Here is a 57412-nt window from a genome sequence, read left to right as displayed (position 1 = left end):
GCGGCGCGCTGGACCATGTTCTTCAGGCGGCGGGAGATCGGCAGCAGCAACGGCGCATCGTCGCCCAAGTGCTCGGTGCAAGCAGCATCGAGACCTTCAAGGTGTTCGACCAGCCGCCGGAACATCGGCAACTGCTCTTTGATCGCGACGTTTTCGGTCAGCACCTGCTCAAGACGCGGTACCAACCAACTGATGGCAGCGGAGCGGGTGCGGGCCTTGTTCGGGTGGACTTCGGCCCAGTGGCTTTCGCACAGGTAGTGCAGCAAACCGAGGCCGGCCAGCAGCCCCTGGAAGGATTCGCGCTGGTACAGGGCCCAAGTCAGCCAGGCACCAACCCGCAAGTCCTTGGACTGGGTGCGCAGCAGGTTTTCACTGTTTTCGCGGATTTTCAGCCAGTCGATCTGACCGCTTTCGTGCATGGATTGGGCTTTGCCCAGCTCGCTTTCCAGCGCCTCATATTCGCTCGAAAAGCGAACGTCCTCGCCCGCGAAATTCTCTTTGGAAACAGAGGCTTTTGCGAGTTCGAGGTAATGAGCGGAAAGTTTGCTTGAGTAGGACATCCATGGCCTTTAATTAGGATTACAGTCATACGTCTATTGGAATTCCAACGACGCGAGACAGAATCAAAGAGCTGCGATGAGTCTCATCCAATTGAGTTCGTGCTCTTTCAAGTGCGCGCATCGTACTCACGATGATGGCCACTAGCAAGCATCTGGTTAAACAACAAGACGAAGTGTCTCTATTGCTCGTAGGAGATCTCCTCATATATCGCAAGGGATTCCCTGATATCAGTTTAATGTCTCCTCACCCGGCGTATCGATCGGAAAGCACCGGCTTAGAGCCATCGCTGTCAATCACCCGTGGTCGCTGCCGATTGAATCGCTGCCACGCGTCTGAATCATGACCAAAATAAAAATTATTAAATGTAGGAGGCTTCCGAAAGTCGCTGTCATCTTTCAACAAAATGGGAGCGACAACAGCTCGAATAAAAAGTGCCATCATAATGATGGCAGCCCATACAAAAAACAAAGTTCCACAATGGAACTTTCGGTATCGCGGAAATTTCATACCGGATTTAAGGAGTACCTACATTTACGATGATTAAACACCGCTCGATCGCGTTTGTTTAAAACACTTCAAGGTTACTTCCTGAGAGCTACAACACCTTGCGCCGTTGCCTACGGCTACGCCAGAATCCGCCGGCTTGTGCGCCTTGGGGGTGGTCGGTAACTTGGTTCCTGTCACTGCCCATCAGTGATCGGGTTTAGTCGCTCGCTGGTAATTGAAGATGCATGAGCATCCGTCAGACAGGTATTCGTACCTGAGTTTGATGGTGGCTGTACGTAGGGCACCTTCGGGTGCGCCGGCTTCTTCAATTCCCCGGTCCGACTAACCTGCGTACAGCTGCCACCCCTTCGTTTAGTCGGCGAAGTGTTGTCAGCATCATTCAAGGAATTGAAGATCATGTTCAAGGTAACTCCAAATCCGCCGGACACAGATCCGGTCTCCCTATACGAAAGCCCCGATTCAAACAAACTCAACGAAGCCGCCGAGCGCGCCCTCGACCATCACTTCCCGCCAGCCGACCCCAAACCATCAAAACGCAACGGCCAGCTCTTCAGCGTCAAACCCTTCTCGCCAATGCCTCGGAAGATTTGCTGTCCATCAGCGCCATCGCCGCCAACCTCGCCGACGATGTGGACGGTTCCCGCCGCTCCGTAGCCCTGGCGCTCAGCCGCATGGCCGACGGCGTGCATTTGTTGGTGGAGCGAACGCTGGATTATCTGGATGAGCCGGAGATGGCGGCGATTTTCGCCAAGCAACAAAGCCGCGTCATTTAATCCGCCACCCATAAAAAAATGGGCACCCAACCATGTTGGCGTGCCCATTTTTTATCCCGCTCACCCGCTATGCGGGAAGTCGGTGCGTGTTACGGATTAACGCTGTCTTTCAACGATTTGCCTGGCTTGAACGCAACAGTGTTGCTGGCCTTGATTTTGACGGGCTCACCGGTTTGCGGGTTTTTGCCGGTGCGGGCACCGCGGTGGCGTTGCAGGAAGGTACCGAAGCCCACCAGCGTAACGCTGTCCTTGCGGTGCAGAGCGCCGGTGATTTCTTCGAGAACGGCGTTGAGAACGCGGTTGGCCTGCTCTTTGGTGAGGTCTGCTTTTTCAGCAATTGCAGCGGCGAGTTCTGGTTTACGCATTAGTGAAGCCCCTTTGACGGTTTTTTGTTGTTATGTCCGTGCTGTTCTCGTTGGAACAGCGCCCAAAGCGCCGCAGATGCTCTACTCTGCGGCAGACGGGAGTGAGGATGGCACGCAGCGAAGAGCCGCGCCAGTCTCGGCGCGACCTTTGTATGGGCAAAAGAGGGGTGATTCCGACAGAACGACCGGTATTTACGCCAGCAGTGCCGGAAGCTCTTTGTTCAGGGCCAGTTTTTCCATCACCGCCGCGCCTGTCAGGGCATAACCCAGCAGTTTGCCGCTGGCATCGCGGCACAATACCTTGATGTCCGCGCCCTGCCCTTCGACTGTCCAGACGCCCTCCAAACCCCGTGGTGGCGGTGAAACCACCAAGGGGCAGACCGGCGTTTTAACGGTGATGGGCATCGGGCCATAACTCACCGCCGTCGTGTTTCCGGCGAGGGTCTGGGCCAGCGCTCTCGCACAGCTCATGAGGGGCATCACGTACAACAGATTCAGCCCATCGACTTCGGCGCAGTCGCCCAAGGCATAGATATTGGCGTGGGAAGTTTTCAGGTGGCGATCGACCACCACGCCGCGATTGACCTGCACACCGGCCGCCGCCGCCAGGTCGATGCGCGGACGCAGGCCAATGGCCGACACCACCACATCGCAAGGGATCACCTGGCCATCAGACAGATGCGCTTCCAGTCCGTCAGCCACGCGCTGCAAGCGATTGAGCACCGGCCCGAGGTGGAAGCGTGCGCCGAGGCTTTCCAGCCCGGCCTGGACCGCAGCGGCCGCCGCCGGGTGCAACAGGGTCGGCATGACCTGCTCGCACGGTGCAACCAGTTGCACCTCGTAGCCACCAAGGATCAGGTCGTTGGCGAACTCGCAGCCGATCAGACCGGCGCCGAGCAGCAACACCCGACGCTTGCCCGCCGCCGCTGCGCGAAAACGCGCGTAATCTTCCAGATCGTTGATCGGGAAAACGGCGTCAGCTGCGTCGCCTTCGATCGGCACTCGTACGGTTTCTGCGCCCCAGGCGAGGATCAGGTCACGATAAAACACCGCTTCCTCACCGATCCACAAGCGCTTGTGGCCCGGGTCGATGCCGCTGATGCGCGTGTGCGTACGCACTTCGGCCTTCAACTGCTCGGCCATGGTGCCGGGTTCGGCCATGCTCAGGCCGTCGGCGTCTTTGTTTTTGCCGAAGCCGGTGGAGAGCATCGGCTTGGAGTAGGAGCGTCCGTCATCGGCAGTAATCAGCAGCAGCGGGGTTTCGCCATCGAGTTTGCGAAACTCCCGGGCCAGGTTGTAGCCAGCCAGCCCGGTGCCGACGATCACGACAGGTGCGTTCATTCCTTACTCCTCTAATTGTTTTAAGCAGCGATTTCGATCATTTCGAAATCCATTTTGCCCACGCCGCAGTCCGGGCACAGCCAGTCTTCCGGCACGTCTTGCCACAGTGTGCCCGGCGCAATGCCGTCGTCCGGCCAGCCGTCGGCTTCGTTATAGATCAGGCCACAGACCACACATTGCCACTTTTTCATTGGGTTCATCCTCAAGATTCAGGCTTTTGCCGGCGCGAACGGTCGATGATTGGAGCGCTGCCGTCCGGCTCAGCGCGTTTTGTACTGATCGGGCCCGGCAGATGCAAGCCTGTTCGACGCAATGGCCGGCCGGATCAATCAAAATCACAGGCTGACATGGTAAGCTCGCCGCCTCATTTGCTGCCAATAATGACTCACTGTGCCGCACTCAAAATCCCCTGCAGCGCCCCCGCTTTGGCTCCCTCGAAGCCAACTGACGCCCCTCCCCGACACGTCTACCCTTGACTGGCTGTTCGATGAAGGCTCTTTGACCCGACGGCTGATCCGTTTGTCGAATGACGGCTTCAGCGTCACGCCTCTCTTCGAAGGCTGGCAACCGCTGCGCGCCGACGAATGTGCCGCGCTGGACCTGGCCGAAGGCAGCGAAGGCTGGGTTCGCGAGGTGTATCTGCGCGGCCACGGCGAAGCCTGGGTATTTGCGCGCAGCGTGGCAGCGCGCAGTGCATTGCAGGGCGACGGATTGCACATGGACGAATTGGGCAGCCGCTCCCTTGGCGAATTGCTGTTTTGCGATCAGGCGTTCCAACGGCGCGCCATTCAGGTTTGTCACTATCCTCAGGAGTGGCTGCCGATGGAGTCCCGGGCACCTGAACTGTGGGGCCGCCGTTCGCGTTTCGACCGCGGCGCCTTGAGCGTGCTGGTGGCCGAAATTTTCTTGCCGACCTTGTGGAACGCTACCCGCGCCCATCCGGAGAACTGCTGATGTATCAGAGCCTGCTCAAGTCCCTGAATCGCTTGAACCCACGGGCCTGGGACTTCATTCAGCTGACCCGCATGGACAAACCGATCGGCATTTATCTGCTGCTGTGGCCGACGCTGTGGGCACTGTGGATTGCCGGCAAAGGGTCGCCCTCGTTGGCCAACATCGTGATTTTCGTCCTGGGCGTGGTGCTGACCCGCGCCGGCGGCTGCGTGATCAATGACTGGGCGGATCGCAAGGTCGACGGCCACGTGAAACGCACCGAACAGCGGCCATTGGTGAGCGGCAAGATCAGCTCCAAAGAAGCGCTGGTGTTCTTCGCGCTGCTGATGGGCGTGAGTTTCCTGCTGGTGTTGTGCACCAATGCGGCCACGGTCTGGCTGTCGTTCGGTGGCTTGGCGCTGGCCTTCACTTACCCGTTCATGAAGCGCTACACCTATTACCCGCAAGTGGTGCTGGGCGCGGCGTTCTCCTGGGGTATGCCAATGGCGTTCACCGCCGAAACCGGTGAACTGCCGGCGGCAGCGTGGTTGTTGTGGATCGCCAACCTGCTGTGGACGGTGGGCTACGACACCTACTACGCCATGACCGACCGCGACGACGACTTGAAGATCGGCGTGAAATCCACGGCGATTCTGTTTGGCGAGGCGGATCGGGTGATCATCCTGACGCTGCAAGGGTTGGCGCTGGGTTGCTTGCTGCTGGCCGGGTCGAAATTCGAGCTCGGTGGCTGGTTCCACCTCGGGTTGCTGGCGGCGGCGGGCTGTTTTGCGTGGGAGTTCTGGTACACCCGCGGCAAGGACCGGATGCGTTGCTTCAAGGCGTTTCTGCACAACCATTGGGCCGGGTTGGCGATTTTTGTCGGGATTGTGCTGGATTACGCGCTGCGTTGACTGACACGCTTTATGTAGCAGCTGCCGAAGGCTGCGTCCGGCTGCGCAGCAGTCGTAAATCCTGAGCCCGCAGTTCATCAGAGATACCGCGTGAGCAGGCTTTACGACTGCTGCGCAGCCGGACGCAGGCTGCGCCAGCTGCTACAGGGCTACAACTCTGCGGCAGCCTTAAGCGAATCGCTTACTTATGCTCGCGCATGACGTGCCAGACGTCCTTCATATTGTCGCCTGCCATGTCACCGGGTTTTTTGTCCTTCATGAACATGTAAAGCGGCTTGCCGTCATAGGCCCACTGCATCTTACCGTCGTCACGCTTGATCGTGCTCCACTTGCCTTCGGGCTTGGCGCCTGCCGGCGCCATCATTGGCGGCCAGTATTCAGCGCACTCGCCGTTGCACATCGACTTACCGCCTGAGTCCTTGTCGTATGTGTACACCGTCATGCCCTTATGATCGACCATCATCCCGTCTTTCATCATCGCCGGGTCGGCGGCGAAGGCCAGTGTCGGCAGCGTTAGCGCAGCCGTGACCAGCAGCGCCTTCCAGGTTTGAGCAATGTGTTTCATGGAAACCTTCCTTTTGTGGTTGTCAGGATTCGGAATTAGAGCTTAGTTCAGGATCATGACAATCGCCGGGCGACTAAAATACTGTCACACGACTGCAATAATTCCGTTATCTAATGCGGCGCAAGACAGTTAAATGACAAGAGGATTAAAGGCATGGTTGGCAGGAGCATTCTGATCGTCGACGACGAAGCGCCCATTCGCGAAATGATCGCCGTTGCGTTGGAAATGGCCGGCTATGACTGCATGGAGGCTGAGAACTCGCAGCAGGCCCACGCCATCATTGTCGACCGCAAGCCGGACCTGATCCTGCTCGACTGGATGCTGCCCGGCACGTCCGGCATCGAGCTGGCCCGACGCCTCAAGCGCGATGAGCTGACCGGGGACATCCCGATCATCATGCTCACCGCCAAGGGTGAAGAGGACAACAAGATCCAAGGCCTGGAAGTCGGCGCCGATGACTACATCACCAAACCCTTTTCACCACGAGAGCTGGTCGCGCGCCTGAAAGCCGTGCTGCGCCGTGCCGGTCCTACCGATGGCGAGACGCCGATCGAAGTCGGCGGCCTGCTGCTGGACCCGATCAGCCACCGTGTGACCATCGACGGCAAACCCGCCGAGATGGGCCCGACCGAATACCGCCTGCTGCAATTCTTCATGACCCACCAGGAACGTGCCTACACCCGTGGCCAGTTGCTGGACCAGGTCTGGGGCGGCAACGTCTATGTTGAAGAGCGCACCGTCGACGTGCACATCCGCCGCCTGCGCAAAGCCCTCGGTGATGCTTACGAAAATCTGGTACAAACCGTGCGCGGCACCGGCTACCGGTTCTCCACCAAGGCCTGATCCGGACCTTTCCCGCCCGACAAGCTGACAAGGACGCGCGTTCAAGTGAACCAAAACTGGCATGGCACCCTGATCCGCCACATGCTTTTGCTGGTGACCGGTTGCCTGGTGATCGGCCTGATTACCGGCTACTACGGCTGGAGCCTCGCCGCGGGCCTGGGCCTTTACCTGGCCTGGACCCTCAAGCAACTGCTGCGTCTGCACGAATGGCTGCGCCTGCACAAACCCGATGAAGCACCACCCGATGGCTATGGCCTGTGGGGCGAAGTGTTCGACAGCATCTACCACCTGCAACGTCGCGATCAGCGTGTGCGCGGGCGTCTGCAAGCGGTGATCGATCGGGTCCAGGAATCGACTGCCGCGCTGAAAGACGCAGTGATCATGCTCGACAGCGACGGCAACCTCGAATGGTGGAACCGCGCCGCCGAAACCCTGCTCGGCCTCAAGACCCCGCAAGACAGCGGCCAGCCGGTGACCAACCTCGTCCGCCATCCGCGCTTCAAGGAATACTTCGAGCAGAACAGCTACGCCGAGCCGCTGGAAATCCCGTCACCGATCAATGACCGCCTGCGCATTCAGCTGTACATCACCCGCTACGGCAACAACGAACACTTGATGCTGGTGCGCGACGTGACGCGTATCCATCAACTGGAACAGATGCGCAAAGACTTCATCGCCAACGTCTCCCATGAGCTGCGCACGCCGTTGACGGTGATCTGCGGCTACCTGGAAACCCTGCTCGACAACGTCGAGGACGTGAACCCGCGCTGGTCCCGTGCCTTGCAGCAGATGCAGCAGCAAGGCGGACGCATGCAGACGTTGCTCAACGATTTGCTGCTGTTGGCCAAACTGGAAGCCACCGATTACCCGTCGGACAACCAGCCGGTGGCCATCGACGGCTTGCTGCAATCGATCAAGAGCGACGCTCAGCAACTGTCCGCCCAGCGCAATCAGAAGATCACCCTGGAAGCCGACCCGACGATTCTGCTCAAGGGCAGCGAAGCCGAGTTGCGCAGCGCGTTTTCCAATCTGGTGTTCAACGCGGTGAAATACACACCGGCCGAAGGCAACATCCGTATTCGCTGGTGGGGCGATGAGCAAGGCGCACACCTGAGCGTGCAGGACTCTGGCATCGGCATCGATAGCAAACACTTGCCGCGCCTGACCGAACGCTTCTACCGCGTCGATTCCAGCCGCAACTCCAACACCGGCGGTACGGGGCTCGGCCTGGCGATCGTCAAACACGTGCTGCTGCGCCACCGCGCGCGGATGGAAATCAGCAGCGTGCCGGGCCATGGCAGCACCTTTACCTGCCATTTTGCGCCGGCCCAGGTCACCAAATCCCGGGTCATCAGCGCCACCGACTGATACCGGCCGGCACGCGCCACTAGGCAATCGCCCGGTCAGCCGCTACATTGGCTGACTTGCGCCTGCCCTTCAGGCGCACTTTTTTCTTTCCTTTCGAATACACGGAAACCGCAAAACTCCATCATGGACCCTTCCCCTGGCTTGACCCTCGCGACACTCTTCGCCGATTTCGGCATGATTCTTTTTGCTCTGATCCTGGTTTTGCTCAACGGTTTTTTCGTTGCGGCGGAATTTGCCATGGTCAAACTGCGCTCGACCCGTGTCGAGGCCATCGCTGATAAAAACGGCTGGCGCGGACACATCCTGCGCACCGTTCACAGTCAGCTCGATGCGTACCTCTCGGCGTGCCAATTGGGTATCACCCTCGCCTCCCTCGGCCTCGGCTGGGTCGGTGAACCGGCGTTCGCGCACATCCTCGAGCCGATCCTTGAAGCCGTCGGCGTGCAGTCGGCCGAAGTGATCAAAGGCGTATCGTTCTTCGCTGCGTTCTTCGTCATCTCGTACCTGCACATCGTGGTCGGCGAACTGGCCCCGAAATCCTGGGCCATCCGCAAACCCGAGCTGCTATCGCTCTGGACCGCCGTGCCGCTGTACCTGTTCTACTGGGCCATGTACCCGGCCATTTACCTGCTCAACGCCAGCGCCAACACGATCCTGCGGATCGCCGGCCAAGGTGAACCCGGCCCTCATCACGAGCACCATTACAGCCGTGAAGAACTGAAATTGATCCTGCACTCCAGCCGTGGCCAGGACCCGAGCGACCAAGGCATGCGTGTTTTGGCTTCCGCCGTGGAAATGGGCGAGCTGGAAGTGGTCGACTGGGCCAACTCCCGGGAAGACCTGGTGACGCTGGAGTTCAACGCGCCGCTGAAGGAAATCCTGGCGATGTTCCGTCGCCACAAGTTCAGCCGTTATCCGGTGTACGACAGCGATCGTCAGGAGTTCGTCGGCCTGCTGCACATCAAGGATCTGCTGCTGGAACTGGCAGCCCTGGACCACATTCCCGAGTCGTTCAACCTCGCCGAACTGACCCGGCCGCTGGAGCGCGTTTCGCGCCATATGCCGCTGTCGCAGTTGCTGGAGCAGTTCCGCAAAGGCGGCTCGCACTTCGCCCTGGTCGAAGAAGCCGATGGCAACATCATCGGCTACCTGACCATGGAAGACGTGCTGGAAGTACTGGTCGGCGACATTCAGGACGAACACCGCAAGGCTGAGCGCGGGATCCTCGCGTACCAGCCGGGCAAGCTGCTGGTGCGCGGCGACACGCCATTGTTCAAGGTCGAGCGCCTGCTGGGCATCGATCTGGACCACATCGAAGCCGAAACCCTCGCCGGGCTGGTCTACGAAACCCTGAAACGGGTGCCGGAAGAGGAAGAAGTGCTGGAAGTCGAGGGCTTGCGGATCATCATCAAGAAGATGAAAGGGCCGAAGATCATTTTGGCCAAGGTGTTGATGCTGGATTAATACGCAGATCCGGATCCGCGTCGATCCCTTCGCGAGCAAGCCCGCTCCCACATTGGAATGCATTTCAAATGTGGGAGCGGCGGTGCGGCGGTCCGACTTGCTCGCGAAGGCGTCAGAACAGGCAGCACCTCACTGTTTACCGAGCGCAAAGTTTGGCAGGCTGCCCACCGGTTGATTGAACTGGTACGGGATCGACACCAGCCCCAACCCGGTATTGCGCTGCACCACGAAATGCAGGTGCGGCCCGCTGCTGTTGCCGGTATTGCCCGACAAGGCCAGTGGACTCCCCACCGACACCCGTTGCCCCTCGCGAACGCTCACCGAACCTTGTTTGAGGTGCAGATACACGCCCATCGTCCCGTCATCGTGCAGCACCCGCACGAAATTACCCGACGGATCGTTGCCGCGCCCGGTCTGGGCATTCTCGGTTTTCACCACCACACCGCCACGCGCCGCGATGATCTGTGTGCCTTCGGGCATGGCGATGTCCATGGCGTAGCGGTTCTTTGGACCGAAGTGGCTGTATTGACCGTTGGCGCCCTGACTCAGCCGAAACGGTCCGCCACGCCACGGCAGCGGGTACCGATAGGCCTGGGCGGCCCCTGAGGGGTCGCCCAGGGAGTATTCAAATTTTGGGACATACGCGAGCGGCCTTTCGGGCTGCGTGGCTGTGAGCAGCGCCAGACGAATACTGCTGCGTGCCGGCATCACCCGGCGGATCGGTCGGCTCGGCGCACCACTGACGTTCTTCAGCCCGCCGAAGCTCAATTCGATTTCTACCGGCGCATACAAGTCATTGCGCACGTAAACGCTGTCCACGCCCTTCTTCTTCGTGATGACGAGGTACACCTGACGCTCTAGATTCTCGACCATGCGATCACGAAAAACGAACACCTTGGAGCCCGTCGTGGGGCGGTCGCTGTAGGAGACCACGCCATTGGCGTCGGTGGACTTGTAGATCGTCAGGGCCATCGCCGAGGCGGATGCCATGAAAAGACCGCAGAAAAACAGCAGGCGCGCGAGCATGGGCAAGATTCTGTCGAGTAAGGCCTGGGTAGGAGCCTAGCAGTTGCAATGGACCCGGGTAGTCGGCAGATGTTTCAAAATGGGCCGTTCAGCGGATGTGTGGTGAATTTGATGGCCCCTTCGCGAGCAGGCCCGCTCCCACATTTGAAATGCATTCCAAATGTGGGAGCGGCGGTGCGACGATTCGACTTGCTCGCGAAGGCGGGCTAACAGGCGACGCTGTATTACGCGCCGGGTACGAAATGCTTCTGCGCCGTACCACGTGCTATCAAACGGGAAATGTAATCGAGCTTCTGCGCATCCTGGTCGACGAAGCGGAAGGTCAGTTGCAACCAGTCGCTGTCGGGCTTCGGCTCGTGGGCGACGATGGCGTGCAGGTAGCCGTTCAGACGGGCGGTTTCGGCGTTATCGCCCTGTTCCAGGTCGAGCACGGCGCTGTCGAGCACTTGCGGTAGGGTGTCGGTACGCTTCACCACCAGCAGTGCTTCCTTGAGACTCAAGGCCTTGATCACACATTGCTGAATGCCGTTCGGCAGGCGCAATTGGCCTTGGCCACGACCGCCCGTTGGCGCTGCGGAGGACGCTGGAGGCTTGATCGGCGGGCTGTTGAGCAGACCGCGAGACGGAGCAGCCGCCGGAGCCAGCGCGGCGGCGACAGGTTTGGCGAACGGGTTGACCGGCGCCGCTGCAGGCGCGACCACGGCAGCTTTGCCACCGGTCAATGCGCTCAGGGAGTCGTTGCCGAACGCCGAGTTCATTTTGGTCGGCGCGCTGTTCATCAAGGTGTCGAGCTTGCCGACCTTGTTCAGGGCCTGCTTGACCTTGGTCAGCAGTTGCTCGTTGGTGAACGGCTTGCTGACGTAACCGGATACCCCGGCCTGGATCGCCTGAACGACGTTCTCTTTATCGCCACGGCTGGTCACCATCACGAACGGCATGGTCTTGAGGTTGTCCTGCTCGCGGCACCAGGTCAGCAGTTCCAGGCCGGACATTTCCGGCATTTCCCAGTCGCACAGGACCAGGTCGAACGCTTCCCGTGCCAGCAAGGCCTGAGCCTTTTTGCCGTTGACCGCGTCTTCGATCCGGATCCCCGGGAAGTAGTTGCGCAAGCACTTCTTCACCAGGTCACGAATGAACGACGCATCGTCCACGACCAACACACTGACCTTACTCATCCATCACCCCTTTAAAAAATCCCGGCAAGCATACCGCTTTGCTGATGGCACATTGCCAAAAACCTTCAGTCACGCCGGGACTTTTCGTTCGCGGGTGCTGCTTTCGAATTCATCAACCACAAACAAAAACGCCCGGCCAAAAGGCCGGGCGCTTTTCTCAGGCAATCTTACTTATCGTCAGCTTTGCCCGGAACATTAGCGGTTTCGCCACTTGTCCCTTCAACTTCTTCTTTCATGCGCTTGAGGCCCAGGTGCCGCACGTCGGTGCCGCGCACCAGGTAAATCACCAGCTCCGAGATATTGCGTGCGTGGTCGCCGATCCGTTCCAGCGAACGCAGCACCCAAATGATGCTCAAGACCCGCGAGATAGAGCGCGGGTCTTCCATCATGTAGGTGGCAAGCTCGCGTAGCGCGGTTTTGTATTCGCGGTCGATGATCTTGTCGTACTGGGCCACCGACAACGCCAGGTCGGCGTCGAAGCGGGCAAAAGCGTCCAGCGCATCGCGAACCATGTTGCGAACCTGATCGCCGATGTGGCGAACCTCGACGTAACCCCGTGGGGCTTCGCCTTCTTCGCACAACTGGATGGCACGACGGGCGATCTTGGTCGCTTCGTCACCGATGCGCTCCAGGTCGATGACCGACTTGGAGATGCTGATGATCAAACGCAAGTCCGACGCTGCAGGCTGACGACGGGCCAGAATGCGCAGGCATTCTTCGTCGATGTTGCGTTCCATCTGGTTGATCTGGTCGTCGATCTCGCGAACCTGCTGGGCCAGGCCGGAGTCTGCCTCGATCAGCGCGGTCACCGCGTCGTTGACCTGCTTTTCCACCAGCCCGCCCATGGCCAGGAGGTGGCTGCGCACTTCCTCGAGCTCAGCGTTGAACTGCGCGGAGATGTGATGGGTAAGGCCTTCTTTACTAATCATGTTGGCGTCCTTGGAGCGTCCGGTAAGGTGCGGTGGACCGCAGCGTCAGTTCAGTGAGCAACAACAGCTTCCTAGCCGTAGCGACCAGTGATGTAGTCTTCGGTCTGCTTCTTCGCCGGATTGGTGAACAGGGTGTCGGTGTCGCCGAATTCCACCAGTTTGCCCATGTACATGAACGCCGTGTAGTCGGAAACCCGCGCGGCCTGTTGCATGTTGTGGGTCACGATGACGATGGTGAACTTCGATTTCAGTTCGTAGATCAGCTCTTCGACTTTCAGCGTGGAGATCGGGTCGAGTGCCGAGCACGGTTCGTCGAGCAGCAGCACTTCCGGCTCCACGGCGATGGTGCGAGCGATCACCAGACGTTGTTGCTGACCACCGGACAGGCCCAGCGCCGACTCATGCAGACGGTCTTTGACTTCGTCCCACAGTGCCGCGCCTTTCAACGCCCACTCGACGGCTTCGTCGAGGATGCGCTTTTTGTTGATGCCCTGGATGCGCAGGCCGTAGACCACGTTCTCGTAGATGGTTTTCGGGAACGGGTTAGGCTTCTGGAACACCATGCCCACGCGACGACGCAGCTCGGCTACGTCTTCGCCCTTACGGTAGATGTTGTTGCCGTAGAGGTTGATCTCGCCTTCGACACGGCAGCCATCCACCAGATCGTTCATGCGGTTGAAGGTGCGCAGCAGCGTGGACTTGCCGCAGCCGGACGGGCCGATGAAGGCGGTCACGCGCTGTTTCGGGATGTTCATGCTGACGTCGTACAGCGCTTGTTTGTCACCGTAGAACAGGCTCAGGCCCGGCACTTCAATGGCTACCGTTTCCTGTTCGAGACTCAGGCTCTGTTTGTCGCGACCCAGCGCCGACATGTTGATGCCGTGGGTATGTGCTTCGTGCTGCATGGGAGGCTCCCTGTGCTAACAAATTCGGTTCGGAACACCGCTTTGCGGCATGCCAATAATTGTTCGGTTGAGCGCGGTCTAGTGTGGGAGCGGGCTTGCTCGCGAAGAGGTCAGCTCATTCAGCATCAATGTTGCCTGACCCACCGCTTTCGCGAGCAAGTCGAATCGTCGCACCGCCGCTCCCACATTTAAATCAGCTATCCAGCGCTTTGTATTTTTCGCGCAGGTGGTTACGGATATAGACGGCCGACAGGTTAAGCGTGGCGATCACCAGCACCAGCAGCAGCGCCGTGGCGTACACCAGCGGCCGCGCAGCTTCGACGTTCGGGCTCTGGAAGCCGACGTCATAAATATGGAAGCCCAGGTGCATGATCTTCTGGTCCAGGTGAAGGTACGGGTAGTTGCCGTCCAGCGGCAGCGACGGCGCCAGTTTCACCACACCTACCAGCATCAGCGGCGCCACTTCACCAGCGGCGCGAGCCACCGCGAGGATCATGCCGGTCATCATCGCCGGGCTGGCCATCGGCAGCACGATCTTCCACAAGGTTTCAGCCTTGGTTGCGCCGAGGGCCAACGAACCTTCACGCACGGTGCGAGGGATCCGCGCCAGACCTTCTTCAGTGGCCACGATCACCACCGGCACCGCCAGCAGCGCCAGGGTCAGCGAGGCCCAGAGCAGACCCGGCGTACCGAAGGTCGGTGCCGGCAGTGCTTCAGGGAAGAACAACCGGTCAACCGAGCCGCCCAATACGTAGACGAAGAAGCCCAGACCGAACACGCCGTAAACGATGGCCGGAACACCGGCCAGGTTGTTCACGGCGATGCGGATAATCCGCGTAAGCGCGTTCTGCTTGGCGTATTCACGCAGGTAAACCGCCGCCAGCACGCCGAACGGGGTCACGATCATCGCCATGATCAACGTCATCATCACGGTGCCGAAAATCGCCGGGAAGATCCCGCCTTCGGTGTTCGCTTCACGCGGGTCATCACTGAGGAATTCCCACACCTTGCTGAAGTAGAAGCCGATCTTGGTAACCGTGCCCATCGCGTTCGGCTGGTAGGCGTGTACCACTTTACCGATGCTGATTTCGATTTCTTTGCCGTTCGCATCGCGGGCCGTGAGGCTGTCGCGGTTGAATTGGGCGTGCAGGTCATTCAGACGGGCTTCGATGTCTTGATAGCGCGCATTGAGCTCCGCGCGCTCGGACTCCATGTCCGCTTGTGCGGCAGCGTCGAGCTGGCCTGCCAACTCCAGTTTGCGGCCGTGCAAACGCACACGCTCCAGACCCGAGTTGATTGCGCCAATGTCGGTTTTTTCCAGGCTCTTGAGCTGCGCGGCGAGCTTGTTGACGCGTTCCACACGCGCCTGCAACTCAGGCCACGCCGCTTCGCCTTCAGCGATGACCTTGCCGTCCTGTTTGACGTTGACCAGGTAGCCGTAGAAGTTGCCCCATTCGCGACGCTCGATGGTCATCAGCTCTGGCGGCGTCTTCTGGTTGGTCAGCCACTCGCCGACGATCCAGGTGAAGTCGTTGCCGTTCAAGTCACGGTTGCCAACCTTGATCAGCTCGCGGGTCATGAACTCCGGGCCCTGATCGGGCACCGGCAGGCCAGCGCTTTTCAGGCGCTCGCGCGGCACTTCTTCTTTCTGTACCACTTCACCGATGACCAGGTGATTGGCCTGGCCCGGCACGTCGTAACTGGCGTGGATCAGGTCCGCCGGCCAGAAGTGGCCCAGACCGCGCACGGCAATCACGGCCAGCAGGCCAATGGTCATGATGACCGCGATGGACACCGCGCCACCGCTGATCCAGACGCCGGGGGCGCCGCTCTTGAACCATCCATTCAGGGAGTTCTGTTTCACAGACTTCTACCTTTCTTAAAGCGACGAGTATTTCTTGCGCAGACGCTGACGAATCAGTTCTGCGAGGGTGTTCATGACGAAGGTGAACAACAGCAGCACCAGCGCCGAGAGGAACAGCACGCGGTAGTGGCTGCCGCCGACTTCCGATTCGGGCATTTCCACCGCAACGTTGGCCGCCAGGGTGCGCAGGCCTTCGAACAAGTTCATTTCCATGACCGGGGTGTTACCGGTGGCCATCAGCACGATCATCGTTTCACCGACCGCACGGCCCATGCCGATCATCAGCGCCGAGAAAATACCCGGGCTGGCGGTGAGGATCACCACGCGAGTCATGGTCTGCCACGGCGTGGCACCGAGGGCCAGAGAGCCGAGGGTCAAACCGCGAGGCACGCTGAACACGGCGTCTTCGGCGATGGAGTAGATGTTCGGAATGACCGCAAAGCCCATGGCCAGACCCACCACCAGTGCGTTGCGCTGGTCGTAGGTGATGCCCAGGTCGTGGGAGATCCACATGCGCATGTCGCCGCCGAAGAACCAGGTTTCCATGTACGGGCTCATGTACAGCGACAGCCAGCCCACGAACAGGATCACCGGGATCAGGATCGCGCTTTCCCAGCCTTCCGGCACTTTCAGGCGGATCGATTCAGGCAAGCGGCTGAAGGTGAAACCCGCTACCAGAATGCCGATCGGCACGAGCATCAGCAGGCTGAAGATGCCCGGCAAGTGACCTTCCACATACGGCGCGAGGAACAGGCCGGCGAAGAAGCCGAGGATCACCGTCGGCATCGCTTCCATCAACTCGATCACCGGTTTGACCTTGCGGCGCAAGCTTGGGGCCATGAAGTATGCGGTGTAGATTGCCGCAGCGACGGCCAGCGGCGCGGCCAACAGCATGGCGTAGAACGCGGCCTTCAAGGTACCGAAGGTCAGCGGAGACAAGCTCATCTTCGGTTCGAAGTCAGTGTTGGCGGCGGTCGATTGCCAGACGTATTTAGGCTCGTCGTAGTTCTCGTACCAGACCTTGCTCCACAATGCGCTCCACGAAACTTCCGGGTGCGGATTGTCCAGCAACAGTGGCTGCACCTTACCGTTGGCCTCGACGATGATGCGGTTGGCACGCGGCGACTGACCGAAAATGCCTTGGCCTTCCACCACCTGATCGACCAGCAAGGTGCGGTGAGCGGTACTGTGGAAGACGCCGAGCTTGCCGGACGCGTCGAGGGCAACGAAGCCTTTGCGACGTTCTTCGGCGGTGATTTCCACAATCGGCGCGGTGCCCATCTGGAAGGTACGAATCTGCTTCAGACGCAGCTCGCCGTCCGGGTCGCGCGCCATGAACCACTGAGCCAGACCACCCTTGGAGTCACCGAGGATCAGCGAGATGCCGCCCACCAGTTGAGTACTGGCGGTGATCTGCGCTTCGCCATCTTCCAGCAGCTTGTAGCGACCATTGAGGCTCTTGTCGCGCAGGCTGAACACGTCGGCCTGGGCGCGACCGTTAATCACGTACAGCCACTGCTGACGCGGGTCGACGAAGATGTTCTTCACCGGCTCGGTCATCTGCGGCAGATCGATGCGCTTCTGCTCATTGGTGACTTCGCCGGTCATCATGTTTTCTTCGCTGGTCAGCGACAAAACATTGAGCTGCGAACCGGTGGAACCGACCAGCATCAGCGTGGTGTCGGTCGCGTTGAGGCTGACGTGCTCGAGTGCACCGCCCGCCTCGTTCAGCGCGATCGGCGTTTCGCCGTACGGGTATTCGATGGCCGGCGAGATGGTTTTCTTGCCGTCCGGGTAGCTGACTTTATAAGTGTGACGGAATACCAGTGCCTGGCCGTTGGACAAGCCCACCGCCACCAATGGATGGCCTGGTTGGTCTTCACCGATGGAGGTCACGGTAGTGCCGGCCGGAACCTTCAGATCGACGCGCTTGAGTTCAGCGCCACTGTCGATATCGAAGAACAACGCCTGGCCCTTGTCGGAAACCCGCATGGCGACCTGGTTCTGTTCTTCCAGGGAGATCATCAACGGCTTGCCGGCGTCTTGCATCCAGGCCGGCGTGATGGCGTCCTTGGCGGTCAGGTCGGCGCCCTGAAACAGGGGTGCGACAACGTAAGCCAGGAAGAAGAAGATCAGCGTGATCGCGCCGAGAACGGCGAGGCCGCCCACGAGGACGTACCAGCGGGTCAGGCGATCTTTGAGCGCGCGGATGCGGCGCTTGCGTTGCAACTCAGGCGTATTGAAGTCAATTCGCTTGGGGGGATTAGTAGTCATGGTGGAATTGGCCAGATCATTCATTCGCACACCCTAGCGATCCTGTATGACAGAAAGATGACAATGCAGTGACGCAACAAATCCGCCGCCTGTGGGAACTGGCAGCGGACTGAAAATTTGGGGGTTGTAGGAGCTGTCGAGGGAACCGAGGCTGCGATCTTTTGATCTTGCGGTTAGAGGCCAGATCAAAAGATCGCAGCCTCGTTTCCCTCGACAGCTCCTACAGAGTCCGGGTTTATCCCGGACTCAAGGTTTTACTTTTTTGCGACTTCAGCGCCGCCTTCCTGCAGACCCAGGTCAGCCAGTGCTTTTGCAGCAACCTTGGCCGGCAGTGGGATGTAGCCGTCTTTCACTACAACTTCCTGGCCCTGTTTGGACAGAACCAGCTTCACGAACTCAGCTTCCAGCGGGGCCAGAGGTTTGTTCGGGGCTTTGTTGACGTAAACGTAGAGGAAACGCGACAGCGGGTACTTGCCGTTCAGGGCGTTTTCTTCGGTGTCTTCAATGAATTCAGTGGTGCCTTTTTTGGCCAGAGCCACAGTCTTCACGGAAGCGGTTTTGTAGCCGATGCCCGAGTAACCGATGCCGTTCAGCGAGGAGCTGATCGACTGCACGACCGAAGCCGAGCCTGGTTGTTCGTTGACGTTTGGCTTGTAGTCGCCTTTGCACAGAGCTTCTTCTTTGAAGTAGCCGTAGGTGCCGGATACCGAGTTACGACCGAACAGCTGAACCGGCTTGTTCGCCAGGTCGCCGGTCACGCCCAGGTCGCCCCAGGTTTTCACGTCGGTTTTAGCGCCGCACAGACGAGTGGACGAGAAGACTGCGTCGACTTGTTCCATGGTCAGGTGCTGGATCGGGTTGTCTTTGTGAACAAAGATAGCCAGGGCGTCTACTGCAACCGGGATAGCGGTTGGCTTGTAGCCGTACTTCTGCTCGAAGGCAGCCAGTTCGGTGTCCTTCATCTTGCGGCTCATCGGGCCCAGGTTAGAGGTGCCTTCAGTCAGCGCAGGTGGCGCAGTGGCGGAGCCAGCGGCCTGAATCTGGATGTTTACGTTCGGGTATTCTTTTTTGTAGTTCTCAGCCCACAGGGTCATGAGGTTGGCCAGGGTATCGGAGCCGACACTGGACAAGTTGCCCGACACACCAGTGGTCTTGGTGTAGCTCGGGATCGACGGGTCAACAGCGGCGAACGCGTTGGCAGTCGCAACGCCAGCAGCGACAAAAGTCATTGCCGCCATCAAACGCTTCAGTTTCATGCCTTACTCCTAGCAGATAGGTGTGTTAAGTCGGGGCCAAGTATCAGCAGGCCGTGTGAACACTCTATGGCTGAAATATGACAATTGGATGAAAGGCCAGCATTCGATCTTTTGCAGGGAAATCGCGTCATCGTTCTTCGCGAGCAAGCCCGCTCCCACATTTAACTGAGTTCCTCAGTGAGAACGCGGTCAACTGTGGGAGCGGGCTTGCTCGCGAAGGCGTCAGTGCAGTCGATACAAAGGGTCGGCTTAGCGACCTTTCTTCCAGAGGTAGGCACCCACCAGAATCCCGACACCGCAGATGATCGCTACGTAATACGCAGGCCCCAACGGGCTTTCCTTCAGCAGCAAGGTGACAACCATCGGGGTCAGGCCGCCGAAGATGGCGTAGGCCAGGTTGTAGGAGAACGACAGCCCGCTGAAGCGCACCACCGCCGGGAAGGCTTTGACCATCACATACGGCACTGCACCGATGGTGCCGACCAGCAAGCCGGTCACGGCGTACATCGGGAACAGCCAGTCCGGGTGGTTGAACAGGCTGTGATAGAAAGTCCACGAGCTGATCAGCAACGCGGCACTGCCGAACACGAAGACACGACCCGCGCCGAAGCGGTCAGCCAGTGCACCGGAGGCGACGCAGCCCAGGCTCAGAAACACGATCGCCAGGCTGTTGGCCTGCAATGCGGTGGTTGGCGAGAAGTGGTAGACGGTCTGCAGCACGGTCGGGGTCATGAGGATGACCACGATGATGCCGGCGGACAGCAGCCAGGTCAGCAGCATGGAAATCAGGATCGCCCCGCGATGGTCGCGCAACACGGCGCGCAGCGGCACTTCTTCTGCCAGGGCCTTGCGCAGTTGCAGCTCGGCGAATACCGGCGTCTCGTGCAACCAGCGGCGCAGGTAAACCGAGAACAGGCCGAACACGCCACCCAGCAGGAACGGAATCCGCCAGGCGTAATCCGACACTTCGACCGGGGTGTAAATGCTGTTGATCGCGGTGGCGACCAACGAGCCCAGCAGGATACCGGCCGTCAGGCCGCAGGTCAGGGTGCCGCAGGCGTAGCCGATGTGCCGCTGCGGCACGTGTTCGGAAACGAATACCCACGCGCCCGGCACTTCACCGCCAATCGCCGCGCCCTGAATCACCCGCATCAGCAGCAACAGGATCGGCGCCCACATGCCGATCTGTGCATAAGTCGGCAGCAAACCCATGATCAGGGTCGGCACCGCCATCATGAAAATGCTCAGGGTGAACATCTTCTTGCGTCCCAGCAGGTCGCCGAAGTGCGCCATGACGATACCGCCCAGCGGACGCGCCAGGTAGCCGGCGGCAAAGATCCCGAAGGTCTGCATCAAGCGCAGCCACTCGGGCATGTCGGCCGGGAAGAACAGCTTGCCGACCACCGTGGCGAAGAACACGAAGATGATGAAATCGTAAAACTCCAGCGCGCCGCCCAAGGCAGACAGCGATAACGTCTTGTAGTCGTTGCGAGTCAGCGGACGTGCGGACTGGGTTGGCTGCGCGATGCTCGAAGGCGCTGTGGTCATGGCAAGGCTTCTCTTATAGTCGGATCTGCAACCCCAACAACGCTGGCTGAGGCTTGGGCAGGTCCGGCACGATAGCAAATTGTTCGAAAAAGCACATAGAGGTGCGTATTTGACGGTCGAAATGAGAACCGGACGGTCGTCTAGGAGTCTACCGACCGATATACTCGCAATCCTGCACCTGCTTGTAAGGGGTTGCTGTGCGAAAACGTCGTTGGCAGCCGTCAGCCGATTTCGCAGAGTTTCCCTTTAGGCGCCTTACGAAAAACGTGACGAACGTAGTATGTTCGGGGCTGAATCGTTTTTCCTTGAGACGGCTATTCACCTGAAGTACCAATGAGAGTCACGGGTCAGAGGCACCCCCGGCATGATAGAGCTCGAACAAGAAGATCCAATCCCGCAAGGCGACCTTGCCCTGCAAATTACCGCGCTTCCTCGCGAAACCAACGGCTTTGGCGATATTTTCGGCGGTTGGCTGGTGTCGCAGATGGATTTGGCCGGCACCGCAATGGCCAGCAAAGTCGCGGGTGGCCGCGTGGCTACGGTTGCGATCGACCGCATGGCGTTTCTGGTTCCGGTAGCGGTGGGCGCTCAGCTCTCCTTCTATACCCAGGCGCTGGAAATCGGCCGCAGCTCGATTCAGATGATGGTCGAAGTCTGGAGTGACGATCCGCTGTCCAGTGAATGGCGTAAGGTGACTGAAGCCGTGTTTGTGTTCGTCGCCATCGACGGCAGCGGACGCACCCGTTCGGTTCCGCCGAGAGCTCGTTAAACACTGCGACTTTTCTGCGGTCCATTGCAGTCATTGTTCCTGATCGAGAGTTGCCCATGAGTACGCCCAACGTTGAAGCCGTGAAACTGGATGAACTGAACTGCTGGCGCATCCGCCACGGGCAGGCCGAATTGCTGGTTGCCCAGCAGGGCGCGCACATCCTCAGTTATCAAGTGGCCGGGCAACCGCCGCTGATCTGGCTCAACGACGAGGCCGCGTTCAAGACTGGCAAGAGCATCCGCGCCGGGGTTCCGGTGTGCTGGCCGTGGTTCGGCAATCTGCCGCGCAACCCGCAGAGCGTTCAGGCGATGCGCGTCAGCAACGAAGCGCCGACCGCCCACGGGCTGGTAAGGGCGATGGACTGGGAACTGGGCGGCATTGAAACCGAGGGCGAAAGCCTCAAGGTGGAGTTTGTTCTGCCTTACCCTGAAGGCGGCTTGCCAGGCTGGCCACATCAAGTGGATTTGAAGCTGAGCATTCGTCTGGATGAGCAACTGCACATCAGCCTGACCAGCCATAACCAGGGCGCTGACAACGTCACCATCAGCCAGGCGTTGCACAGCTATTTCGCGGTCAGCGATGTACGCGAAGTGCATGTCGAAGGGCTGGATGGCTTGAGTTACATCGAAACCCTGGACGACTGGAAAACCGTCACTCAGACCGGCGATCTGCGTTTTGCCGGCGAGACCGATCGTATCTATCTCAATACCCCGGCGAAGCTGAGCATTGTCGATCCGGCCTGGGAACGACGCATCGAGCTGACCAGCAGCGGCTCACGCTCGGCGGTGATCTGGAATCCGTGGATTGATCGCGCTGCGGCGTTCAGCGACATGGCCGACGATGGCTGGCAGCGGATGCTGTGCATTGAAACGGCGAATGTGATGGGTGATGTGGTGACGCTGGCACCGGGTGCGAGTCATACCCTCGGCGTCAGCATCGGCAGCAAAACCCTGTAACACCGTAAAACCAATGTGGGAGCGGGCTTGCTCGCGAATGCGATGTGTCAGTCGACATCAATGTTGCCTGACACGCCGCCTTCGCGAGCAAGCCCGCTCCCACATTTGAATCTCTACAAGTCTGATTCTTTGACCACCCGCACTTTCGCCGCATCCAGCGCATACGCCGCATCAGCCAGGTCGTTGTTGACCTTCTCGACCTTCAGCGTGCCGGTCACCCACAGCGGTGTATAGATGTCATTCAGCTTCAAACCCTTCGGATAACGCACCAACACCAATTGATTAGGTGGCGGCGGCGGCACATGGATGCAGGCGCCCGGATACGGCACGAGGAAGAACAGCGTGCTACGGCCCTGGGCGTCGGATTCCAGCGGCACCGGATAACCACCGATGCGGATGTTCTTGTCGTTCATCGACGGCACGGTTTTGGTCGAATACATCACCGCCGGCAAACCCTTGCTCTGCTTCATGCCACCCTTTTTGGTAAAGGTGCCATTGGCTTCGGGTGAGTTGTGGTCGATTTCAGGCATGGCCTCGAGGGCTTTCTGGTCCGACTTGGGCATCAGCTCGAGCCAGTCGGTTTCCGGCAGTTCGCCGGCATGGGCGAGGCCCGAGCCCAGTAAAAGGAAAGTCAGTAAAAGACGGCGCATGGAGGTGCTCGGTAAAGGAGAGGACGGTGCAACGCCGAGCATTCTAGCCCTCTCTGCGTGCGGCGCAGAGGGGGCTTTGTCGCTTTGGATCAGTTCTTTTTGATCAAACCGTAGATCACTAGCAACACCACCGCGCCAACCAGCGCACCGATGAAGCCTGCGCCTTGACCGGCCTGGTAGATGCCCAGAGCCTGGCCGCCGTAAGTAGCCGCCAGCGAACCGCCGATACCGAGCAGGATGGTCATGATCCAGCCCATGCTGTCATCGCCCGGTTTCAGGAACCGAGCCAGCAGGCCGACGATCAAGCCGATAAAGATGGTTCCGATAATTCCCATGGCATTTCCCTCTGATTGAATGGCAATGCCCAAAGCCTAGTCAGACTTTGGCATCCTGCCATGAGAGAACGGCGGCCCCTGAATGGTTCCGCCGCTGCCACATGAAACTATTCGGCGATGAGCGCTTCGACCTTGAGGATCTGCTGCTCCAGCGTGGCCTTGTCGGCGCAGCGCAGGTTGGCGTGACCGACCTTGCGACCGACCTTGAACGCCTTGCCATAGTGATGCAGATGGCAATCGGCAATGGCCAGGACTTTCTCGGTCTCCGGCACTTTACCGATGAAGTTGAGCATCGCGCTCTCGCCGACCTTGGCCGTCGAACCCAGCGGCAGACCGGCAACGGCCCGCAGGTGGTTTTCGAACTGGCTGCACTCGGCACCTTCAGTGGTCCAGTGACCCGAGTTATGCACACGCGGGGCGATCTCGTTGGCCTTGAGGCCACCGTCGACTTCAAAGAACTCGAACGCCATCACGCCGACGTAATTCAGCTGCTTGAGCACACGGCTGGAATAGTCTTCCGCCAAGGCTTGCAGTGGGTGGTCGGTGCTGGCCACGGACAACTTGAGGATGCCGCTGTCGTGGGTGTTGTGAACCAGCGGATAGAACCTGGTTTCGCCATCACGAGCGCGCACGGCGATCAACGACACTTCACCGGTGAACGGCACGAAACCTTCCAGCAGGCAGGCCACGCTGCCCAGTTCGGCGAACGTACCGACCACGTCTTCAGGCTTGCGCAGGACCTTCTGGCCCTTGCCGTCGTAACCCAGGGTGCGGGTTTTCAGCACGGCTGGCAGACCGATGGAAGCCACGGCAGCGTCCAGATCGGCTTGCGATTGAATGTCGGCGAACGCCGGGGTGGGAATCCCCAGGTCCTTGAACATGCTCTTCTCGAACCAGCGATCACGGGCGATGCGCAGGGCTTCGGCGCTCGGGTAAACCGGGACGAATTGCGACAGGAAGGCCACGGTTTCGGCCGGGACGCTTTCGAATTCGAAGGTCACCAGATCGACCTCATCGGCCAGCTGACGCAGGTGATCCTGATCGCCGTAATCGGCCCGCAGGTGTTCGCCCAACGCGGCTGCGCAAGCATCCGGCGCGGGGTCCAGGAAAGCGAAGTTCATGCCCAGCGGAGTACCCGCCAGCGCCAACATGCGACCCAACTGGCCGCCACCGATTACACCGATCTTCATCGTCAACAACCTCAGGCGATGCGTGGGTCTGGATTTTCCAGGACGCTGTCTGTCTGCTCAGCGCGGAATTTTTTCAGCACCGCGTGGAACTGCGGGCGCTTGGCGCCGAGGATGCTCGCCGAGAGCAGCGCTGCGTTGATCGCGCCAGCCTTGCCGATGGCCAGGGTGGCGACCGGAATGCCCGCGGGCATCTGCACGATAGACAGCAGCGAATCGACGCCCGAGAGCATCGACGACTGCACCGGCACGCCCAGCACCGGCAGGTGGGTCTTGGCCGCACACATGCCTGGCAAGTGAGCCGCGCCGCCGGCACCGGCGATAATCACCTCGATGCCACGCGCCTCAGCCTCTTCGGCGTACTGGAACAGCAGGTCCGGGGTGCGGTGGGCAGAGACCACCTTCACCTCGTAAGGAATGCCGAGCTTTTCCAGCATATCGGCGGTGTGGCTAAGGGTGGACCAATCGGACTTGGAGCCCATGATCACGCCAACCAGTGCACTCATCGTCGTGCCTCTTCTCTCTGGGCGCCCGCAGGCGCGTCAAAAAACAACAAGCCACGCAAAATGCGTGGCTTGATTGTACGAATTATGGCCGGACGAACCGGCCGAAGGCCGCGCAGTATACCTCAATGAGGCAGATAAACAGCCCCCATAGCGACCATCTGTCATTCGGCGCAAAGTGCCGGTTTTATTGACTTGAAGGTCAATCAATTACACCACCAAGCCCCTGTGGGAGCGGGCTTGCTCGCGAAGGCGGAGTGTCAGTCAACAGAGATAGTGGATGTCAGACCGCATTCGCGAGCAAGCCCGCTCCCACATTGGATCTTCATTGGTCTCAAATACCCGTCGCTCCTTGGGCTGCGCCGCCTTCCAGTTTGCGCCACAGCAACCGTACGTTCGCCTTGCGCACCAAGGCGCAGCGGTACAGGCGAATCTCCAGCGGCACATGCCATTGCGGGCCGCCGCAAACCACCAGTTCGCCACGAGCCAGTTCAGCGCGCACACTGAGCCGCGGCACCCAGGCAATGCCCAATCCTTCCAGCGCCATGCTTTTGAGGCTGTCGGCCATGGCGGTTTCGTAAATGGTGGTGAACCGCAGCGCACGCTGGCGCAGCAGCATGTTCACCGAACGCCCGAGAAACGCCCCGGCGCTGTAGGCCAGCAGCGGCACACTACCTTCACCCTCCAAGTCAAACAGCGGCTTGCCCTCGGCGTCCGCCGCGCAGACCGGGAGCATTTCAGTGTCGCCAAGGTGCAGCGACGGGAAGATTTCCGGGTCCATCTGCATCGCTGCGTCCGGGTCGTAGAACGCCAGCATCAGATCGCAACCGCCTTCGCGCAGGGCATGCACCGCATCACCGACGTTGGTTGCCACGAGGCGCGTCGCGATGTTCAGGCCTTCATTACGCAACTGCGCGATCCAGCGCGGGAAGAACCCCAACGCCAGGGAGTGAGCAGCGGCAACCTGCATCACTTCACCCTGCCCGCCTTCCAGATGATGAAGGTGACGCAACACTTCACCAAGCTGCTCGACCACCGTCCGCGCGGTGACCAGAAACAACTGCCCCGCCGCCGTCAGCTCGATCGGCGTGCGCGAACGGTTGACCAGTTGCAGGCCGAGCGCGGCTTCGAGGCTGCGGATTCGCCGGCTGAACGCTGGCTGCGTCACGAAGCGTCGTTCGGCAGCCTGGGAGAAGCTGCGGGTGGCGGCCAGAGCACTAAAGTCCTCCAGCCATTTACTTTCAAGGTTCATCACGCCCTCCCGGACACGCACCAATTTAGGTCACACGCTCGCCGCACACGCGGCGTCACACGGGCATTATGCCGAATGTGCATAGGCTAGTGTTTAACAGCATTGGCCCAAAATTCTCCACAAGCCTAGCATTTGCAGTGTTCCGGCACAGACCGGGTCCATATCGAGATGATTTCTATCATGTCCTCCGCTGCATCTTTCCGCACAGAAAAAGACCTGCTTGGCGTACTCGAAGTACCTGCTCAAGCGTATTACGGCATCCAGACCCTGCGAGCGGTGAACAACTTCCGTCTCTCCGGCGTTCCGATTTCGCATTATCCGAAGCTGGTTGTCGGCCTGGCGATGGTTAAACAAGCCGCCGCTGACGCCAACCGCGAGCTGGGTCACCTGAGCGAAGCCAAGCACGCTGCCATCAGCGAAGCCTGTGCACGTTTGATCCGCGGCGATTTCCACGAAGAGTTCGTGGTGGACATGATTCAAGGCGGCGCTGGCACTTCAACCAACATGAATGCCAACGAAGTCATCGCCAACATCGCGCTGGAGGCCATGGGTCACCAGAAGGGCGAATACCAATACCTGCACCCGAACAACGACGTGAACATGGCGCAGTCGACTAACGACGCCTACCCGACCGCGATCCGTCTGGGTCTGCTGCTGGGTCACGACGCGCTGCTGGCCAGCCTCGACAGCCTGATCCAGGCGTTCGCCGCCAAGGGTGTTGAGTTCAGCCACGTCCTGAAGATGGGCCGTACCCAGCTGCAAGACGCCGTGCCGATGACCCTGGGTCAAGAATTCCGTGCCTTCGCCACCACATTGAGCGAAGACCTGGCACGTCTGAAAACACTGGCACCTGAACTGCTGACCGAAGTGAACCTGGGCGGCACCGCGATCGGTACCGGCATCAACGCCGACCCGCGTTACCAGCTTCTGGCCGTTCAGCGTCTGGCGCTGATCAGCGGTCAACCGCTGGTTCCAGCCGCCGACCTGATCGAAGCCACCTCCGACATGGGCGCCTTCGTGCTGTTCTCCGGCATGCTCAAGCGCACCGCGGTCAAGCTGTCGAAGATCTGCAACGACCTGCGCCTGCTGTCCAGCGGCCCACGCACCGGCATCAACGAAATCAACCTGCCAGCGCGTCAGCCAGGCAGCTCGATCATGCCCGGCAAGGTCAACCCGGTTATCCCGGAAGCGGTTAACCAGGTGGCGTTCCAGATCATCGGCAACGACCTGGCGCTGACCATCGCAGCCGAAGGCGGCCAACTGCAACTGAACGTGATGGAGCCGCTGATCGCGTTCAAGATCTTCGACTCGATCCGCCTGCTGCAACGCGCCATGGACATGCTGCGCGAGCACTGCATCGTCGGCATCACCGCCAACGAAGAGCGTTGCCGCGAACTGGTCGAACACTCGATCGGCCTGGTCACCGCGCTGAACCCGTACATCGGCTATGAAAACGCCACCCGTATCGCCCGTATCGCCCTCGAAAGCGGCCGCGGCGTGCTGGAACTGGTGCGCGAAGAAGGCTTGCTCGACGACGAAATGCTCGCCGACATCCTGCGCCCGGAAAACATGATTGCTCCGCGTCTGGTTCCGCTTAAAGCCTGATCCGACGCGTTACTTGTGGCACCGCTCACCAGGTCGAGGGACTAGACACCTCTCACCTTTTGAGGGCTTGGGGATTTATTCCCCAAGCCCTTTTTTTTAACTATTTGGCAGCAACGCAGAACCTGTGGGAGATGAGAAATGTGGGAGCGGGCTTGCTCGCGAAGACGGCGGCACATCCGGCAACTCTTTGACTGATACACCGCCTTCGCGAGCAAGCCCGCTCCCACAGAAAAGCAGCTCCCGCATAAACCTGACACCGAAAATGTCAGGTGTTTCAAAGGCTTCGATTTATCGCTTGCACCACAACCGTGCAGACGGACGGCACGCTCATCGGTATAGTGCCGCCCCTCTTCGTGTGAGCGGTCGTCGGTAACCAGGCCCAAACCCATGCGAAACCCGAACTAATAACAAACCCGCAATATGAAATCGGGACGAACCTTCGCCTCACCTGTTTTGCCGCGCGCAATCCGGTGTAACGCGATGTTTCTGACCGCCAAACATTTGCCTACACAAAAAACAGCGAGGAATAATCCATGCTCGAAGTCATTAACGACTTCCTCTCAGGGAAAGTACTGATCGTGCTCATTGTCGGGCTCGGTAGCTACTTCACGATCCGCTCGCGTTTCGTTCAATTGCGTCACTTCTTCCACATGTTCGCGGTGTTCCGCGACAGCCTGAAAAGCAGCGCCGGCCAACTCAGTTCGTTCCAGGCCTTGATGCTCAGCCTCGCCGGCCGCGTCGGTGCGGGTAACATCGCCGGTGTCGGTATCGCCGTGACCCTGGGTGGTCCGGGTGCGGTGTTCTGGATGTGGGTGACCGCGCTGGTCGGCATGTCCAGCAGCTTCTTCGAATGCTCCCTCGGCCAGCTCTACAAGCGTTGCGACTCCGACGGCACATACCGTGGCGGCCCGTCCTACTACATCCAACACGGCCTGCAGAAACGCTGGCTGGGCATGATCATGGCGTTCCTGCTGCTGATCACCTTCGGCTTCGCCTTCAACGGCCTGCAATCCCACGCCGTGACCCACTCGCTGAACAACGCTTTCGGCCTCGACACCACTTACACCGGCCTGGCGCTGGCAGTGTTGCTGGGTCTGGTGTTCATCGGTGGGATCAAGCGCATCGCCAAGGTCGCTGACCTGCTGGTGCCGGTGAAAACCCTGGTGTACATCGGCGTGACCCTCTACGTGATCGTGCTGCAATTCGACCACGTGCCGGGCATGTTGATGACCATCGTCAAAAGCGCCTTCGGTCTCGACCAGGCCTTCGGCGGCCTGATCGGCAGCGCCATCGTCATGGGCGTGAAGCGCGGCGTGTTCGCCAACGAAGCAGGCCTGGGCAGTGCGCCAAACGTGGCCGCAGTCGCGTCGGTCGAGCACCCGGTGGCACAAGGCGTGGTTCAGGCGTTCAGCGTGTTCCTCGACACCTTTGTGATCTGCACCTGCACCGCGTTGCTGATCCTGCTCTCGGGCTTCTACACCCCAGGCTTCGAAGGCGACGGCATTGCCCTGACCCAGAACTCCCTGGCTGCCGTAGTCGGTGACTGGGGCCGGAGTTTCATCTCCGTAGCCCTGTCGTTGTTCGTGTTCACTTCGATCCTCTACAACTACTACCTGGGCGAGAGCAACCTGCGTTTCCTGATCGGTGAAAACCGCAAGGCGCTGATCGGCTACCGCGCGCTGGTACTGGTGTTGATCTTCTGGGGCGCTATCGAAAACCTCGGCACGGTGTTCGCCTTCGCCGACATCACCATGACGATGCTGGCGTTTGTGAACCTGATCGCGCTGTTCCTGCTGTTCAAAGTCGGCATGCGCATCCTGCGTGACTACGATGACCAGCGCGCGGCCGGCATCAAGACGCCCGTGTTCGATTCGAGCAAATTCCCGGATCTGGACCTGGACCTGAAAGCCTGGCCAGCCAATCCACCAGCGGCCACCAAGGCTGAAGCCGAGCCGCAAGGCGTACCCGCAGCGCAACGCTGATCGGTTAAAGTGCGCAATCCCCTGTGGGAGCGGGCTTGCTCGCGAAGAGGGAGTGTCAGGCGACATTGATGTTGGCTGATACACCGCTTTCGCGAGCAAGCCCGCTCCCACATTAGGAATGTCATCGTTCTCGGAGACCCCCCATGAATTCCTCGACCTTCCCTGCCGCCCAGCACGTCATGGTGCTCTACACCGGTGGCACCATCGGTATGCAAGCCAGCGCTCATGGCCTGGCCCCGGCGTCCGGTTTCGAAGCCCGGATGCGCGAGTATCTGCACAGCCAGCCTGACCTTGTCGTACCGCAGTGGCGCTTTCGCGAGATGTCGCCGCTGATCGACAGCGCCAACATGAGCCCGGCTTACTGGCAGCAACTGCGTGAAGCGGTGGTCGACGCCGTCGATGTCCAGGGCTGCGACAGCGTCCTGATCCTGCATGGCACCGATACCCTCGCCTACAGCGCTGCGGCCATGAGTTTTCAGCTGCTCGGCCTGCATGCCCGCGTGGTGTTCACCGGTTCCATGCTGCCGGCCGGCGTGACCGACAGCGATGCCTGGGAAAACCTCAGTGGCGCGCTGGTTGCTTTGGGTCACGGCCTTGCCCCGGGCGTTCATCTGTACTTCCACGGCGAACTACTGGACCCGACCCGTTGCGCGAAGGTGCGCAGTTTCGGTCGTCATCCATTCAAGCGTCTTGAGCGTCAGGGTGGCGGTGCGAAGGCGTCTTCAATACCGGTGCCGCTGACCTACAACCAGCCCAAGCAACAGGCGAAAGTCGCTGTGCTGCCTCTGTTCCCCGGTATCGGCGCCGAGATACTCGACGGCCTGCTCGACAGCGGCATTCAGGGCCTGGTGCTGGAGTGCTACGGCAGCGGCACCGGACCGAGCGACAATCCAGAGTTCCTCGCCAGCCTGGAACGGGCGCGGGACAAGGGTGTTGTGGTAGTCGCGGTTACGCAATGCCATGAAGGTGGCGTCGAGCTGGACGTCTATGAGGCTGGCAGTCGGTTGCGCGGCGTGGGCGTGCTGTCCGGTGGCGGGATGACGCGGGAAGCGGCGTTCGGCAAGTTGCATGGCTTACTGGGTGCCGGGCTCGACACCGCTGAAGTACGACGCCTTGTAGAACTCGACCTCTGCGGCGAACTCATCTGACACCCTGCAAAACCCTGTGGGAGCGAGCCGGCTCCGGGCGGCGCTCCGACGATAGCGGTCGTCCATCCAACAATGATGCTGACTGACACACCGCCATCGTCGGAGCGCCGCCCGGAGCCGGCTCGCTCCCACAGGATCTCCATCAGGCATGTAACTTGCTGCCGTTCCAGCATCCCAAGGCTGGAACACCCCATGCTCCACTCCCACCTCACCACCCTCAACGCCGTCTCTTTGGTGCTCAGCGCTTTCAAGGACCAGGGACTGCCCAGCGAAGCCTTGCTGGCTGGAAGCGGCATCAGCGCGGCGGATCTGAGCCGGGCGGACACGCGCATCACCACCAATCAGGAGATGCAGGTCTGCGCCAACGCCGTCGCGCTCAAGCGTGACATCGGCCTGGAACTGGGCCGGCGAATGCATGTTTCGTCCTACGGCATGCTCGGGTACGCCTTACTCACCAGCGCCACTTTAGGTGACGCCTTGCGGCTGGCACTGCACTATCCGGCGCTATTAGGAACACTGTTCGAGTTGAGCCTGGAAGAGGATAACGAGCGCATCTGGCTCACCGCTGGCGACTATCGGGAAAACCCTGCGCTGGCGCCATTCAATGTCGAGTTTTGCCTGGTTTCGATGAAGGTCACTTGCGAAGACCTGCTCGGCCAACCGTTGCCGCTGCTTGGCGCCCGCTTCGAATACCCGGCACCGGACTATCAGGCACGCTACACCGAACGTTTCGATTGCCCCTTGCAGTTCGACGCTGCGTCCAACGCCTTTGCCTTCGACAAAGCCTGGCTGGAGCACCCCCTGCCTCTGGCCGACGCCATCACCCATCAAGCCATGGCCGAACGGTGCCGCAAACAGAACACCGAGTTCACGGGTCGCCAGGTGTGGCTGGGACGAATCCGCCAGCTACTCAGCGCGCAGTTGAATGCGGCGCCCGGCCTCGAAGGTTTGGCCGAACAGATGAATTGCTCGGCGCGCACCTTGCGTCGGCACCTGAAGGATCTGGGCTGCAGCTATCAGGAATTGCTTGATGAGCTGCGGTTCGAACAGGCCAAGCAAATGCTCTGTGAGGACCAACTGCCGATCTATCGGATTGCAGAAGCGCTAGGTTTCAGCGAGACCGCGAGTTTCCGTCATGCGTTTGTGCGCTGGAGCGGTGTGGCGCCGAGTCAATTCAGGCCATACGGATAGCCCCTGTGGGAGCGAGCCTGCTCTGAGGTGGGGCATGTCGCGCCAACAAGGGGCGAATTCCGGTCAATTCTTTTGGCCATATCGATCCCCTTTTGGCCTTTCCTGCCGTTCTCTCAAACGCCGCGCACCGCAAGACTGTGTTCAACCGAATCAGCCTGCGGAGAACAAGAAATGCTGACGATCTACTCGGACGATCACCACCTGCACCACGGCCGTTGTGAATTGATGGACGGGCAACTGATGCCCTGCTTCGAAATGCCCTCGCGGGCCGACCATGTTCTGCAGCGCGTGCAGTACCGCGACCTCGGTCCGGTCGAAGCGCCGCAGGATTTCGGCCTCGACCCGATCGCGCGCATTCACAGCCGCGATTATCTCGACTTCTTCAAAGGTGCCTGGGCACGCTGGACCGAATTCGGTACCGACGGCGACTTGCTGCCCTACACCTGGCCGGCCCGCACCCTGCGCCGGATCATCCCCACCAGCCTGCACGGCCAGCTCGGCTATTACAGCTTCGACGGTGGCGCACCGATTACCGCCGGCACCTGGCAAGCAGCGTACAGCGCGGCGCAAGTCGCGTTGACCGCGCAAGCCGTCATTCAACGCGGCGCCCACAGTGCCTTCGCTTTATGCCGTCCACCAGGACACCACGCCGCCAGTGATTTGATGGGCGGTTATTGCTACCTCAACAACGCCGCCATCGCTGCGCAGGCGTTCCTCGATCAGGGCCACAAAAAAGTCGCGATCCTCGACGTCGACTACCACCACGGCAACGGCACTCAATCGATTTTCTATGAGCGCAGCGACGTGCTGTTCACCTCGATCCATGGTCATCCGGAAGCCGAGTTCCCGTTCTTCCTCGGCTATGAAGATGAGCTGGGTGAAGGGGCCGGCGAAGGCTTCAACTTCAACTACCCTTTGCCGGCCGGTAGCGGCTGGGACAGCTGGAGCGCCGCGCTGGAACAAGCCTGTAAAGAGATCGAAAAGTACGGCGCCGATATCGTCGTCGTATCCCTGGGCGTCGATACGTTCAAGGACGATCCGATCTCCCAGTTCAAGCTCGACAGCCCGGATTACTTGGCCATGGGCGCACGCATCGCGGGCCTCGGCAAGCCGACGCTGTTCGTGATGGAAGGCGGCTACGCGGTAGAAGAAATCGGCATCAATGCCGTGAACGTTCTCGAAGGTTTTGAAAGCGCCCAATGAGGAAATTAGAACAATGAAAAGTCTCAAGCGTTTTATCGCTCCAGCCCTGTGCGCCACGGTGCTCAGTGCTGCTGTCCACGCCGAAGAGCGAACGTTGCGCGTCTACAACTGGTTCGACTACATCACCCCCAAAGCGCTGGAAGACTTCAAGGCTCAGAACACCCAGACCAAACTGGTCTACGACATCTTCGACACCAACGAAGCGCTGGAGGCCAAGTTGCTGACCGGCAACTCCGGTTATGACGTGGTCGTGCCGTCCAACGTATTCCTTGCCAAGCAGATCGAGGCCGGCGTTTTCCAGCCGCTGGACCGCAGCAAACTGCCGAACTGGAACCACCTCGATCCCAAGCTGATGAAGCTGATCGAAGCCAACGATCCGGGCAACAAATTTGCCGTGCCGTACATGTACGGGACCATCCTGATCGGCTTCAACCCGGCCAAGATCAAGGCTGCACTGGGTGACAATGCACCGGTGGACAGCTGGGACCTGATTTTCAAGGAAGATAACATCAGCAAGCTCAAGCAGTGCGGTGTCGCGCTACTCGACTCGCCGTCGGAGATCCTTCCGCTGGCCCTGCAACACCTGGGTCTGGACCCCAACAGCAAGAAACCGGCGGACTACGAAAAGGCTGAAGCGCTGTTGATGAAGATCCGTCCGTACGTCACCTACTTCCATTCTTCGAAGTACATGGCCGACATCGCCAACGGAGACATCTGCGTCGCGGTCGGTTACTCCGGCAGCTTCTCCCAGGCAGCGAACCGCGCCAAGGAAGCCAAGAACGGCGTGATCGTCGACATGCGCCTGCCGAAAGAAGGCGCGCCGATCTGGTTCGACATGCTCTCGATCCCCAAAGGCGCGAAGAACCCGGAAGACGCCTACACCTTCATCAACTACTTGTTGCAGCCGCAGGTGATAGCACCGGTCAGCGACTTCGTCGGCTACCCGAACCCGAACAAGGACGCCACAGAATTGGTCGACCCGGCGATCCGCAACAACCCGAATCTGTACCCGACCGAAACGGCGATGAGCACGCTTTACACCCTGCAACCGCTGCCCCGCGACGCCGAACGGGCACGGACCCGGGCCTGGACCAAGATCAAGTCCGGTACCTGACGGAAGTCCTCGATCTCAGGGCCGCCAGGCCTTTTGCAATCGCCCGAGCGCTGCGCTGATCGCCGCCTCGGGCACCGCCGCAAAGCCCAGCACCAGCCCGGCGCGTTCATCCACAGTGTTTGTCGAATCCGGTAGCCAGTAACTGCTCAGGCCGTTGATCTCGACATCGACGCTGGCGGCGGCTTCAATCAGTTCGCGTTCGCGGGCCTGAGTGTCGACCGCCACCGTCAGGTGCAGCCCTGCCGCCACACTCGGCAGGCTGCCCACCCCTGGGATATCCGAAGGCCAGTTGGCCAGAAGCGTATTGCGACGACTCAACGCGGCGCGGCGCATGCGGCGGATGTGCCGCTGGAAATGCCCGGCCGCCATGAACTCGGCCATGACGGCCTGGGTGCTCACCTCGGAGTGGCGCACATCGACCGCGCGACGCTGGGCGAAAGCGTCCACCAATGCCGGTGGCAGCACCAGATAGCCCAGGCGCAATGCCGGGAAAGCCACTTTGCCGAACGTGCCGACGTAGAGCACCCGCCCGTGACGATCAAGCGCAGCCAGCGGTGCCAGTGGCGCGCCGCTGTAACGATATTCGCCATCGTAATCATCCTCGACGATCCAACCCTCGGTTCGCTCGGCCCAGGCCAACAACTCCAGCCGCCGCGCCAGACTCATCACCACCCCGGTCGGGTATTGATGCGACGGCGTGACATAGGCCAATCGACAATCGTTGAGCCCGTTCAATTCGGTGCAGTCGATACCGTCGCTGTCCACCGCCACCCCATGCAATCGCGCACCGGCCACGGCGAACGCATGACCCGCCGCCCGATACCCCGGATTCTCGATCGCCACGCCATCGCCCGGCTCTACCAGCAGCTGTGCACAAAGGCTAATCCCCTGCTGTGCGCCACTGGTGATCACTATTTGCTCAGCCGTGCACTGCATCCCCCGGGAGCTGCGCAAATACGCGGCAATCAGGCCGCGCAAGCGCGCATCGCCCGCAGGATCGCCGTAACACAGTTGCTGGAGATCCGGTTTACGCCAGAAAGCCGCATTCAGCTTGGCCCAGACCTCGAAAGGGAACAGGTCGAAAGCTGGAACACCCACGCGAAATGCGCGGGGTGGACCGGCGGGAGGCAGGGCCAAATGGTTCCTTTCAACCCGCCCCAATGCGCCGTTGTGGATAACTTTGCTGGATGAAACCACAGGTAAATCCAGCCAATTTGTGGATAAGGCTGTGGGTAACCCTGTTGACAACCCTGTGGATACTTTTGTGGATAGTTTTTTCACCGGCAACACTGATTGAGGCAATTGCGCGACATACGTCCCGTCACCCACACGCCCTTCAATAAAGCCCTCGGCGTAGAGCTGATCGTAGGCCCGGACCACGCTGTTTCGGGAAATCGACAACGCCGCCGCCAGATCGCGACTGGCCGGCAATCGCGTCCCACTTGCCAGACGACCGTCGAGCACTCGCACCCGCAAGGCTTGATAGAGCTGACGACTCAAACCCTGACGGCGATCGAGTTCGATACCCGCCGGGTTGAATGACAAGGACAGTGGCTCGCTGGTCATCGTAATGGACCTATGAAATTGGTCGTTAATGGCTCTTACAACAGACCAATAGCCTGCCTAGGATGCAGGCATTCGCCAAGGAAAATCTCCATGTACACGCCAAACAGCTTTGCCATAGATGATTTGCATGAACTGCACCAGCAGATACTCGGCACCCGCCTCGCTGTGTTGGTCACACACGGGGAACAAGGTCTGCAAGCCAGCCATTTGCCGCTGCTGTTGAGTTCGGACCAGGGACCGAATGGCACCCTTTACGGACACTTCGCCAAGGCCAATCCGCAATGGAAGGAACTGCAGAACGGCGCCGAAGCCCTGGTGGTTTTTGCCGGTGCCGATGCTTATGTCAGCCCGGGGTTTTACCCGAGCAAAGCCGAGCACGGCAAAGTGGTGCCAACCTGGAACTACGTCGCCGTGCATGCGTACGGCACGGCCGAAGTATTCACCGACGCCGATCGCCTGCGCACGCTGGTCAGCGCGCTGACTGATCGTCATGAAGCGGGTCGCGCCAGTCCATGGAAAGTCGCCGATGCACCCGCCGACTACATTGACGGGATGCTCAAGGCCATCGTCGGTTTTGCTTTGCCGATTCAGCGCCTGGAAGGCAAGCGCAAGCTCAGCCAGAACCGCAACGCTGCAGACATCACCAGTGTGCGCGAGGGGCTTGCCGCCAGCCCTGATGTGCACGACCAGGCCCTCGCCCACTTGATGCGTTAAGGAACGAACATGAGTCAGATCGACATCCGCCAGGTCTCCGCCGACGATCACGCCGCCTGGTTACCCTTGTGGCAAGCGTACCTGCGTTTCTACAACACCGAACTGCCTGAGGCCGTCACCCAAAGCACTTGGCAACGTATGCTCGATCCGAGCGAGCCGACCCATGCCGCGCTGGCCTGGGCCGATGGCAAAGCGGTGGGCATGGTGCATTTCATCTACCATCGTTCGAACTGGAGCATCGAAAACTCCTGCTATCTGCAAGACCTGTTGGTAACGCCTGAAACCCGCGGCACTGGCGTCGGCCGGCAGTTGATCGAATTTGTTTACGCGACAGCCAAAGAGGACGGTTGCTGCAAGGTCCACTGGCTGACCCACGAAACCAATGCCACGGCGATTCAGCTCTATGAGCGCATCGCCGAACGCCCCGGTTTCATCCAGTTTCGCAAAGCCATTTAAGGTTCAAGGAGAGCAGCATGTCGACTTCACTCGCCGACTGGAAAGGCGTTCCGGCACCGTCGGTTCAAACCATCGAAGGGCGTTTCATCCGCCTGGAAAAACTCGACCCGGCGCGTCACGCCGACGGTTTGTGGAAAGCCCTGCAAGGCCCGGGTGCCGACCCGAAACTCTGGGATTATTTGCCATACGGTCCTTTCCCGGAGCGCAGCGCGTTCAACGATTGGCTGAACAATCATGCGGCCAATAGCGACCCGTATTTCTTCAGCGTGATCGACCGTGCCAGCGGCGATGTGCAGGGCATCCTCAGTTTGATGTCGATTGTTCCTTCACAAGGTCGGATCGAGATCGGCCATGTCACGTTTGGCGCGCCAATGCAGCGCTCGCCGAAAAGCACCGAGGCGGTTTTTTTACTGGCCAAGGAATCCTTTGCGCTGGGTTATCGCCGTCTGGAGTGGAAGTGCAACAACGGCAATGCCCGCTCCAAATACGCGGCCGAACGGCTGGGGTTCAGTTTTGAGGGCGTGTTTCGCCAGCACATGGTGGTCAAGGGTCAGAACCGGGATACGGCGTGGTATTCGATTCTGGACTCGGAATGGCCAGCGATCGGGGCGGGGTTTGAGCGCTGGCTGTCCGATGAGAACCAGACGGATTCGGGGCAGGTGAAAACCCTGGCGGAGTGCCGCGGGTGATCTTCAGCGCCTGAACGGACGCCTTCGTCGGAACGCCGCCCGGAGCAAGCCCGCTCCCACACTGGATTGGGGGCGGATCACAATTTTGTGGTCAATCCAAAACCCTGTGGGAGCGGGCTTGCTCGCGAATGGCTTCACGCCAACTTTTGGGCGAGCACAGCAATATGCTCAGGCCCAATCCCGCAGCAACCACCCAAATGACTGGCGCCGCGTTCTTTCCAATCCGCCGCCCACTGCAAATAACCCGGCGGATCAAGGTCTTCACGCAACGGGTCCAGACCGTCGTTGGCCGTGGCCTCTTTCGGTTGCGGCGGGAAGGCATTGGCGTACGCGCCAATGTGAATCTTCACCCCCAAACGCTCGAAGGTTTCCCGCGCCGCATCAATCGCAGCACCGATCACTTCCGGCTGGCTGCAGTTGAACAGCAACGTCTCGACGCCCAGCTCAGCCGCCACTGCTGCGGCGTCGGCCACAGGCTCACCCGAACGCAAGCGCGGCACTTCGTCCGTGTCCTCATCCTTCAGGGTAAACGACAGCCAGAACGGCTTGCCGTCTGTTGGCAGACCGGCATGGATCGCTCGCGCTTCAGCGATCGAACTCTGGGTTTCTGCCAGCCACAGATCGACATGAGGTGCCAGCCCCTTCACCAGCGGCGCCAATAATTCGGCCGCCCGAGCAGCGTCGAAAAGGTCCGGACGATAGGACCCAAACAGCGGCGGCAATGAACCGGCCACACGCACCGCTTTGCCCGAAGCCTCTACCGCGCGCCGAGCCAGCTCACCGGCCAACGCCGCGAGCGCCTGCCCTTCTGCTGCAAAACGCTCTTCGCCAATGTGAAACGGCACCACCGCGTAACTGTTGCTGGTGATCACGTTCGCACCGCTTTCGATATAAGCCGTGTGCACCGCCTCTACCGCTTGCGGCGCTTCGCTCAAGGCCAGCGCCGACCACTCGGGCTGTCTGAACGGTGCGCCTCGGCGTTGCAACTCACGACCCATGCCGCCATCCAGAATTACTGTGCTTGCTGCGCCCATATGCTTTTCACTCATAAGCTTATGAAAATAACTCACTATCGGAGTCGTTCTTATAACTATTTAATACGCACCATCCGGTTAATAACAACCTCTTTTTTATCAGGGATCGACTGTGAAATTCCAACCACTCCTGGCCCTGGGCCTGACGATTCTGGCTGCCTCCACCCAAGCCTTTGGCGGGGCCACGCTGGATCGCGTCGAAAAAAAGAAAGAACTGGTCGGCGTGTTGATGGAAAGCTATCCACCCTTCTCGTTCCTCAATGACCAGAACCAACTCGATGGCTTCGACGTCGACGTGGCCAAGGCCGTGGCAGACAAACTGGGCGTCAAACTGCGCCTGGAAACCCCGTCCTGGGACGTGATCGCCGCCGGCCGCTGGAGTGGGCGCTACGACATCTGCATCTGCTCCATGACCCCGAGCAAGGCCCGCGCCGAGGTCTTCGACTTCCCGGTCGAGTACTACGCCTCGCCAGCGGTGATCGTGGTCAACGCCAAGGACGACAGCATCCACAGTGCCAAAGACCTGAGCGGCAAGAAAGTCGGCCTCACCAGTGCTTCCAGCTACGAAAGCTACCTGAACAAGAACCTGGTGATCGAAGGCGCCGAAGACACTCAATTGCAGTACCCGTTCGAGGACGTGCAGATCGCGCCGTATGACACTGACAACGTGGCGTTCCAGGACCTCGGCCTGGGTGCCGGCGTTCGACTGGATGCGATCCTCACCAACCTTGTCACCGCCCAACCGCGCCTGACCGAAGACAAGCGCTTCAAGCTCGCCGGCGAGCCGCTGTACTCGGAGCCGAACTCGGTGGCCATTGAAAAAGGCGACGCCCAGTGGGACGCCAAAGTGCGTGACGTCTTCGCTCAGCTGAAACAGGACGGTACGTTGAGCAAGCTGTCGCAGAAATGGATCGGCGCCGACATCAGCAAATGACTTCTTTCCCCAAACCTCCTCAGCCGCCACAACCGGTGGCTGAGTCGCTGTTGCAACGGATCTTCGGTTTCCGCACACGGCTGTACCTGACCTGGGCAGCGATGCTCGGGTTGTTCGCCAGCTTCTTCCTGAGCTTCGACCTGAAGTTCTCGATCATTCTCGACAAACTGCCGAACCTGATCGGTCTGCACCTGGCGCCCAACGGCTTCTTGCAAGGCGCGGCGCTGACGCTGTTTCTGTGCCTGTGTTCGATCGTGACCTCCTCGCTGCTGGGCTTCATCACCGCCCTGGCGCGGCTGTCGAAAAGCGCCGTGGCCTTCGGGATTGCGAGCTTCTATGCCTCGTTCTTTCGTGGCACACCGCTACTGATCCAGATCCTGCTGATCTACCTCGGCCTGCCACAACTCGGCATCGTCCCGGGCGCCATCGCCGCCGGCATCATCGCCCTGTCGCTCAACTACGGCGCGTACCTCAGCGAAATCTTCCGCGCCGGCATCCTCGGCGTCCCTCACGGCCAACGCGAAGCATCCCTGGCCCTCGGCATGCGCGAAACCGTGATCTTCTGGCGCGTCACCCTGCCCCAGGCCATGCGCACCATCATCCCGCCAACCACCAACCAATTCATCTCGATGCTCAAAGACTCGTCGCTGATCTCGGTGATGGGGGTTTGGGAGGTGATGTTTCTGGCGCAATCGTATGGACGGTCGAGCTATCGCTACATCGAGATGCTGACGACGGCGGCGGTGATTTATTGGGTGATGTCGATTGGGCTGGAGCTGATTCAGGCGCGGATGGAGCGGCATTATGGGAAGGCGTATTTGAGCCGTAGCTAGCGAAAGGCAGATGAGTTTCCGAGTTGCGATAGCCGACCATGTCTCAATTTGTTGTAAGAAAAAGCGTCAGCCCGAACGGGTAAAAACAGCCTTCCTCAAGAGGCTGGCAATTTTCTACACAACCTTCTGACAACCCCCGCAAGCTCGCCGGAAGCAGCTGACATCGGCACCTATAGCCTCCCTCTTAGAGTTTGGCCTCCTATCAACAGAGGCCGAATTCGATGTCCGTTCAACATAAATACCGACCAAAACACCTGGCGCTGGCCGTTGCGCTTGCAGTGGGTTGCGCAGAATTTACAAACGCCCAAGAACTACCAGAGCAAGCTGAACCGACGGGCCTCGCTGAGGCAACCAAGCAGCCTGACTCTATGCCGGACCCATTGTCCCGGCTCCAAGCCTTTATCAATGCGGACAGCACCTTCAAGAAGGAGATTGATTCGCCGCAGCCTGCTCGGCGAGGTATTTCCGTGAGACCGGAAGACAGAGATGACCTCATCATCGTCAAGAATGGTGGAAGCTTCGAAGGTCGGGTCGATGGCGGCAAAGGAACCAACGTCATACAACTTATTGGTACCGACGGTGGCCAATTGGGGAACACCCGCAACTTCAACGGTCTGTATGTTTCCCAGGGATCTTGGACGCTGACCAGCACGGGAGATTTTCATGAAGGAGTGTTGGTGCTGAGTGACGGGATACTGACCAACAAAGGAGAAATCGAAGGCGGAGCGATTGTAGCCGGAACGCTCTTCAACAACGGCGATATAAAGGGTCATGTGGACGTCTACGAGGAAGGTACTTTTGCAGGAGCGGGCACCGTCGCTAGCCTGGATGTGCAGGGCCGTCTCAACGTCAACAGCTTGCATGGCGCCCCAAAGGTCAAAGGTGACTTGAAACTCTCCAAGACCGCTGTACTCGCCTATGAGGTCAATCCCGACGGCCGTCACGAAACAATCAAAGTCGACGGCACCGCCAGCCTCGGCGGTGCAACTCTGAGAATCATCGCAGCACCGGGTGACTATCCGCAAACCACCCAGTACACCATTATCGAGGCCGACAAGGTCGATGGGCATTTCGGCGATATCGAAAACAATCTCGCATTCATGACGGCCAACCCGGATTACAGCGACGAAAAGGCCGTTCGCCTGACCTACGCTCGCAACGAAGTGCCTTTCGAGAATCTCGCGACCAACGAAAACGGTCGGGAACTCGCCCGCAGTATTGAAGAACCCAAAGCCAGTCCTACGACGCAGACACCTCCCAATAACACGAACGCCGCTGTCACGGCCCTGCTCTCCTCCACCACCGAAACAGCCTCCCAGGCCATCGACCAACTGGACGGCGGCCAGAACGCCAACCTTGCGAAAGCGACCCTGAACAGTGACAGCCCAATCAGCGCAACCATGCTCTCGGCCATGCGTCAGCTGGACAGCGCCAGTAGGTATAGCAATTCCAGTAAGCGCAATGCACCACGCCTGGCCGCCGGCAGCGAAGACAATGGCCGAGTCTGGCTTCAAGCATTGGGTCACGGCGGGACGCTGGATCGCGACTACGACGCGCTGAAACACTCCACCCAAGGCCTGGTTTTGGGCGCAGATTGGGGAATTGATGAGGAATGGCGCATCGGTGTAATGAGCGGCAAATCCGAAACGCGCCTGGACAGCCGTGGACTCGACGGCGATCTCGACAGCTGGCATTTGGGAGCTTATGCCCTGCGTCAAAACGGACCAATGTCCCTGCGCCTGGGCGCGACCTATAGCAACCACGACGGCAGCACTAAACGCCGGGTTGCCTTCAAAGGTTTCAGCGACCGCCCCGAAGGCCGTTACGATGCCAACACCCAGCAGGCCTTTGCGGAATTGGGTTACAACCTGGGCCAGGCGAACGTCAGCATCGAACCGTTTGCCAGCCTGGGCTACCAACGCTATCAGCGCGACACTTACACGGAAAAAGGTGGCGCAGCGGCACTGAAGGTACACGGCCAAACGCAGAACAATTTGAACAGCACATTCGGCCTGCGGCTGGCGAAGCTCAACACGCTGGATAACGGCATGCGACTGACGCCGCGGCTCAGTGCCGGCTGGAAACACACTTACGGGGACGTCTACAGCGATACCCGTCAACGATTGGTGACGGGCGGAAAAAACTTCACCGTTTCCGGTGCGCCGCTGGATCGTGACAGTCTGCTGGTCGATGCAGGGCTGGACCTTGGATTGTCAGCAAAACACACCCTGGGCGTCGGCCTCACCGGCGAGATCGGCACCGACAGCCGAAACCATGGCGTAACGGGTCAGTGGCGAATGAGTTTCTAACAGCCACAAACCCGGGGCGAAAAAAAAGGGGAGCACATGCCCCCCCGAGGTTTAAAGCGGTGTATCGAGGCTGTTAACTCAGCCTTCGATCTCGATCAGGATTTCGCCCGGGTTCACCCGGTCGCCCTTGGCCACATGGATGGCGGTGACTTTGCCGGCGATGGCCGATTGGACTTCGGTTTCCATCTTCATCGCTTCGGTGATCAGCACGGCCTGGCCGGCTTTCACGGTGTCGCCTTCCTTGACCAGCACGTCGACGATGTTGCCCGGCATGGTGGTGCTGACGTGGCCCGGTGCAGTGGCTTGCTTGCGCTTGCTGCTGCCGCCGCTGACGAATTCGTTGAGCGGTTCGAACACCACTTCTTCCGGCATGCCGTCGATAGACAGGTAGAAGTGACGCTTGCCTTCAGCCTTGACGCCGACACCGGTGATGTCGACGCGGTAGGTTTCGCCGTGGACGTCGATGACGAACTCGGTCGGCACGCCTTCGCCACCGGCCGAGGTCACGCCGCCGGCCTCAGGAATCGGCAGCAGCACTTCAGGCGTCAGGGTGCCGGCGGCGCGTTCTTCGAGGAACTTGCGACCGATGTCCGGGAACATGGCGTAGGTCAGCACGTCTTCTTCAGACTTGGCCACGGTGCCGATTTCGGCACGCAGTTTGGTCATCTCCGGCTTGAGCAGGTCGGCCGGACGCACGTCGATCACCTCTTCGCTGCCGATCGCCTGGCGACGCAGTTTTTCGTTCACGGTGCCCGGCGCTTTGCCATAGCCTCCTTGCAGGTAAAGCTTCACTTCGTTGGTGATGGTCTTGTAGCGCTCGCCGGCCAGCACGTTGAAGAACGCCTGGGTGCCGACAATCTGCGAGGTCGGGGTCACCAGCGGCGGGAAGCCGAGGTCTTCACGAACGCGCGGGATTTCGGCCAGCACTTCGCTCATGCGGTTCAGGGCGCCCTGCTCTTTCAACTGGTTGGCCAGGTTGGAAATCATCCCGCCCGGTACCTGGTTGACTTGAACGCGGGTATCGACGGCGGTGAACTCGCTTTCGAACTGGTGGTACTTCTTGCGCACGGCGTAGAAGTACAGACCGATCTCTTGCAACAGTTCCAGGTTCAGGCCGGTGTCGAACTCGCTGCCTTTAAGGGCGGCAACCATCGACTCGGTGCCCGGGTGGCTGGTGCCCCAGGCGAAGCTGGAGATCGCGGTATCGATGTGGTCGGCACCGTTTTCGATGGCCTTGAGTTGGCACATCGCGGCCAAACCAGCGGTGTCGTGCGAGTGAATGAACACTGGCAGCGATTGCTCGGATTTCAATGCCTTGACCAGTTCGCCGGTGGCGTAAGGAGTCAGCAGGCCAGCCATGTCCTTGATCGCCACCGAGTCGCAACCCATGGCTTCCATTTGCTTGGCTTGCGCCACGAACGCCTCGATGGTGTGCACCGGGCTGGTGGTGTAAGCGATGGTGCCTTGAGCGTGTTTGCCAGCGGCTTTCACCGCTTCGATGGCGACTCGCAGGTTACGCACGTCGTTCATGGCGTCGAAGATGCGGAACACGTCAATGCCGTTGACCGCGGCCTTGGCGACGAAGGCTTTGACCACGTCGTCGCTGTAGTGGCGGTAGCCCAGCAGGTTCTGGCCACGCAGGAGCATTTGCAGGCGAGTGTTAGGCAACGCCGCGCGCAGCTGGCGCAGACGCTCCCACGGGTCTTCTTTCAGAAAGCGTACGCAGGCGTCGAAAGTCGCGCCGCCCCAGACTTCCAGAGACCAGTAGCCGACTTTGTCGAGCTTGTCGCAGATCGGCAGCATGTCTTCGGTGCGCATGCGGGTCGCGAGCAGCGATTGGTGGGCGTCGCGCAGGATTGTGTCGGTAACGTAGATTTGTTTGCTCATTGTTCTATTCCTCACAGGCCTGCGTGGGCGGCGATGGCGGCGGCGATGGCCAGGGCCAGCTCTTCGGGTTTGCGCTTGATCGAGTAGTTGGTCAGTTCAGGGTGGCTTTCAACGAAGCTGGTGTTGAACTGACCGCTACGGAATTCCGGGTTACGCAGGATTTCCTGGTAGTACGCGGCGGTGGTCTTGACCCCTTGCAGACGCATGTCGTCGAGGGCACGCAAGCCACGGTCCATCGCCTCTTCCCAGGTCAGCGCCCAGACCACCAGTTTCAGGCACATGGAGTCGTAGAACGGTGGAATGGTGTAACCGGTGTAGATCGCCGTGTCGGTGCGCACGCCGGGGCCGCCGGGGGCGTAGTACCGGGTGATCTTGCCGAAGCTCGGCAGGAAGTTGTTTTTCGGGTCTTCGGCGTTGATCCGGAATTGCAGCGCGAAACCGCGGTGCTGGATGTCTTCCTGTTTCACCGAAAGCGGGAGGCCTGACGCGATGCGAATCTGCTCGCGAACGATGTCGATGCCGGTGATTTCTTCGGTGATGGTGTGTTCCACCTGCACCCGGGTGTTCATCTCCATGAAGTACACCTCGCCCTCGGCGAGCAGGAACTCCACGGTGCCAGCGTTCTCGTAACCCACGGCTTTGGCTGCGCGCACCGACAGGTCGCCGATGTAGGCGCGCTGTTCCGGGGTCAGTTGCGGACTCGGGGCGATCTCGATGAGCTTCTGGTTGCGACGCTGGATCGAGCAGTCACGCTCGAACAGGTGCACCACATTGCCAAAGCTGTCGCCGAGGATCTGCGCTTCGATGTGTTTTGGATTGACGATGCATTTTTCCAGGAACACTTCCGCGGAACCGAAGGCCTTGGTGGCTTCGGAAATGACACGAGGGAATGCTTGTTCAAGTTCTTCCCGGCTGTCGCAGCGACGGATACCACGGCCACCGCCACCGGAAGTCGCCTTGAGCATCACCGGATAACCGATGCGGTCGCCTTCGATCAAGGCTTCCGCGATATCCGCGACGTTGCCTTCGGTCCCCGGGGTGACGGGTACGCCAGCCTTGATCATGCTGCGACGGGCTTCAGTCTTGTCGCCCATGCGGCGAATCACTTCAGCCGATGGACCGATGAACTTGATGCCGCGCTCGGCGCAGATATCCGCCAGTTCAGCGTTTTCCGAGAGGAAACCGTAGCCGGGGTGCAGCGCATCGCAACCGGTTTCTACCGCCAGATTCACCAGCTTGCGCGCATTCAGGTAGCCGGCCAGTGGCTCGGCACCGATGCTGTGGGCCTCGTCCGCACGCTTCACATGCAGCGCATGGCGGTCGGCGTCGGAATAGATCGCGACCGAGCGAATGCCCATCTCGGCGCAGGCACGTACGATTCGTACGGCAATCTCACCACGGTTGGCGATCAGGATCTTTTTTATCACTTGGAGGTTCCCTTGAGCCGGTGGTACCCACGACCTGCTAGACCAGGTCGACGCGTGACCAAATGTTTCAATTCAGTCGCAGCCCCACACTAGCCCCCACAAGGGATTAACAAAAATGAATAATAATTGGGTCAGGCATAAGCAAAGACTTATAGTTGGCTCATCAGCCTGCGACCAGAGTCCTTAGATAATGCGTAAGTCCTTGATGCGTATGACATTGCGTCAATTGCAGATCTTTAATGAAGTCTGTGATTTGCGGTCCTACAGCCGCGCAGCCGATGAAATGTCTCTCACACAACCTGCCGTGAGCCTACAGATTCGTCAACTTGAAGAGCTGATTGGTCAGCCTTTGTTCGATTACGTCGGCAAAAAGCTCTACATGACCGAGGCGGCCGAAGCCCTTCAACGCGCCAGCCGGGACATTTTCGGACGCCTGGAAAACCTCGACATGCAGCTTTCAGACATGCAGGGATCGCTGCAAGGACAGCTGAAACTGGCGGTGGAATCCAGCGCCAAGTATTTCGTGCCACACCTGTTTGCCGCGTTCAAGCGCCAGCATCCGGAAGTGAATCTGCAACTGACGGTGGTCAATCGCGGGCAGGTCATTCGACGACTGTCGGACAACCGCGACGACCTGGTGATCATGTCCATGGTGCCGCAGGACATGGGTCTGGAGTTCTTGCCATTCCTCAACAACCCGATCGTTGCCGTGGCGCCACCAGATCATCCGCTGTGCCACATGGGCCCGCTGCGTTTGCAGGATCTTGAACCCTACACACTGCTGATGCGTGAATCCGGCTCCGGGACGCGGCTGGCTTGCGAAGAATATTTCAAAGAGAAGCGCGTGCACTTCAACCAGACCCAGGAAGTCTCGTCAGCCGAAGCCCAGCGTGAATGTGTGCTGGCGGGTCTGGGCGTGGCGCTGTTGACGCGTCACGCCCTGAACCTTGAGTTGGCGACCGGCGGATTGATCGAGTTGCCGGTCGAAGAGCTGCCGCTGTACCGCAGCTGGTGCCTGGTGCAAGCCAAGGCGAAACGACTGTCACCGGTGGCGCACGCGTTCCTTGCGTTTATTCGCAGCGAGCGAGTGCAGATCAGCGTGCTGGTTGAGCGTTTCGACGGGAAGTTGCCGGTGCCGCCTGCCAGTAGTTGAGCTCCAGCTCAGGGAAATCACCGATCTCGGCCAGCAGTTGGCGACGTTCGCAGCGATCTTCGATAGCGCGGCGAAATTCCATGCGGCGCTGGTCTTCCTGCTGACGACGGGTTCTGGCGGCGCTGTTGCGTTCTTCGTAGGGCTGGGCCATTTCGAGTCTCCCAAGGCGATTACGGGAGTTTCAAGATAGGCGCGAGGGATGACGGTTTGGCGGCGGGCGGGTTACAGGGATGTGAACATTGAAAAGCAAAGATCGCAGCCTTCGGCAGCTCCTACAGGTGTACACATTCCCATGTAGGAGCTGCCGAAGGCTGCGATCTTTTGACTTTAATCGTCCAGCGCTTTTACCGATTTAGGCGACAGCCGCAAGCTGCGCAGGCTGCGCTTGACGCTCTTGAGGTGATTGACCAGGCTCGGCCCGCGCGCCATGGCCACGCCCATCGCCAACACGTCGATCACCACCAGGTGAGCGATGCGCGAGGTCAGCGGCGTATAGATCTCGGTGTCTTCGTGCACATCGATCGCCAGGTTGACGGTCGACAGTTCGGCCAGCGGTGTCTGGCTCGGGCACAAGGTAATCAGCGAAGCGCCGCTTTCGCGCACCAGGTTGGCGGTGATCAACAAATCTTTGGAACGCCCGGACTGGGAAATACAGATCGCCACATCGGTCGGTTTCAACGTTACCGCGGACATCGCCTGCATGTGCGGGTCGGAATACGCCGCCGCCGTCAGCAACAAACGGAAGAACTTGTGCTGGGCATCGGCCGCCACTGCGCCCGAAGCACCAAAGCCATAGAACTCGACCCGCTGAGCCTGAGACATGAGCGACACAGCACGCTGCAACTCCACCGGATCGAGCTTCTCGCGAACCTCCATCAGCGTGTGCAGGGTGGTGTCGAAGATTTTCAGGCTGTAGTCAGCGACCGAGTCGTCTTCATGAATCGCGAACTGCCCGAAGCTCGCGCCAGCAGCCAGGCTCTGTGCCAGCTTCAGCTTCAAGTCCTGGAAACCGGAGCAACCGATGGCGCGGCAGAACCGCACGATGGTCGGTTCGCTGATGCCCACGTTGTGGGCCAGGTCGGCCATGGAGCTGTGCATCACCGCCGCAGGATCAAGCAGCACGTGGTCGGCGACCTTGAGCTCCGACTTGCGTAAGAGGTGGCGTGACTGGGCGATGTGTTGCAGCAGATTCAAAGGGCTGGACTCTTTGTTATTGGCAGGTGCCGGGGATGTAGCACGCTTGTAGTTATACTACATGAATCGGCTTTTTGCCTGCTCAATGCGTAACTCGATGTCCCCATTTCACGCCACATGCGCTCCATGTAGCCCTTACAAGGGTTTCGCGTCCGCACGCAACAGCGCAGCCAGGCCATCGGCTTCGACCGGGCGGCTAATCAAATAGCCCTGCACTTCATCGCAGTGCTCGGCTTTCAAAAACGCCAACTGCTCTGCCCGCTCCACACCCTCAGCCACCACTTTGAGCGACAGGCCGTGCGCCATGGCAATGATCGCCCGGGTGATCGCAGCATCCTCACTGCTCTCCCCCAGACCGCGGATAAATGCCTGATCGATTTTCACATAGTCCACGGGAATGCGCTTGAGATAGCTAAGAGACGAATAGCCAGTGCCGAAATCGTCGATGGCCAGCTTCACCCCCAAATCACGCAATTGCTGGAAGGTCGCGATGATGTGCTCGACGCTGTCCAGCAACTGACTTTCGGTGAGTTCCAGCTCGAGGTAGTGCGGCGCCAGGCCGGTTTCCTCCAGCACCTGACGCACCAGGCTGACCAACTTGCCCTGACGCAATTGATACACCGAAAGATTGACCGACACCCGTATCGGTTCAAGCCCCTGACGCTGCCACTCACAGGCTTGCCAGCAGGCCTGACGCAACACGAACTCGCCGATCGGGCCGATCAACCCGGTTTCCTCGGCCAGACCGATGAAGTCCCCAGGCGGCACACGCCCCATGGTCGGGTGATCCCAGCGCACCAGCGCCTCGGCGGCATTCAACCGCCCCGTGGCGAGGCACAGCTTCGGTTGGTAAAACACCTTCAGCTGCTTCTCTTCGATGGCTTTACGCAGCTGATTTTCCAGCTGCAAGCGCTCCAGCGTGCTGGCTTGCAGGCTGTCGGTGTAGAACTGGAAGTTATTTCCGCCCAAGTGCTTGGCGTGCTGCATGGCCATATTTGACTGATGGACCAGCGCGGAAATTTCTCGCGCGTTGTCCGGCAACATACTGATGCCCATGGACGCGCTAACCACCAGTTCATGGCCCTCGACAGTGATCGGCAAACGCAGCTTGGTCGACAGTCGGGTCGCCACCCGCGCCAGGCTCGACAGGTTGCCGTAGGCATTGAACAACACGGCAAACTCATCGCCGGATAAGCGAGCGATGGTATCCGCCTCAGGCAACGCATTGACCAGCCGCCGAGCCATTTTCTGCAAGAGCTGGTCGGCGATTTCATGGCCAAGGCTGTCATTGAGCAGCTTGAAACGATCCAGATTGATGTGCAGCAACGCCAGACTGCGGTAGCCGCCCTGGCGCACCCGCTGATGAGCTTCGCTTAGCCGTTCGCGGAACAGAGAACGGTTGGCCAGGCCCGTTAATTCGTCGTAATGCGTCAGGTAACGCATGCGCTCTTCAGATTCGCGCCGAGCCGATAGATCGGCGAAGAAGCCCACGATATGGCTCACATTTCCCCGAGCATCGCGCACAGCGTTCAGTTGCAACCACTGCGGATACAACTCGCCATTCTTGCGGGTTTCTACCAGCTCGCCCTGCCAACTGCCGTGCTGCTCCAGCGCCTGATGAATCGCCGTGTAGTGCCGGCGGGCATCGCGGCTGCACGGCAACTCGACCACGTTGCGTCCGATCATGTCTTCAATGTCATAGCCAGTGACTCGGCTGAAGGCCTGATTGACCGCGATCAGCGTGTAATTCGGATCGAAAATCACGATGCCTTCGCTGGCGGCTTCGAACACCGTCGCGGCCAGTTGCCGTTGCTCTTCCAGAGCTTTGCTGTCGCTGATGTCGCGACGGGTGCCGACCATGCGGATCACCCGGCCATTTTCGCCGCGCTCAACCGCTCGACCTCGGTCCTCGATCCAGACCCAATGGCCATCGCCGTGGCGCACGCGGTACTCAATCTGGTAATCCTCGCTGCGGCCTTTCAGATGCTCGACCAGCGCACGCTTGAGCGACGGCAAGTCATCAGGGTGCAGGCGCGGCTTGAGGTGGCGAAGCATCGCCGTCACGAATTCCGGCTCCAGGCCGAACAGTTCCTGAAGATGGGTGTGATGGACTTCGTCGGTTTGCAGGTTCCAGTCCCACAACCCGAGTTCACTGGCCTTCAACGCCAGGGCGAGACGCGCCTCACTCTTGCTCAGAGCCTGATTGGCAGCGTCCAGCTCCAGGCTGCGCTGGGCAACACGGCTTTCCAACTCGATCTGAATTTGACGTAGCTCGTCTTCAGCACGACGGCGCTGGTCGATTTCCTTGGCCAGCTTTTGATTGAGCTGGTCGCTGCAGCTTTGAGCTTGCTGCAAATGCTCGATCAATGCCTGATTCTGGAAGCGCCGCAATAATCCACTATCGATGAGCCGATTGACCTGCCAGGCGACCACACTCAACGCGCCGAGCAAAATCAGACCAAACCAGCCCCAGCCCTGACTCTGTTCATCGCCGCCCCAGAACAGATAGCCGATGGCCGGCAACAAACAGGGCAAGGTAAAGGACAGGAACGCCGGAAGACTGACCGCGTAGGCAACGCTGGCCGAAAGCGCTGCGGCACCGATCAGGCCGAACACCCAGGCTTGTTGAATGAAGTTATCGGCGGGGACCAGCGCAATGCCGGCGCCGGCCAGGGTCAGGCCGGTCATGGCCGAACCCAGCAAAAACATGCGGCGCCAGATCGGATGGGCCTGACGGTTGGGTATCGCCGAATCGAAGGCCGCGACTTGAATCACCCGCAACGCCACCAGCGACAGCAGCCACACCAGCCAGACGCTGACCAGGAAGTAACGCTGCGGACTCCAAAGCAAGCCAGCGCAGACCAGACCATTGATCAACATGAATAACGTGGGCAGCAGCGAGCCCTGATAAAGCAGACGCGTGCGCTCGACCGCCATTTCCATAGCGTATTGTTTGCGGATAACCCGGGGCTCCACAACGGGGCCCGACAGGTCGGTGCTGAGGGTCATAGGCAATGTTCTTGTTCTTATAATGGTGAGCATGAGCCCGAAACGTCGAAGGAGCATACACAAGCAAATGCCCGGACCAAACTGCTCCAGATCATAAAATCGACAAAAACTGCAGCACCCCTGACCCGCTGAAAAGCCTTGGAGCGAGCCCCGCCAACGCCTGCAGCCAGTGACCGACCGGTCGTCATCCGTGCTTCTTTCATCGGCTAATGCAAAGCTCGGTTTGCCCGGTGTGACGGCGCACCCTAGAATGCCCCGATGCGCGATGATCTCTCCCTTCTGCTGAACTCCCTCAACGATGCCCAACGCCAGGCCGTAGCTGCCCGCGTGGGTCGTCAGTTGGTCCTGGCCGGTGCTGGTTCCGGTAAAACCCGAGTGCTGGTGCACCGTATCGCCTGGTTGATCCAGGTCGAAAACGCCTCGCCCCACTCCATCCTGTCGGTGACCTTCACCAATAAGGCCGCTGCCGAGATGCGTCATCGCATTGAGCAGCTGATGGGTATCAACCCGGCCGGCATGTGGGTCGGCACCTTCCACGGCCTGGCGCACCGCTTGTTGCGGGCGCACTGGCAGGAAGCCGGCCTGAGCCAGACCTTCCAGATTCTCGACAGCGACGACCAGCAACGACTGGTCAAGCGGGTGATCCGCGAGCTGGGCCTGGACGAGCAACGCTGGCCGGCCCGTCAGGCCCAATGGTTCATCAACGGGCAGAAAGACGAAGGTCTGCGTCCGCAACACATTCAAGCCAGCGGCGATCTGTTCCTGGCGACCATGCGCAGCATTTATGAAGCCTATGAGGCTGCGTGCCTGCGCGCTGGCGTGATCGACTTCTCCGAATTGCTGCTGCGCGCCCTCGACTTGTGGCGCGATCATCCGGGCCTGCTGGCGCATTATCAGAAACGCTTCCGGCACATTTTGGTGGACGAGTTCCAAGACACCAACGCCGTGCAGTACGCCTGGTTGCGTCTGCTGGCCAAGGGCGGCGACAGCCTGATGGTGGTCGGCGACGACGATCAGTCGATCTATGGCTGGCGCGGCGCGAAAATCGAGAACATCTATCAGTACTCCGATGATTTCCCGGATGCTGAAACCATTCGTCTGGAGCAGAACTACCGCTCCACCGCCGGCATCCTCAAAGCGGCCAACGCCCTGATCGCCAACAATACCGGGCGCATGGGCAAAGAGCTGTGGACCGACGGCGGCGAAGGCGAAGCGATCAATCTGTACGCCGCGTTCAACGAACACGATGAAGCACGCTACGTGGTGGAAACCATCGAAAGCGCGCTGAAAACCGGCTTGGCCCGCAGCGATATCGCGATTTTGTACCGCTCCAACGCCCAATCGCGCGTTTTGGAAGAAGCCTTGCTACGTGAGCGCATTCCGTACCGCATCTATGGCGGTCAGCGCTTCTTCGAACGGGCAGAAATCAAAAACGCCATGGCCTACCTGCGCTTGCTGGAAGGTCGCGGCAACGATGCAGCGCTGGAGCGGGTGATCAACGTCCCGGCCCGTGGTATCGGTGAGAAAACCGTTGAAGCGATCCGCGACCACGCCCGTCATAGCGATGTGTCGATGTGGGAAGCCATGCGCCTGCTGGTGGCTAACAAAGGCCTGACCGGTCGCGCGGCCGGCGCGCTGGGCGCATTTATTGAGCTGATCGAGAACCTCGCCGCCAAGTGCATGGAGATGCCGCTGCATCTGATGACCCAGACCGTCATCGAGCAGTCGGGGCTGATCGCCTACCACGAAGCGGAAAAAGGCGAGAAAGGCCAGGCCCGGGTAGAAAACCTTGAGGAACTGGTCAGCGCCGCGCGCAACTTCGAAAACGCTGAAGAAGACGAAGACCTGACGCCATTGGCGGCGTTCCTCGGTCATGCGTCGCTGGAGGCCGGGGACACTCAGGCTGACGAGCACGAAGACAGCATTCAGTTGATGACCTTGCACAGCGCCAAGGGTCTGGAATTCCCTTATGTGTTCCTGGTGGGCATGGAAGAAGGCCTGTTCCCGCACAAGATGAGCCTTGAAGAACCGGGTCGTCTTGAAGAGGAGCGCCGTTTGGCCTACGTCGGTATCACCCGGGCGATGCAGAACCTGGTGATGACCTATGCTGAAACCCGACGCCTGTACGGCAGCGAGACTTACAACAAGGTGTCGCGTTTCGTACGTGAAGTGCCGAAAGGCCTGATCCAGGAAGTGCGGCTGTCCAACAGCGTCAGCCGTCCGTTCGGCGGTGGTCAGCAGCAGAGCTCCAGCAGCCTGTTTGGCGGTAGCGAAATCCCGGACACCGGGTTCAGCCTCGGCCAGGCCGTACGGCATTCGGTGTTCGGCGACGGCGTGATCCTGAACTTCGAAGGCGCCGGGGCTCAGGCTCGGGTGCAGGTGAACTTCAGCGAAGGCAGCAAGTGGCTGATGTTGGGTTACGCGAAGCTGGAAGCGATCTAAAGCGCGCCAGAGGACTAATGTGGGAGCGGCGGTGCGGCGATCCGACTTGCTCGCGAAGGCAGCAACGCGGTTTATCAGAAACACCGCGTGATCGTTCTTCGCGAGCAAGCCCGCTCCCACAGGGTTTTGTGTTGCAGCCACACTATGTACCGACCCTATAAAGGACTTCACATGGGCTCAGGCTTCTTTTCTTCCTGGACATTCTGGGCCCTGTTGTCAGCGGCATTTGCAGCCATGACCGCGATCTTCGCCAAAATCGGTATCGAAAACGTCAACTCCGACTTCGCCACCCTACTGCGTACCGTGGTGGTTTTGGTCAGCCTGGCCTTGATTTTGTACGCCACGGGCCAATATCAGTCATTAGGATCGATCTCTGCCAGGAGCTACCTGTTCCTGCTGCTGTCGGGACTGGCCACCGGTGCCTCGTGGATCTGCTACTTCCGCGCACTGAAACTGGGGCCGGCCTCGCTGGTCGCTCCGGTGGACAAGCTCAGCGTGGTGCTGGTGGCGGTGCTCGGCGTGATCCTGCTGGGCGAAAAACTCGACCTGCGTCAATGGGGCGGAATCGGCCTGATAACGGCCGGTGTGGTCATGCTGGCGCTGCGACGCTAGAAATCCTTCCTACAGCACCAATCCGCTCGTCCTACGGACCAAAGTTAACAGGCCTTATTGCGCTGATTGAAGCTGAACACAACCTGTCAGGCAAAAGCCCGAAACACTCTGCCGCTAGCCAGTAACACTTCAGCTGTGCAACATGGCGCGCGTGCCATCCACAAATGGGAATTCCCTTTATGAAACGTTTTCTTAGCATCGCCATGGCGTTGTGCATCGGCCTGACGATGAGCCTCGACGCCAACGCCAAGCGCTTTGGTGGCGGCAAGAGCTCCGGCGCTGCGCCGACTCACCAGACCAGCCAAATGGCTCCTTCTTCTCCTGGCGTAGGCGGTGCTGCTGCCACTGCCGGTGCGGCCGGTGCCGCGGGCGCTGCTGCCAAGGCTGGCGGTGCTTCGCGCTGGCTCGGCCCTCTGGCCGGCATCGCGGCCGGTGGCCTGCTGGCGTCCATGTTCATGGGCGGCGGCTTCCAGGGCATGCAGATCTTCGACATCCTGATCATGGCGGTCATCGCCTTCCTGATCTTCCGTTTCATCGCCGCTCGTCGTCGCAAGCAGCAGGAGCACATGGCTCCAGCTGGCGCACCGATGCAGCGTGAAGTGTTCGAGCAGAAGCCAGCGGCCATGGGCTCGATCTTCGGCGGTTCGGCAGCACCGGTTGCCGCTCGTCCGGTGATCAACGCTCCGGCCTGGTTCAATGAAAAAAACTTCATTGAAGCGGCCCGCAACCACTTCCAGTCCCTGCAGCAGCACTGGGACGCCAACGAAATGGACAAGATCGCCGAGTTCGTGACCCCGCAACTGCTGGAGTTCCTCAAGCGCGAACGTGCTGATCTAGGCGACGGTTTCCAGTCCACCTACATTGATAACCTCAATGTTCAACTGGACGGCGTGGATGACCGTGCCGACAAGACCATCGCCACCCTGACCTTCACCGGTGTGTCGAAGACCTCGCGTTTCGACCAGGGCGAAGTGTTCAGCGAAAGCTGGAACATGGAACGTCCGCAGGGCGAGAACCAGCCTTGGCTGGTCGCCGGTATCCGCCAGAACGGCTGATCCCTCCCGCGTTAAGCATGCTGTAATAAAAACCCCAGCCTCGGCTGGGGTTTTCTATTTCGCAGTTGCATCTATAGCGAGCTACTGTATAAACCGCCCCAACTAAACCGCGCCATCAAGCAAGAGGATCCCGGACGTGGAAGAAATCATCGAACAACTGCGTGAAGCCAACGAACCGGTACCGGTCCCCTTGGAATTGCCTGACGAAGATCAGATTGTGGAAATCGAAGAACAGCTGTTCATCGACATTCCGTTTGTCTTCAGAGAGTTTTTGCTGACCGTCAGCGACGTCGTCTACGGCAGCCTGGAGCCGGTAACCGTTACCGACCCGCAATCCCACACCTACCTGCCGGACGTTGCCGCCAACGCCTGGGATGCGGGTGTTGATCGCAGCATGATTCCGATCTGCCAGGACGGTGACAACTACTACCTGGTCGAAGAAGACGGCACCGTGGTGTTGTGGCTGGCCGAAGAAGAACTGATCGCCGAAGAAACCTGGGAATCGGTGTGGCACTGGGCGCGGGACGTCTGGCTGGAAAGCTGAGACGCCTGACGCGCCACTGGGTTAATGCCCGGACGAATCCTTGTGGTTGTCCAATGTTTCGAGCAACGCTACCTGCATCCGTGTGTGTACGCGGATGAACCAGCGCCAGAGCAGCGCCGCTACAGCGGCCGCGACGACGACGATCAGCACCAGCAACTTGTTGGTCGGCAGAATACTGGCCGACAAGGCTGCCAGCAGCAGGAAAATCACCAGCAGCGAGAGGATCGGGATCACTTCGGCGATCACCCGACGCACTCGCTGCGTGTGGCGGCCGGCCATCTCCGGCTTCACGCCCATCTCCGCCAACAGCATCGAGAGCGCCTTGAGCTTGCGATAGGCAGCGATCAGGAACGGCAGCGACAACAGCAACGCCCCACCCCAAATCAACGCTTTCTGCCAGCTCGGGTCGCTGATCCAGTCTTGCAGGTAAGCGGACATGCGCTCGGCGAAATAAGCGCCCGAGAAGAAGATCGCAATCACCAGCGCCAGATTGACGCCCACCTGCAACAGAATCCGCCGAATCATCGACGCCAACAGCGCGCCCTCGCCCTGAGGCTGGATGCTGCGCAGCCATTCGCCGTACATCCCCAATACCCTGCCCAGTCGCTTCGGCACCACCGCGGCAAGCTTGATCGACAGCGGATCAGCCGCGCGGATCAGGTAAGGCGTCAGCAACGTGGTGATCACCGAGACGGCAACGGCGACCGGGTAAAGGAAGTTGCTGGTGACCTGCAACGTCATGCCCAGCGCCGCGATGATGAAAGAAAATTCGCCAATCTGCGAAAGCCCCATCCCGACGCGAAGTGAGGTACGTCCATCATTGCCAGCGATAAAGGCGCCAAGACCGCAAGACAACATCTTGCCCAGCACCACAGCCACGGTGATCACCGCAATTGGCCACGCGTATTGCAGCAGGATCATCGGATCGAGCATCAGCCCAATGGCGACAAAGAAGATCGCACTGAACAGATCGCGAACCGGTTCGATCAAGCGCTCGATTTTCAACAATTGCCGAGATTCAGCCATGATCGCGCCAATCAGGAAGGCGCCG

The 57412-nt window shown here is 59.8% G+C and carries 50 protein-coding genes and 1 pseudogene (2 of these 51 cut by a window edge); 25 read left to right on the top strand and 26 right to left on the bottom strand.

Annotated features, from left to right (window positions below; translation table 11 throughout):
- Positions 1 to 560, bottom strand: partial view of a type VI secretion system protein TssA gene (tssA, locus tag ASC74_RS01085; RefSeq protein ID WP_046045011.1) — the beginning only. Its footprint begins 997 nt before the window's first position; 560 of the gene's 1557 nt are visible here — the first part of the coding sequence; its start codon is at positions 558 to 560; its stop codon lies beyond the left edge, outside the window.
- Between the two features lie 904 nt (positions 561 to 1464).
- Between tssA and ASC74_RS01080 the strand changes: the two are divergent.
- A pseudogene (locus ASC74_RS01080) lies at positions 1465 to 1841 on the top strand (DUF6124 family protein).
- 89 nt (positions 1842 to 1930) lie between these two features.
- On the opposite strand, the gene ASC74_RS01075 reads toward ASC74_RS01080, so the two are convergent.
- The 3 genes from ASC74_RS01075 to ASC74_RS01065 all read right to left on the bottom strand — a co-directional run bounded on the left by ASC74_RS01075 (position 1931) and on the right by ASC74_RS01065 (position 3738).
- Positions 1931 to 2206 carry an HU family DNA-binding protein gene (locus ASC74_RS01075; RefSeq protein WP_003213368.1) on the bottom strand — a complete coding sequence of 92 codons (276 nt, stop codon included), beginning with the start codon at positions 2204 to 2206 and terminating at the stop codon, positions 1931 to 1933.
- A gap of 192 nt (positions 2207 to 2398) precedes the next feature.
- Positions 2399 to 3547, bottom strand: coding sequence for an NAD(P)/FAD-dependent oxidoreductase (locus ASC74_RS01070; protein WP_056738624.1), 1149 nt, complete (start codon positions 3545 to 3547; stop codon positions 2399 to 2401).
- Between the two features lie 20 nt (positions 3548 to 3567).
- Complete coding sequence (locus ASC74_RS01065; RefSeq protein ID WP_007942683.1) at positions 3568 to 3738, bottom strand: rubredoxin; 171 nt, start codon at positions 3736 to 3738, stop codon at positions 3568 to 3570.
- 199 nt (positions 3739 to 3937) lie between these two features.
- On the opposite strand from ASC74_RS01065, the gene ASC74_RS01060 reads away from it, so the two are divergent.
- Together ASC74_RS01060 and ubiA are read left to right on the top strand one after the other, a co-directional pair.
- The gene (locus ASC74_RS01060) at positions 3938 to 4501 is read left to right on the top strand and encodes a chorismate--pyruvate lyase family protein (RefSeq protein ID WP_056738622.1); all 564 of its coding nucleotides are present in this window, start codon (positions 3938 to 3940) and stop codon (positions 4499 to 4501) included.
- Entirely contained in the window at positions 4501 to 5391 is an 891-nt protein-coding gene (gene ubiA / locus ASC74_RS01055) for a 4-hydroxybenzoate octaprenyltransferase (RefSeq protein WP_056738620.1), read from the top strand. The genes ASC74_RS01060 and ubiA overlap by 1 nt, the downstream gene beginning before the upstream one ends.
- Before the next feature lie 181 nt (positions 5392 to 5572).
- Here the strand turns inward: ubiA and ASC74_RS01050 are convergent, their stop codons facing one another.
- Positions 5573 to 5956: a COG4315 family predicted lipoprotein gene (locus ASC74_RS01050; protein WP_056738618.1), complete on the bottom strand. Its 384-nt coding sequence runs from the start codon at positions 5954 to 5956 to the stop codon at positions 5573 to 5575.
- A 153-nt stretch (positions 5957 to 6109) separates the two neighbouring features.
- Between ASC74_RS01050 and phoB the strand changes: the two genes are divergently transcribed.
- From phoB to ASC74_RS01035, 3 genes are all read left to right on the top strand, one after another.
- Positions 6110 to 6799 carry a phosphate regulon transcriptional regulator PhoB gene (gene phoB / locus ASC74_RS01045; protein WP_046045002.1) on the top strand — a complete coding sequence of 230 codons (690 nt, stop codon included), beginning with the start codon at positions 6110 to 6112 and terminating at the stop codon, positions 6797 to 6799.
- 81 nt (positions 6800 to 6880) lie between these two features.
- Complete coding sequence (gene phoR, locus ASC74_RS01040) at positions 6881 to 8167, top strand: phosphate regulon sensor histidine kinase PhoR (RefSeq protein ID WP_236713220.1); 1287 nt, start codon at positions 6881 to 6883, stop codon at positions 8165 to 8167.
- 123 nt (positions 8168 to 8290) lie between these two features.
- Positions 8291 to 9631, top strand: coding sequence for a hemolysin family protein (locus ASC74_RS01035; RefSeq protein WP_033059291.1), 1341 nt, complete (start codon positions 8291 to 8293; stop codon positions 9629 to 9631).
- A gap of 129 nt (positions 9632 to 9760) precedes the next feature.
- On the opposite strand, the gene ASC74_RS01030 is transcribed toward ASC74_RS01035, so the two are convergent.
- The 8 genes from ASC74_RS01030 to ASC74_RS00995 form a co-directional block, all read right to left on the bottom strand.
- Entirely contained in the window at positions 9761 to 10657 is an 897-nt protein-coding gene (locus ASC74_RS01030) for a peptidoglycan DD-metalloendopeptidase family protein (RefSeq protein ID WP_056738616.1), read from the bottom strand.
- Between the two features lie 224 nt (positions 10658 to 10881).
- Positions 10882 to 11832 (bottom strand): response regulator, encoded by a 951-nt coding sequence (locus ASC74_RS01025; RefSeq protein ID WP_056738613.1) that lies wholly within the window; start codon positions 11830 to 11832, stop codon positions 10882 to 10884.
- Between the two features lie 167 nt (positions 11833 to 11999).
- Complete coding sequence (phoU, locus tag ASC74_RS01020) at positions 12000 to 12761, bottom strand: phosphate signaling complex protein PhoU (protein ID WP_008150055.1); 762 nt, start codon at positions 12759 to 12761, stop codon at positions 12000 to 12002.
- 71 nt (positions 12762 to 12832) lie between these two features.
- On the bottom strand, positions 12833 to 13666 hold the full coding sequence (gene pstB / locus ASC74_RS01015) for a phosphate ABC transporter ATP-binding protein PstB (RefSeq protein ID WP_033059285.1): 834 nt from the start codon (positions 13664 to 13666) through the stop codon (positions 12833 to 12835).
- A 193-nt stretch (positions 13667 to 13859) separates the two neighbouring features.
- Positions 13860 to 15530 carry a phosphate ABC transporter permease PstA gene (pstA, locus tag ASC74_RS01010; protein WP_056738611.1) on the bottom strand — a complete coding sequence of 557 codons (1671 nt, stop codon included), beginning with the start codon at positions 15528 to 15530 and terminating at the stop codon, positions 13860 to 13862.
- Positions 15531 to 15545: 15 nt separating this feature from the next.
- Positions 15546 to 17828, bottom strand: coding sequence for an ABC transporter permease subunit (locus ASC74_RS01005; protein ID WP_056738609.1), 2283 nt, complete (start codon positions 17826 to 17828; stop codon positions 15546 to 15548).
- A 230-nt stretch (positions 17829 to 18058) separates the two neighbouring features.
- Positions 18059 to 19060 carry a phosphate ABC transporter substrate-binding protein PstS gene (locus ASC74_RS01000; RefSeq protein WP_046044995.1) on the bottom strand — a complete coding sequence of 334 codons (1002 nt, stop codon included), beginning with the start codon at positions 19058 to 19060 and terminating at the stop codon, positions 18059 to 18061.
- A 249-nt stretch (positions 19061 to 19309) separates the two neighbouring features.
- A complete protein-coding gene (locus tag ASC74_RS00995; protein ID WP_056738607.1) occupies positions 19310 to 20608 on the bottom strand; it encodes an MFS transporter in 1299 nt (432 codons plus the stop codon).
- Between the two features lie 364 nt (positions 20609 to 20972).
- Between ASC74_RS00995 and ASC74_RS00990 the strand changes: the two genes are divergently transcribed.
- Positions 20973 to 21377, top strand: a complete 405-nt coding sequence (locus ASC74_RS00990; protein WP_003177184.1) for an acyl-CoA thioesterase — start codon at positions 20973 to 20975, stop codon at positions 21375 to 21377.
- A gap of 56 nt (positions 21378 to 21433) precedes the next feature.
- Complete coding sequence (locus tag ASC74_RS00985) at positions 21434 to 22333, top strand: D-hexose-6-phosphate mutarotase (protein ID WP_056738605.1); 900 nt, start codon at positions 21434 to 21436, stop codon at positions 22331 to 22333.
- A 113-nt stretch (positions 22334 to 22446) separates the two neighbouring features.
- On the opposite strand, the gene ASC74_RS00980 is transcribed toward ASC74_RS00985, so the two are convergent.
- The 5 genes from ASC74_RS00980 to ASC74_RS00960 all read right to left on the bottom strand — a co-directional run bounded on the left by ASC74_RS00980 (position 22447) and on the right by ASC74_RS00960 (position 26260).
- Complete coding sequence (locus ASC74_RS00980; RefSeq protein ID WP_033059274.1) at positions 22447 to 22983, bottom strand: DUF3299 domain-containing protein; 537 nt, start codon at positions 22981 to 22983, stop codon at positions 22447 to 22449.
- A gap of 89 nt (positions 22984 to 23072) precedes the next feature.
- Positions 23073 to 23318, bottom strand: a complete 246-nt coding sequence (locus ASC74_RS00975) for a GlsB/YeaQ/YmgE family stress response membrane protein (RefSeq protein WP_008030708.1) — start codon at positions 23316 to 23318, stop codon at positions 23073 to 23075.
- Positions 23319 to 23425: 107 nt separating this feature from the next.
- Positions 23426 to 24508, bottom strand: a complete 1083-nt coding sequence (locus ASC74_RS00970) for a 5-(carboxyamino)imidazole ribonucleotide synthase (protein ID WP_033059270.1) — start codon at positions 24506 to 24508, stop codon at positions 23426 to 23428.
- A gap of 11 nt (positions 24509 to 24519) precedes the next feature.
- Positions 24520 to 25011: a 5-(carboxyamino)imidazole ribonucleotide mutase gene (gene purE / locus ASC74_RS00965; protein ID WP_046044990.1), complete on the bottom strand. Its 492-nt coding sequence runs from the start codon at positions 25009 to 25011 to the stop codon at positions 24520 to 24522.
- A 331-nt stretch (positions 25012 to 25342) separates the two neighbouring features.
- On the bottom strand, positions 25343 to 26260 hold the full coding sequence (locus tag ASC74_RS00960) for a LysR substrate-binding domain-containing protein (protein ID WP_056738603.1): 918 nt from the start codon (positions 26258 to 26260) through the stop codon (positions 25343 to 25345).
- Positions 26261 to 26440: 180 nt separating this feature from the next.
- Here ASC74_RS00960 and aspA point away from each other — a divergent pair, with 180 nt between their 5' ends.
- The 6 genes from aspA (at position 26441) to ASC74_RS00930 (ending at position 34503) form a co-directional block, all read left to right on the top strand.
- A complete protein-coding gene (gene aspA / locus ASC74_RS00955; RefSeq protein WP_046044988.1) occupies positions 26441 to 27865 on the top strand; it encodes an aspartate ammonia-lyase in 1425 nt (474 codons plus the stop codon).
- A gap of 533 nt (positions 27866 to 28398) precedes the next feature.
- Entirely contained in the window at positions 28399 to 29847 is a 1449-nt protein-coding gene (locus ASC74_RS00950) for an alanine/glycine:cation symporter family protein (RefSeq protein WP_056738602.1), read from the top strand.
- A 143-nt stretch (positions 29848 to 29990) separates the two neighbouring features.
- The gene (locus ASC74_RS00945) at positions 29991 to 30995 is read left to right on the top strand and encodes an asparaginase (RefSeq protein WP_056738600.1); all 1005 of its coding nucleotides are present in this window, start codon (positions 29991 to 29993) and stop codon (positions 30993 to 30995) included.
- 192 nt (positions 30996 to 31187) lie between these two features.
- Positions 31188 to 32186 (top strand): AraC family transcriptional regulator, encoded by a 999-nt coding sequence (locus tag ASC74_RS00940; protein ID WP_056738598.1) that lies wholly within the window; start codon positions 31188 to 31190, stop codon positions 32184 to 32186.
- Between the two features lie 171 nt (positions 32187 to 32357).
- Complete coding sequence (locus ASC74_RS00935) at positions 32358 to 33389, top strand: histone deacetylase family protein (RefSeq protein ID WP_056738596.1); 1032 nt, start codon at positions 32358 to 32360, stop codon at positions 33387 to 33389.
- Between the two features lie 13 nt (positions 33390 to 33402).
- Positions 33403 to 34503, top strand: coding sequence for a polyamine ABC transporter substrate-binding protein (locus ASC74_RS00930; RefSeq protein ID WP_056738593.1), 1101 nt, complete (start codon positions 33403 to 33405; stop codon positions 34501 to 34503).
- 15 nt (positions 34504 to 34518) lie between these two features.
- Here the strand turns inward: ASC74_RS00930 and pdxR are convergent, their stop codons facing one another.
- A complete protein-coding gene (gene pdxR, locus ASC74_RS00925) occupies positions 34519 to 36069 on the bottom strand; it encodes a MocR-like pyridoxine biosynthesis transcription factor PdxR (RefSeq protein WP_056738591.1) in 1551 nt (516 codons plus the stop codon).
- 90 nt (positions 36070 to 36159) lie between these two features.
- Between pdxR and ASC74_RS00920 the strand changes: the two genes are divergently transcribed.
- The 3 genes from ASC74_RS00920 to ASC74_RS00910 are packed head-to-tail and all read left to right on the top strand — an operon-like array spanning position 36160 to position 37928.
- Positions 36160 to 36783, top strand: coding sequence for an FMN-binding negative transcriptional regulator (locus tag ASC74_RS00920; RefSeq protein ID WP_056738590.1), 624 nt, complete (start codon positions 36160 to 36162; stop codon positions 36781 to 36783).
- Positions 36784 to 36792: 9 nt separating this feature from the next.
- The gene (locus ASC74_RS00915) at positions 36793 to 37239 is read left to right on the top strand and encodes a GNAT family N-acetyltransferase (protein WP_056738588.1); all 447 of its coding nucleotides are present in this window, start codon (positions 36793 to 36795) and stop codon (positions 37237 to 37239) included.
- Positions 37240 to 37256: 17 nt separating this feature from the next.
- Positions 37257 to 37928, top strand: a complete 672-nt coding sequence (locus ASC74_RS00910) for a GNAT family N-acetyltransferase (RefSeq protein WP_056738586.1) — start codon at positions 37257 to 37259, stop codon at positions 37926 to 37928.
- Positions 37929 to 38062: 134 nt separating this feature from the next.
- Here the strand turns inward: ASC74_RS00910 and ASC74_RS00905 are convergent, their stop codons facing one another.
- Complete coding sequence (locus ASC74_RS00905) at positions 38063 to 38962, bottom strand: homocysteine S-methyltransferase family protein (protein ID WP_056738584.1); 900 nt, start codon at positions 38960 to 38962, stop codon at positions 38063 to 38065.
- A gap of 112 nt (positions 38963 to 39074) precedes the next feature.
- Between ASC74_RS00905 and ASC74_RS00900 the strand changes: the two genes are divergently transcribed.
- The 3 genes from ASC74_RS00900 (at position 39075) to ASC74_RS00890 (ending at position 43038) form a co-directional block, all read left to right on the top strand.
- The gene (locus ASC74_RS00900) at positions 39075 to 39896 is read left to right on the top strand and encodes an ABC transporter substrate-binding protein (protein WP_033059249.1); all 822 of its coding nucleotides are present in this window, start codon (positions 39075 to 39077) and stop codon (positions 39894 to 39896) included.
- Positions 39893 to 40729 (top strand): amino acid ABC transporter permease, encoded by an 837-nt coding sequence (locus ASC74_RS00895; protein ID WP_046044976.1) that lies wholly within the window; start codon positions 39893 to 39895, stop codon positions 40727 to 40729. The genes ASC74_RS00900 and ASC74_RS00895 overlap by 4 nt, the downstream gene beginning before the upstream one ends.
- A gap of 221 nt (positions 40730 to 40950) precedes the next feature.
- Positions 40951 to 43038: an autotransporter outer membrane beta-barrel domain-containing protein gene (locus ASC74_RS00890; protein WP_056738582.1), complete on the top strand. Its 2088-nt coding sequence runs from the start codon at positions 40951 to 40953 to the stop codon at positions 43036 to 43038.
- 78 nt (positions 43039 to 43116) lie between these two features.
- Here ASC74_RS00890 and oadA read toward each other — a convergent pair whose 3' ends face one another.
- Both oadA and ASC74_RS00880 read right to left on the bottom strand, forming a co-directional pair.
- Positions 43117 to 44925, bottom strand: a complete 1809-nt coding sequence (oadA, locus tag ASC74_RS00885) for a sodium-extruding oxaloacetate decarboxylase subunit alpha (RefSeq protein WP_033059612.1) — start codon at positions 44923 to 44925, stop codon at positions 43117 to 43119.
- 11 nt (positions 44926 to 44936) lie between these two features.
- Entirely contained in the window at positions 44937 to 46352 is a 1416-nt protein-coding gene (locus ASC74_RS00880; protein WP_008156643.1) for an acetyl-CoA carboxylase biotin carboxylase subunit, read from the bottom strand.
- Positions 46353 to 46542: 190 nt separating this feature from the next.
- On the opposite strand from ASC74_RS00880, the gene ASC74_RS00875 reads away from it, so the two are divergent.
- Positions 46543 to 47505, top strand: coding sequence for a LysR family transcriptional regulator (locus ASC74_RS00875; RefSeq protein WP_046044972.1), 963 nt, complete (start codon positions 46543 to 46545; stop codon positions 47503 to 47505).
- Here the strand turns inward: ASC74_RS00875 and ASC74_RS00870 are convergent.
- The 3 genes from ASC74_RS00870 to ASC74_RS00860 all read right to left on the bottom strand — a co-directional run bounded on the left by ASC74_RS00870 (position 47447) and on the right by ASC74_RS00860 (position 51708).
- The gene (locus ASC74_RS00870) at positions 47447 to 47656 is read right to left on the bottom strand and encodes a PA3496 family putative envelope integrity protein (RefSeq protein ID WP_046044971.1); all 210 of its coding nucleotides are present in this window, start codon (positions 47654 to 47656) and stop codon (positions 47447 to 47449) included. The genes ASC74_RS00875 and ASC74_RS00870 overlap by 59 nt on opposite strands.
- A 176-nt stretch (positions 47657 to 47832) precedes the next feature.
- Positions 47833 to 48699, bottom strand: a complete 867-nt coding sequence (hexR, locus tag ASC74_RS00865; protein WP_008156648.1) for a transcriptional regulator HexR — start codon at positions 48697 to 48699, stop codon at positions 47833 to 47835.
- Between the two features lie 135 nt (positions 48700 to 48834).
- Positions 48835 to 51708 carry an EAL domain-containing protein gene (locus ASC74_RS00860; protein WP_056738580.1) on the bottom strand — a complete coding sequence of 958 codons (2874 nt, stop codon included), beginning with the start codon at positions 51706 to 51708 and terminating at the stop codon, positions 48835 to 48837.
- Between the two features lie 258 nt (positions 51709 to 51966).
- On the opposite strand from ASC74_RS00860, the gene uvrD reads away from it, so the two are divergent.
- From uvrD to ASC74_RS00840, 4 genes are all read left to right on the top strand, one after another.
- Positions 51967 to 54150 (top strand): DNA helicase II, encoded by a 2184-nt coding sequence (gene uvrD / locus ASC74_RS00855; protein ID WP_056738578.1) that lies wholly within the window; start codon positions 51967 to 51969, stop codon positions 54148 to 54150.
- A 171-nt stretch (positions 54151 to 54321) separates the two neighbouring features.
- A complete protein-coding gene (locus tag ASC74_RS00850) occupies positions 54322 to 54762 on the top strand; it encodes an EamA family transporter (protein ID WP_046053914.1) in 441 nt (146 codons plus the stop codon).
- 179 nt (positions 54763 to 54941) lie between these two features.
- The gene (locus ASC74_RS00845) at positions 54942 to 55817 is read left to right on the top strand and encodes a Tim44 domain-containing protein (RefSeq protein ID WP_056738576.1); all 876 of its coding nucleotides are present in this window, start codon (positions 54942 to 54944) and stop codon (positions 55815 to 55817) included.
- Positions 55818 to 55953: 136 nt separating this feature from the next.
- The gene (locus tag ASC74_RS00840) at positions 55954 to 56361 is read left to right on the top strand and encodes an SMI1/KNR4 family protein (protein ID WP_008007803.1); all 408 of its coding nucleotides are present in this window, start codon (positions 55954 to 55956) and stop codon (positions 56359 to 56361) included.
- 21 nt (positions 56362 to 56382) lie between these two features.
- Here the strand turns inward: ASC74_RS00840 and ASC74_RS00835 are convergent, their stop codons facing one another.
- On the bottom strand, positions 56383 to 57412 hold the 3' portion of the coding sequence (locus ASC74_RS00835; RefSeq protein WP_056738574.1) for a cation:proton antiporter. 734 nt of this gene lie beyond the right edge of the window; only the last 1030 of its 1764 coding nucleotides appear in the window; its start codon lies beyond the right edge, outside the window; it ends in the stop codon at positions 56383 to 56385.

Origin of the sequence: Pseudomonas sp. Root329 (assembly GCF_001424925.1) — a bacterium.
Taxonomy (GTDB): Bacteria; Pseudomonadota; Gammaproteobacteria; order Pseudomonadales; family Pseudomonadaceae; genus Aquipseudomonas; species Aquipseudomonas arabinosi.
Note: the sequence above shows the minus strand (reverse complement) of the source record. Positions and strands in the feature narration are given on the sequence as shown.

Bases quoted from the DNA above. Each gene is read 5' to 3' on its own strand.
- ASC74_RS01075 (WP_003213368.1), bottom strand. From the start codon at position 2,206: ATGCGTAAACCAGAACTCGCCGCTGCAATTGCTGAAAAAGCAGACCTC.
- ASC74_RS01070 (WP_056738624.1), bottom strand. From the start codon at position 3,547: ATGAACGCACCTGTCGTGATCGTCGGCACCGGGCTGGCTGGCTACAAC.
- ASC74_RS01065 (WP_007942683.1), bottom strand. From the start codon at position 3,738: ATGAAAAAGTGGCAATGTGTGGTCTGTGGCCTGATCTATAACGAAGCC.
- ubiA (WP_056738620.1), top strand. From the start codon at position 4,501: ATGTATCAGAGCCTGCTCAAGTCCCTGAATCGCTTGAACCCACGGGCC.
- ASC74_RS01050 (WP_056738618.1), bottom strand. From the start codon at position 5,956: ATGAAACACATTGCTCAAACCTGGAAGGCGCTGCTGGTCACGGCTGCG.
- phoB (WP_046045002.1), top strand. From the start codon at position 6,110: ATGGTTGGCAGGAGCATTCTGATCGTCGACGACGAAGCGCCCATTCGC.
- phoR (WP_236713220.1), top strand. From the start codon at position 6,881: ATGCTTTTGCTGGTGACCGGTTGCCTGGTGATCGGCCTGATTACCGGC.
- ASC74_RS01035 (WP_033059291.1), top strand. From the start codon at position 8,291: ATGGACCCTTCCCCTGGCTTGACCCTCGCGACACTCTTCGCCGATTTC.
- ASC74_RS01030 (WP_056738616.1), bottom strand. From the start codon at position 10,657: ATGCTCGCGCGCCTGCTGTTTTTCTGCGGTCTTTTCATGGCATCCGCC.
- ASC74_RS01025 (WP_056738613.1), bottom strand. From the start codon at position 11,832: ATGAGTAAGGTCAGTGTGTTGGTCGTGGACGATGCGTCGTTCATTCGT.
- phoU (WP_008150055.1), bottom strand. From the start codon at position 12,761: ATGATTAGTAAAGAAGGCCTTACCCATCACATCTCCGCGCAGTTCAAC.
- pstB (WP_033059285.1), bottom strand. From the start codon at position 13,666: ATGCAGCACGAAGCACATACCCACGGCATCAACATGTCGGCGCTGGGT.
- ASC74_RS01005 (WP_056738609.1), bottom strand. From the start codon at position 17,828: ATGAATGATCTGGCCAATTCCACCATGACTACTAATCCCCCCAAGCGA.
- ASC74_RS01000 (WP_046044995.1), bottom strand. From the start codon at position 19,060: ATGAAACTGAAGCGTTTGATGGCGGCAATGACTTTTGTCGCTGCTGGC.
- ASC74_RS00995 (WP_056738607.1), bottom strand. From the start codon at position 20,608: ATGACCACAGCGCCTTCGAGCATCGCGCAGCCAACCCAGTCCGCACGT.
- ASC74_RS00990 (WP_003177184.1), top strand. From the start codon at position 20,973: ATGATAGAGCTCGAACAAGAAGATCCAATCCCGCAAGGCGACCTTGCC.
- ASC74_RS00985 (WP_056738605.1), top strand. From the start codon at position 21,434: ATGAGTACGCCCAACGTTGAAGCCGTGAAACTGGATGAACTGAACTGC.
- ASC74_RS00980 (WP_033059274.1), bottom strand. From the start codon at position 22,983: ATGCGCCGTCTTTTACTGACTTTCCTTTTACTGGGCTCGGGCCTCGCC.
- ASC74_RS00975 (WP_008030708.1), bottom strand. From the start codon at position 23,318: ATGGGAATTATCGGAACCATCTTTATCGGCTTGATCGTCGGCCTGCTG.
- ASC74_RS00970 (WP_033059270.1), bottom strand. From the start codon at position 24,508: ATGAAGATCGGTGTAATCGGTGGCGGCCAGTTGGGTCGCATGTTGGCG.
- purE (WP_046044990.1), bottom strand. From the start codon at position 25,011: ATGAGTGCACTGGTTGGCGTGATCATGGGCTCCAAGTCCGATTGGTCC.
- ASC74_RS00960 (WP_056738603.1), bottom strand. From the start codon at position 26,260: ATGAACCTTGAAAGTAAATGGCTGGAGGACTTTAGTGCTCTGGCCGCC.
- aspA (WP_046044988.1), top strand. From the start codon at position 26,441: ATGTCCTCCGCTGCATCTTTCCGCACAGAAAAAGACCTGCTTGGCGTA.
- ASC74_RS00950 (WP_056738602.1), top strand. From the start codon at position 28,399: ATGCTCGAAGTCATTAACGACTTCCTCTCAGGGAAAGTACTGATCGTG.
- ASC74_RS00945 (WP_056738600.1), top strand. From the start codon at position 29,991: ATGAATTCCTCGACCTTCCCTGCCGCCCAGCACGTCATGGTGCTCTAC.
- ASC74_RS00940 (WP_056738598.1), top strand. From the start codon at position 31,188: ATGCTCCACTCCCACCTCACCACCCTCAACGCCGTCTCTTTGGTGCTC.
- ASC74_RS00935 (WP_056738596.1), top strand. From the start codon at position 32,358: ATGCTGACGATCTACTCGGACGATCACCACCTGCACCACGGCCGTTGT.
- ASC74_RS00930 (WP_056738593.1), top strand. From the start codon at position 33,403: ATGAAAAGTCTCAAGCGTTTTATCGCTCCAGCCCTGTGCGCCACGGTG.
- pdxR (WP_056738591.1), bottom strand. From the start codon at position 36,069: ATGACCAGCGAGCCACTGTCCTTGTCATTCAACCCGGCGGGTATCGAA.
- ASC74_RS00920 (WP_056738590.1), top strand. From the start codon at position 36,160: ATGTACACGCCAAACAGCTTTGCCATAGATGATTTGCATGAACTGCAC.
- ASC74_RS00915 (WP_056738588.1), top strand. From the start codon at position 36,793: ATGAGTCAGATCGACATCCGCCAGGTCTCCGCCGACGATCACGCCGCC.
- ASC74_RS00910 (WP_056738586.1), top strand. From the start codon at position 37,257: ATGTCGACTTCACTCGCCGACTGGAAAGGCGTTCCGGCACCGTCGGTT.
- ASC74_RS00905 (WP_056738584.1), bottom strand. From the start codon at position 38,962: ATGGGCGCAGCAAGCACAGTAATTCTGGATGGCGGCATGGGTCGTGAG.
- ASC74_RS00895 (WP_046044976.1), top strand. From the start codon at position 39,893: ATGACTTCTTTCCCCAAACCTCCTCAGCCGCCACAACCGGTGGCTGAG.
- ASC74_RS00890 (WP_056738582.1), top strand. From the start codon at position 40,951: ATGTCCGTTCAACATAAATACCGACCAAAACACCTGGCGCTGGCCGTT.
- oadA (WP_033059612.1), bottom strand. From the start codon at position 44,925: ATGAGCAAACAAATCTACGTTACCGACACAATCCTGCGCGACGCCCAC.
- ASC74_RS00875 (WP_046044972.1), top strand. From the start codon at position 46,543: ATGCGTAAGTCCTTGATGCGTATGACATTGCGTCAATTGCAGATCTTT.
- ASC74_RS00870 (WP_046044971.1), bottom strand. From the start codon at position 47,656: ATGGCCCAGCCCTACGAAGAACGCAACAGCGCCGCCAGAACCCGTCGT.
- ASC74_RS00860 (WP_056738580.1), bottom strand. From the start codon at position 51,708: ATGACCCTCAGCACCGACCTGTCGGGCCCCGTTGTGGAGCCCCGGGTT.
- uvrD (WP_056738578.1), top strand. From the start codon at position 51,967: ATGCGCGATGATCTCTCCCTTCTGCTGAACTCCCTCAACGATGCCCAA.
- ASC74_RS00850 (WP_046053914.1), top strand. From the start codon at position 54,322: ATGGGCTCAGGCTTCTTTTCTTCCTGGACATTCTGGGCCCTGTTGTCA.
- ASC74_RS00845 (WP_056738576.1), top strand. From the start codon at position 54,942: ATGAAACGTTTTCTTAGCATCGCCATGGCGTTGTGCATCGGCCTGACG.